The organism is Pedobacter sp. KACC 23697, assembly GCF_045348445.1.
Taxonomy (GTDB): domain Bacteria; phylum Bacteroidota; class Bacteroidia; order Sphingobacteriales; family Sphingobacteriaceae; genus Pedobacter.
Map to the genome: position 1 here is coordinate 3402619 of NZ_CP157485.1, position 57671 is coordinate 3460289.

Sequence of the window (57671 nt, forward strand, 5' to 3'; positions counted from 1 at the left end):
CCAATAATGGCGTTCCTGATACCCGTATTTTCAAAATAAAACTTACTACCTGTTTCAAAAATTCGTTTTCCAACAATATCATAACGGTCTACCTCATGAATAATATATGCATTTACCAAATACCTGGTATATGTTTGTATTTGATTTGGGGCTATGTTAGTTTGTTGAGATTTAAGAAAATCGCTGATTTTTTTTGCAGAAAACAAACTTCCAATATTGTCTGCCAGGAAAAGAACAAGTTTTTCCAGGAAATTACTATTTCTCAAATTATATCTCGAAACAACATCCCTAAACAAAATAGTGGTATAAATACTATTAAGATATTCGAAAGCCTGCTCATTCAGCGTTAAGTTGATCAAATAAGGCAGCCCCCCATACTTAAAATAGTGTTCCATACTTTTATCATTGTTCTTCAGTTTATGAAACAATAAAAATTCGGAATACGACAAACTGTAAATGGTAAATTCAACATATCTCCCACTTAAGTAGGTGGATAATTCTCCTGAAAGCATTTTAGCATTGCTACCTGTAATGTAGATATCGTTATTTTGATCAAGTAAAAGTGATCTTAATGCCTTTTCAAAATCAATTATATCCTGTATTTCATCTACAAAAATATAATTATGCACATCAGGCTTTATTCTTGATAGGATATAATCATTCAGATCATTTGCATTGTGAATAAAATCGAACCGTAAATCTTCTTTATTAATATAAATAATATTTGCATCCTGATCCTGTTCAATAATAGTGTTTATAATCTGAAAAACCAGATAACTCTTTCCAACCCTACGTTGCCCGGTTAATACCTTAATCAGGTTTTTACGGATGAATGGCTGTATTCGGGAAATATATTTATTGCGGTTTAAAATGCCAACAGGTATATTCATGTTATAATTATGACTATAATTATAACAAATATAATAAAAAGTTTTAATTATAATTATAACTTTTTCATAACTAAACGAAAATTACAACTACAATTAAAACTCCAAAAAACGACCAATATTCAATTGAACATGATCATTTTTTTGATGCTCTCCCCTGTTCAATTGTAAAGCCCGGATGTTTACACCATTTCTTTCTAAAAGCAATTCGTCATAAAAACCTTTGTAGTAGACATCTTTTACCTCGAAACGCCTGCTGCTCCAATTATTATTGATCTCAGCCCATTCCGGATAAAAGACCACATGATCTTTTTGTGTTTTTAAACCGATTTTCTCGGCATCACTACGCGTTAAAACCACCGCATTACCCAAAATTTGAGCTGTATAAATGTGTTTTGGCTGCTGGTAAATTTCACCTGGTTTTCCTGTTTGCAAAAGTTCGCCATTCCGAAGAATCAATAACTGATCGGCCAGAAACAGACCATCGGCAGGATCATGCGACACCAGTATCACCGTTACTCCGGTTTCGGCAGCTATACGCTTAATATCAGCCCTCAGCTGGTTTTTCAACAAGGCATCAACCTGACTGAAAGGTTCGTCCAAAAGTAAAACCTGCGTATCCGAAACCATGGCTTTGGCAATGGCCACACGCTGTTGCTCACCTCCGCTCAATTCGATGATTTTTTTATGCTGGAGCGGCAAAATCCGTAAATGTTCCATCATGGCCAAAGTTTTTTCGGCTTTGGTTTTCAGATCGGTATTGGATAATTGTGAGGCAATATTATCGTACACTTTCGCATAAATGTTCAGCGAAAAATCCTGCGTGACCATTTTCATCTGCTTATGGCCCGGGATGAGTTGTTCATCCGGACCTTTAACGCGTTTATCTTCGAAAAAGATTTCACCTGAATCGGTTTTTAACAGCCCGTAGATCGATTTTAATAGTGTTGATTTTCCGCTACCGCTCTCGCCTATAATGGCAACCACATCACCCCGGTTGATGTCGAAACTTATATTTTTAATGCCACCGGCCTGTTCTGCCTGATATTGCTTGGTTAAATTTTTAACGCTGATTAGGGTATTGCTCACGTGATAAAGATAGTGAATAAGCTTAAAGTGGAAAGACTAAAGCTTAAAGCAATTTTACACGTGTAATACATCATTCATTTGCACGTGTAAAAATATATATTTACTTTTATATCAATAAATAACAAAATATGAATACAAAGCTAACTTTAACGATAAACGATGCCGTTATTAAACGTGCCAAATCCTATGCACAAAAGCAAGGGAGAAGTTTATCGGCTTTGATAGAAAATTATCTGATGGCCATCACGCAAAAAGAAGAGATTGTAGCTAAAGATGATAAGTTATCGCCTTTAATAAAGTCTTTAATGCTTCGTCCAAAAGTAGACTTACCTAATGATTACGATTATAAAAAAGAATTAGAAAAGATTAAGGATGAAAAGTATCAAAAATACTTAAAGAACAATGAAGGATAACGTTCTACTCGATTCAGATATTTTGCTCGACTTTTTTTTTAAAAGGGAGCCATTTCTCGATCATGCATCAAAAATTTTGAATCTATGTGCCATCAAGGCTGTTAATGGTTTTGTTACCGGATTGATTATTGCAAATACATACTATTTGTTGAGAAAACACTTTCAACATAAAGATATTTTGGCTGATTTTAAGATTTTATTTACTTTTTTAGATGTATTAATAATTGATAAAAGTGTTATTATATCCTCAATTGATTCAGATTTTTTGGATTTTGAGGATGCCCTACAAAATTTTTCAGCTGAAAATAATAGCCTAATCAAAACTATAGTTACCCGGAATATCAAGGATTACAAAAAAAGTAAATTAAGCGTTTTAACTCCTGAAATGTTTCTAAAAACACGCTAAACAAAAAATCCTGTTCCGCCTAACCGAAACAGGATCTGTTCATGTGTGTGTTAACTTTATGTTTTTTAGATGACCTCATCTAAATAAATTGATCGGTCCCCTTTAGGAAATTTAGGGCTTAGTTTAACCCAAAAGTAACTCCGAAGCTCATATTCTTTAACCCAGCTTGTTGTGCAGTGGTAAACATATCATTGAAATAGTATTTGGTAAACAAGCCTAAGCCGCCATAACCAAACCTAACAGTACCACCGTAGCGAACCGATTGAAAGTGGTAGTTATCATATTGCTTCTCTTTACCGCGCTCTTCGCTAATCTGTTTAATTTTTCCGTTTAGCAAAAAGCTAACCTCCGGACCTAATACCAGGTAAAACCTTTTGCCATTTTTGTTTTCTGCAGTGCGGAATTCAAAATTCAATGGGATGTGTACATAACTGCTCGAAAAACGGTTTTTAGAAAAATGTATTGGCGATTGATCAGTGTAAACAAACTCATTTGAGTTTTTGGCAATGGTAATATCTTTCCTCAAACGGATCAAAGTCCAGTCAAATCCTCCCGCTACATAAACCTTAAAGTTTGAGTTAAAACGGTATCCAAACTGTAATACATCAAAAGAGAATGTACTGGTTTTGCCTCCTTTATAATCCAGGAAATCGTTATTTGGAGATAAATTGAAACTGCCGTTATCTATTAACCTGGAGAAACCCAAATCTACCCGGGTAAAGGTGATGCCACCAACAAAACGACCTTTTTTAGCAGTTTCAGTAGAATCGCCCATCTTCGAAACTAATGTTCCACCTCCGATTCTTACCATATATTTATTTTTCTTTTTAACTACAGTATCTTTAACTACAGTATCTTGTTGTGCAAATGCACCAGGAGCCATAACACCGGCAAGCCCGCTTACCAAAAGTGTTGTAAAAATTAGACGTTTCATATCTGTGTGTTATATTATTAAATGTTGTGAGGTTCTAATATTTAAATTTTTGATATTGTTAACTGAAAACTATTATTTCTTCTTTTTACCAAATTTAAAAGGCCCGATATTGATTGAAGATAGGGATGAATCGTCATCATCAGTACGGAACTGAATCAGTTTATCTTTTCTTTTGTCCATTTTGTTAACGATGAGGTTTACCACATCACCCACATTGCGGATGCCCCTATTACTTTGTTCATTATCATTAACAGGCTCGTCTGTTTTAACCGGCGTTGCAACAACCGCAGTTACCACCTCTTCTTTTGGCTGCAGGATCGCTTCTTCGATTTTCGTTCTGAGATCTTTTTTAGGTTCTTCAACTTTCGCTACTATCGTTTCCTGTTTCAGCATTTCAGGGGCCGTAGTATTGTTGCGCTTTTCCTTTAATGTAATTGGCTTCACTTCCTTTTTAACCTTTGTTCCGGCAATAACGCTAACCGCTTTAGGTCTAATGCGTAAAACCGGCTCAACATTTTCAACTACTGTAGCTGCTGTATCATCGGCAGTTGGCTCCTTCACTTCAGGTTTAATTTTTTGAATAGTATTATTTGCCAGTTTTTTATCCTCACCAGTATTATTCTGCTGTTGATAAAGCCAAATTCCAATTGTGGCGATAAGCAAAACCGCTGCAGCCGATAACCAATAAACTGGTATGATTCTTTTTTTCTTCGGTGTGATTTCACTTTCTATATTGCTCCATAAATCCCTTGATGGGGTTACTTCAGCATCAGCAAAAGCATCTTTAAATAACTGATCAAAATCTTTATCCCGTATAGGTTGCATAACCAAATCCCTCCATTTTTAAAATTTCTTCTTTTAATATTGCCCGGGCTCTCGATAATTGCGATTTGCTCGCGCCTTCCGAGATGCCCAATGTCTCGCCAATTTCCTTATGTGAGTACCCCTCAATTACGTACATGTTAAAAACCATGCGGTAACCGTCTGCTAATTTTTGTATCACTTTCATCAGGTCTTGCATGCCCAAACGGCTAAAATCAAATCCGGTTGATGGTTGCTCGTAAGCCTCATCTATCTCCACTACATTTAAGCTGCGCAGATTTTTCCGGTAACTCTCAATAGCTGTATTCACCATTACCCTTCTGATCCAGCCTTCAAAAGAACCCTCGCCACGGTATTCCTTAATTTTCTGAAAAACTTTAATGTAGCCCATCTGCAATACATCTTCAGCTTCCATTCTATCTTTGGCGTAGCGCATACAAACGGCCAACATCTTCGATGCAGTTTGCTTGTAAAGCAGCTCTTGCATCTTCCGGTCGCCAGCTTTGCAGCCTTCCATCAAATCGTTTATTGTATAGCTTCGCGTCAATTTCATTGTGTGTTTGTATATAGAAGATGGCAGATTACAAACAATGGTTGCATGTAGAGATAAAAAAAGTTAAATTAAGTTAAATTTAGAAAAATAGCTGTTGATTATCAGATAGATATAATTAAAACAATTTTCAAGAAAGATATAGATTTTTTGTTTGAAAATGAACATGCAGCGTTTCATCGGGAGCAGCAGTCCCGCTATTCGCTTCAAAGCCTCGGCTCGTTCCTCACCTTCGTGTTTTTCGCTGCTATCGGGTTTATTTGGCAGAGACTTCCGAAGTTTCAAAGGGAGTTAGGCGCAGGGGTAACTTCGGAAGTCTATAAACAACAAACCCCGCAGGTTTTAGATGCCTACAGGATTTATATGGATCAATTAAATTACCCTCAACCTTTCTACCCTCTACCTTCCATCATTTTTCACCTTAAACAATTTAAAGTCCTGCTTATAGGTTAAGAAAAACGAATGATTAAACTGCAGTTGTTTATCAGTATGATCAAGATCGATATGTGGTTCGAAACGTACATCAAGGTATAAATGCGGAATCAATTCTTTTTGATAAGCATAACGCAACGAAACAATATTCCGCGAACTCTGCCTTAACCCGGGACTATATAAATTATCAGAAACAGATTCATACAGCGGCATGCCTTTAATCGAAATAAAGTTATTGCCTTTCCAATAAGAAGCCACCAAGCTTCCCCATTTACTTTCTACCCCGGCATTTAACCATAAGCCAAAACCACCTTGGTAAGCCCTTCTTTTATCGGGAGAGAAATCTTTATAAACCGCAATATAGTTATCGGTATATACCTGTTTAATATGGGTATTAATGTCTTTATGCAGCTTTATACCTGTGGCGCCATTAAACATGGTGGTAATCGGGATTTCTTTTAACACATCAATCTGTCCGCCCTGATGGAAGGCCAAAAACTGTGCGGGAATGCTCAATTTCCAATCATCATTTTTGATTAAAAAACTTTCGGTCGATAATCCACCGATAATTTCCTCTTTGGTCGGATCACCCTTATAAATCATTTTTTGCCAGGCAATCCAGGCATCTAAAGTAAATTTCTTACGCTCTACCAATAATTGTGTTCCATATTCAATCGGCGTAGTCAAAATCCTTTCGAAATCGTATAAAGGCTCGATATACTTATGCTGGATATTTCCTTCAAGACTACCAAAAATTAAGGTGAGGTTACGTTTATGGTACTTTACACTAAACAAGGGTTTGGCATCAGAAATCCCGTTTCTGCCAAAATCTTTTCTGATAAATGCACCTGCGGTAATGGCCAGGTTTGGATGTGCATAATATACTAACTGCGGCTGTAACTGTGTTCCATATAAAGTGTAACCATCATGAAAATCGTTGGTATACTCATAATTACGAACGTAGTTTAAATTGTAGAAGTTGAAATGAACTTCGTTGGTTAAACTGCTATCGGGGCGGATTCTGTTTTCGAAGGCAGATTGATTAAACTGTGCCGAGGCAAAATAAGAACTGAAAAGAAAAGTTATTAAGAATAAGGCCTTTTTAAGACCTGTGTTTGTAAACATGAGCTTGGATTTTATCGCTCAAATTTAGAATAGTTTTTGGTTTATTTAACCGCAAAACACGCGAAGTTTACGCAAAGGAAACAAAGTTAATATGGGTTAATAACCAAGGCTCAATAAACACAAAGTTTTTTAACATCTTTATTTTACAAACATACTCTTAGTAGCTTTTAGATATAATGATTATTCGCCAGGCTTTCGCTTTAGTCTTGGACTTTCAGCTTTTAACTTATTTTCTTAAACGGTAGTTTTTATAAAGTTTAACAGCAATCATTATCGCCATCGCAACGCCCATAATGCCGATTAAACCATAAATCCAGTTAATGGCACTCTTAAGGATCACCACAAATACAATGGCAATCATAAAAATAGTGGCTAGCTCACGCCATAACCTCAACTGAAAGCTGCTTAGCTTAAACTGGTGGTTTTTAAGCTGTTTAACGATATTTTGGCAGATAAAATGATAAATGAGTAAACCTACAACAAAACCTAGTTTTACCCACATCCAATCAGCTTGTAGCAGCGAGCTGTTTAGGGTAAGCATGCCAGCACCAGCTAACACCGAAATAATCATGGCCGGGGTGGCAATAATTTTCCATAAAGTAGCCTCCATTTTAACAAACTGTTTTTGGAGGATACTTTTTTCAGGTTCGGGTTTATCGTTTGCTTCTGTGTGGTATATAAAAAGACTTAAAATATAAAATAAACCGGCCATCCAGCTAATGACAAACACAATATGAACAGCTTTAAAATACTGGTAAAATGGCAATAGGATTTCTATCATTGTTTTATTTTATTCAAAATGTAAGTATCAATCCAATTTGGGATATTAGTAAGTTGTAGATTTAATATTCCATCACAAATTTCACCAACATAATTGTGCTTTGTTTCAGAATTATCCCAAAGATAGGTTTGATCTACTTTTTTAAGCATCTCAATTAATAAACCCATTGTCAAAAAATATCGTTTCTCAATCTTTTCTGCATCAACTAAATGGCCTCCTTTCGAAACCCGATCCTTTACTCTTTCTAAATTCATCTTTGGTGTCTCAGTACCAATAAAATAAAGATAGACCTTATGATTATTACGATGAGCAAAATCGATAAGATCTAATTTAGAAGCATGCGAAAACACCGTTTCGAAGCTGAATGACTTTTTATTTTTGATTAAAGAGTATCGAATAAAATCAGCGACAATGGCAAAATGATAAGAATTATAAATTGTTAAGCTTGATAAGGCTTTAACAATAACATTTTCTCTTACAGCTAAGTTCCAGCTTTTTTTGTCAAATCCAGCTTTTATGAAAAGTCCATTTTGAAAGCAAAACGATTCAAAATCTTCATTAGTAGCATCGATTTCAAAATCAGATAAGTTTAGAAAATTCTTCTTCTTAAATTCTTCTTCCAATAAATCTGCATTAACAAAAATTCGGGTGGAGAAATAGCTTGATTTTATAGAGTCAAACAAAGTAGTTTTACCAGAACCATTTGGTCCTGCAAAAATCCTTAATTTAAGTTTTTTGGGCATTAAAAAAGCTTAATTCTCTTTACAGAAACTCTTCTTCTTTTAAAATTACCTTCTGCTACTTTAACTGTATCTCCGTTGTTGAATGTTCTGTAAACACCATCCGCTTTAACTTCGGTCCTACCTAAGTTTAAGGCATCAACAACCCTTAGAACATCCTCCATCTTCTTGTTAACGGCTCTAATTAATTGTTTAATCGGCAGCTTATCCTCATCATTCAAAGATTTAACAGTCATACTATTGAAGTTATAAAGCTAATATACAAAAAAATCAAATAATTCGGTTAATACCTAAACTCCTTCACCACCTCAATGGCATACTTCACGTTATCGAAAGGAATATCTGGCATAATACCGTGACCTAAATTGAAGATAAAACCTTCCGTACCGCGCATGCGTTCGAATAATTTATGGATCTGTGCTTTAATTACCGCTTTATCGGCGTATAAAATATGCGGGTCCAAATTTCCCTGAACGGCAATACCAGCTGGCAAAGCGTTTTTGATATTCAATAAATCAGCGTTCCAGTCAACCGAAATTACATCTGGTTTAGCTTCTGCCATAATCGGTGCAAAAACCGAACTTCCTTTACAGAAAGAAATCACCGGAATATCTTTTCTATTTAAGCTGGCAATAATTTCCTGAATATAACGGTGCGAAAACTCCTGGTAATCATTCCACGATAGGGCCAGTGCCCAACTATCGAAAATTTGAACTGCGTTTACGCCGGCAGCAATCTGAAGGTTCAGGTAATCTGCCGTTACTTTCGCAATTTTAGCCAAAAGTTTGTGCGCCAATTCTGGTTGGTTGTGTATAAAGAGTTTGGTTAATTTAAAATCTTTAGAAGATCCACCTTCAATTAAATAGCTCATTACGGTAAATGGTGCACCGGCAAAGCCGATTAGCGGAATATTTCCATTTAACCGTTGTTGGATCACTTTAATTGCATCGGCAACATATTGTAATTTGTCTAAACAATCAACATTAAGGTTTTCAACATCCTGGGCTGTGCGCACAGGGTTTGCAAACTTAGGACCAACACCTTGAGTGAAACTTAAATCGCCACCCATTGCCTCTCCGGTTACCAAAATATCAGAGAATAAAATAGCAGCATCAATATCCAATAAATCAACAGGTAACATCGTTACATCTGCTGCAATTTCAGGCGTTTTACACATCTCTAAAAAAGAGTATTTGTTTTTAATTTCCCAATATTGTGGCATAAAACGACCTGCCTGACGCATCATCCATACTGGCGGGCGTTCGGTTTGTTTTGAAAATGCGGCGTCTAAAAATAAATTATTCTTCATGATTTGTATTTGGTGTAGCACTACACGTCTTGCTGAATTTATTTCAGCATCTTTTTTTAGATCCTGAACTGAATTCAGGATGACGAATGGCCTAAATTTAATTGCGCAAAGGTATAAATAAAAAAAAAACGAAGTACCTTTTTATTCCTAAACCGGTGCTTCGTTGTTCAAAATGACAAAATTAGTATTATAACTTGCCGATTTCCTTTTCAATTTTAACAATAATATCTTTCGAGCGTTGGGTTTCGGCAAGTTCTTTGGCTTTTTTGGTATAGGCTTCTGCTCTTTCTCTATCTTTTTTCCGCAAAGCTAGATTAGCCAAGTGGATCAATACATAGGATTTTTCATTCTTACCTCCTACCGGAAAACGACTAGCCAGCTGAAAGTGATATTCTGCTTGATCATAATTTTCCTCTTTCAATGCAATGTTGCCCTGCATAAATTCGTAATAGCCCCTGCGGCTTTTGGCCAAACGTTCTGGTTGTGTTATCTCTGCCAGCAAAGCTTTAGCCTTCCCAAAATCGTTATTTTTGAAATGTTTCGAAGCCATCAAAACCGAACCATGTTTAAAATGGCTCCATATTACAAAGGCCATTAATAATGCCGACAGTGCTGCCAACTGGTATTGATTGTAAAAAACACAAACCAATGCGGCAAGCAGAAAAACCGCCATTAAAGCATACCTGCCCTTATTATTGTACATTAATGACTATCTGTAAATTTGTAGCCTACACCACGGATGGAATGGAAATAAACCGGATTTTTCTGATCTGGCTCGAAATATTTACGGAAAGTTAAAATAAAGTTATCTATTGTTCGTGTTGATGGATAAACGTCGTAATTCCAAACCGTTTCTAAAATCTGCTCTCTTGAAACCGCATCATTTTTACGTTCAATCAGCAATTTTAATAACATGGTTTCCTTTTTGGTTAACGGTGTAATGGTACCATCATCATGTTTCAGCTCGAAAGAGTTAAAATAAATGGTTTTATCACCGATTTTATAAGAGTTTAATTCTTTTAGATCATCAGATTTTAAACTGCGTTTAACCAGGATACCCACACGGAGAATTAATTCTTCCAGGTTGAATGGTTTAACCAAATAATCATCAGCGCCTTTTTTCAAACCTAAAACACGGTCTTCAGACGTGTTTTTAGCAGTTAAAAACATAATCGGAACTTCTGCATTTTCTAAACGAATGGTTTCACAAACCTGAAAACCATCCATTTCAGGCAACATTACATCTAAAACGATTAGATTAAAGCGTTCTTCTTTAAAAATTTTAAGAGCGGTTTTGCCATCTTTAACGGCATGAACTTTATAACCCTCCAGTTCGAGGTTTAATTTGATAGCATCTAACAAGTGATCCTCGTCCTCTACCAATAGAATTCTTAATTTTTGTGACATAATTGAGATTAACTAAATGTTACTTCAAAAATACTTCCTTGAGGCAAATTGTCTTTTACTGTAATATCTGCATCATGGTATTGTAAAACCTCTTTCACAATAAACAAGCCTAAACCTGTTCCTTTCGCTTTTCTGACATTCTCGTTACCAACCCGGTAAAATTTATCAAATATCAACATTTTTTCGGCATCTGAAATACCCGGCCCTTTATCAATTACGCTAAGCTGAATATGTCCGTCTACTTTGTTTAAATGCACATTTATCTCATCACACGGACTTGAATATTTAACTGCATTCTCGATTAGGTTGGTCACTACAGACGATAAGGCAAATTTGTCACCCATGATCTGCAAATTTGGCTGAATGTGGGCATTGATCAACTGTTCATTGCCACAGGAATGAACCTGAAGCCGGTCGGTTATCTTGTAAACCAGTTCTGAAAAATTAAACTCCTCCTTTGGAAAGGTATATGAACGGTTTTCGATTTTGGTGGCCAGCAACATATTTTCGACCAGATCATCCAAACGTTCAATATCTTTTAACGAATTATTTAACAGTGAAATTTGGCGGGCTTTATCTAAATCTCTTTTAACAATGGTTTGGATAGAAAGTTTAATGGCCGCTAAAGGAGATTTTAACTCATGTGTAATCGACATTAAAAAGTTCTGCTGCTGTTCCCTCAGTTTATCTTCTCTTTTTAAAGACTGATGGAGAAAGTAGCCACCAATACAAAGCAGGAATAAAAATACCGAACCCTCACCCATAATCATCGTCATGCGGCTGGGTTGTAAACGCACCACCAGGGTACCCCACGAAATGAGCTGAACCAGTGCATAAAGCAATAATGCGTAAAATATGATAATCGATTTCTTCATTTATGAATTTTTCCTTCGGGTTGATTACACAGATTTGATTCTTAAAATTATCGCGACCGGTGTGTGTGCCTAAGATTGTTTCTTTCCTCGCAATGACGATATTTTCCTATTGACCGTATCTACACGAACCATTACTGGGTATACTTCAACATTTAGTACCTTCTACTTTTTAAACACCAAGTCCAACGCTTCAAAAATAGCACGTTTAGCTTTCTCCAGTTCGATCTTGGTGTGTGCTGAAGATACGAAACCAACTTCATATCCCGATGGACCCAAATAAATTCCTCTATTTAATAATTCACGGTGCATCACTTTAAATTTCTCCATGCTGCCGGCATCAATATCATCAGCCGACTGGATTTTATCCTTATCGGTAAACGCAAACCAGAAGATAGAGCCAATGGTAAACACTTTAAACTTATAATTACGTGCAGTTGCAAAACGCTGAATACTGGCTACAAATTCCTGTGCTTTATTATTTAAATCTTTATAAAAGCCAGATTTACCCAGCTCGGTTAAAGTTGCAATTCCTGCCGCCATGGCTACGGGATTGCCCGATAAAGTTCCGGCCTGGTAAACGCCTCCATCTGGAGAAATGTGGGCCATAATTTCAGCACGGGCACCATACATACCCACAGGCAATCCACCACCAATAATTTTGCCATAAGTAACAATATCAGGTGTAATGCCATAGTGTGCGGCAGCACCTTCAAAGCCAACCCTGAATCCGGTAATTACTTCATCAAAAATTAAAAGCGAACCATTATCGCTACAGATTTTACGCAGAAAATGAATGTATTCTTCATCCTGCATAATTAAACCGTTATTTGCCGGAATTCCTTCGATAATTACTGCAGCAATCTGATCTTTAAATTGTGTAAACGCCTGATCAATTGCCGTCTTATCATTTAATGGAACTACAATAGTTTCTTCGGCAAAAGATTTGGGTACACCTGCAGAAGAAGTTTCGCCAAAAGTAACCAGACCCGAACCTGCTTTAACCAATAGCGAATCGCTGTGGCCATGGTAACAGCCTTCGAACTTTAAAATTTTATCACGACCGGTAAAACCTCTGGCCAAACGTATAGCTGACATTACGGCTTCTGTACCTGAACTGGTGAAACGGATTTTCTCCACAAAACGGTTGTTCTTGATAATCAGCTCTGCCAGTTCATTTTCCAAGGCGGTCGGTGCGCCAAAACTCATGCCGTTTTGCATCACTTCGGTTACTTTTTCGCGGATTTTAGGATTATTATGCCCCAAAATCAGCGGTCCCCAGCTACCGCAGAAATCGATAAACTGGTTACCATCGGCATCCCAGATATAACAGCCGTCACCTTTTTCGATAAAAAGCGGTGTACCATAAACCGATTTAAAAGCCCTTACAGGTGAATTTACCCCTCCAGGGAAATAAGTTTTTGATTTTTCATACAGTTCGGCAGATTTTACCCTCGAAATATCAGGTTTACTGCCTGTATTTACCGGAATATCGGCTTCGTTGCCTGAAAACATTTTCTTTAATGAATCTAACATTTTATTAAGGTTGAAGGCTGAAAGGTGGAAGGTAAAAGGCTTTGGGCGTATAACCCATAACCAATAAACCATCAATCTTTTGCCTCATTATATTTTGTAGGATTTAAAACGAATTGTTAAGGATTTAGATTGTGGGTATATACCCTCAACCATTAAGCCTTCTGCCTTCCGCCTCTAAAGCCAGTTGTTATTTAAAATATCTTTAATATGGTAAGTGGTAATAATGCTTGCTCCAGCGCGGGCAAAGGCGTGCATGGTTTCCATTACCACTTTTTGTTCGTCAATCCAACCACGCTCGGCTGCTGCTTTTACCATTGAATATTCACCAGACACATTGTAAACTGCGATCGGCAAATTGGTATCTTGTTTTAAACGCTGAATGATGTCGAGATAAGCCAGACCTGGTTTTACCATTAAAACATCGGCTCCCTCCTGCTCGTCTAAAGCCGCTTCGCGCAAAGCTTCCAATGGGTTCCTGAAATCCATCTGATAAGCTTTTCTATCGCCTTTGCTTGGTGCGCAATCTGCGGCCTCTCTAAAAGGGCCGTAATAGGCTGAAGCAAATTTTGTGGCATGGCTCATGATGGCTGCATTTACAAAACCGTTTTCATCCAAAAGGTTACGCATGGCTTCAATCCTGCCATCCATCATATCCGATGGCGCAAACATATCAGCACCAGCTTCTGCATGTGTTAAAGCCATTTTTGCAATCACTTCAACTGTCTTATCATTTTGTACGTAATCGTTTTCTAAAATACCGCAATGACCGTGGGTGGTATAAGAACAAACACAAACATCAGTTATTACATATAAATCGTCGGCAAATTGTTTTTTGAGCTCACGAACTGCCGTTGGTACTAAAGAATGATCATGGTAAGCCGATTTAGCATCTGCTGATTTTTCATCGCCAACGCCAAAAAGCATGATCTTATTGAGGCCCTTTTTCATTCCGGCTTCCACATCTTTTATCAAAGCATCAACCGAATAATGGTTTACACCCGGCATGGCATCAATAGCATGGGTAACATGATTACCTGGCACCACGAAATAAGGGTACACAAACATATCTTTCGATAACCGGGTTTCGGCTACCAGCTCTCTCACCAACGGATTTTTCCGTAATCTTCGGGGACGATTTAACATTTTTTTGTATCAAGTATTTAGTATCAGGATTTGAAGTATCGAAATTTTAGTATCGAATATCAAGACCTGAATATCTTTTTATTTTTTCCTTACGGGGCAATTACGTAGATGGTTTTCCACCGGGAGGTAATCAGCTTTGCACTTTTAGTCTTTCTGCATCTTACCTTACACCCTAAACCTTCTGCCTTCCTACCCTTTACCTTATTTCTATTCCAAAAACCGCTTCTGCCAACCCAATTTCATCTGGCGAATATGGCAAAGCATATTTCACGCCCATTTCATCAAATTTCTTACCGGTTGAGTTTCCTATTGCTATTACCTGCTGGCCTGGTTCCAGTAAATTATCAGCGAAATACGCATCTACATTTGATGGACTGGTAAAAATGAGCACATCAGCATAACTCTGGTCTATATCTTCTTCAATTACGGTTTCATAAATGGGCAGATCAATTATTTTAGCATCAGCCGGTAATGATTTTTGAATAGACTGCAAAGAATCCTGTGCTCTCGGAAACAATATCTGCTGACCAGGAACCAGTTTTGCAAAATCTTCTGCAACTTCTGTAATATCACCACTCTCACCAACAAAATCGGCGATATGTCCAAATTTACGCAAGGCATCTTCCGATCCTCTTCCCACGACACCGAATTTGGTTCTCTTAGGCAATACCGGTTTTAAGTTGAAAAAATATTCGACACTGTTGCGGCTACTGAAGAAAACCCAATCTACATGCTTCAGTATAAACTGATCTAAAACAGTTACAATCGGGAATGTACGGATTAGTGAACGTCCTTCTATTTCAATATTGTTATTTTCTAATGCCCTTCGGAAATAACTGTGTTCACCTATCTCACGCGAAATAAAAACCTTTGCCGGTTTCTTTCTGTCCTGATTAAACTTGCTAACAATTTTTTCAGCCAGGCCTTCAGTACTTTCTGCACGTAAAAATAAACGTTCAGGAAAATGATCAGCGGTTTCGGCCTTTGAAGTCCAGATTTCGAATTTTCCATTTTCCTTTTTGCAATAACAGCCTAAAGGCATGTGGCAACCACCTTCAAAAAGGTTTAAAACCTTGCGTTCTACAGTTACGGTTTCAGCTGTCGCAGGATCGTGCAATTTTTGTAGTGCATCAAAAAGCTCGGTATCATTTTCCCTGATCTGAATGGCTAAAGCACCTTGCGCAGGTGCAGGGATAAACTCCGTGGTTTCCAATTCTTCTACATGTAAATCAGTCACATCAAGGTTTAAACGTTTAACACCAGCTTTGGCAATCAAAATGGCATCATAATCTTCATCACGGAGCTTTTGGATCCGGGTAGGTACGTTTCCACGTAAATCCTCAATCTCCAAATCAGGGCGTAAGCCTAATAACTGGGCTTTGCGGCGGTTAGAGGAAGTACCCACCATGGCACCTTTTTTTAACGACAGTTTCTGCGTAACATCTACACAGTCTTTTAAAATCAAAAGATATTCACTTGCTTCCTCCCGTGGTGGTAAAGCAGCAATGGTCAATCCTGCCGGATGCGTAGTCGGTAAATCTTTAAGGCAATGTACAGCCAGATCGATTGTTCCTCCCAAAAGTTCTTCTTCCAGTTCTTTGGTAAAAAAGCCTTTGCCTTCCAGTTTATCTAATCTTAAGTTCAGGATTTTATCCCCCTGAGTTTTAATGATTTTGATTTCTGCATCAATTCCGATGGCTGCCAATTCATCTTTGATGTGATTTGCTTGCCATAATGCCAGGTCGCTACCGCGTGTTCCGATGGTTAATTTCTTCACTGTAAAGGTTAAATGAGCTACAAATTTAAGTTAATTAGTGGTTTATACCATGAATTGTTTAAAAATGAGACAGTGAGGTTACATAAAGAAGAATTTAAAGGATTTCTGTGACATTAGGGAATAAATTTTGTCATTCTGAGCGCAGCGAAGAATCTCTGGAGACACGATTTTCACCGCAAATAAATTCAAATATTATGTTTTAAGAGATGATTAAAAATCCATTTAAGTTGATTGCTGAAAGATGCTTAAATAAGTTCTGCACGACGACAAGGGAATCGATTTCAGGATTTATCTAAAAGACAAAAGATTCTTCACTGCGTTCAGAATAACAAAAGATATTTGGACTTAGCGATCTTTGCGGTTAAATTAAGGTTGGTTCACCAGAATTTCTTTTGCCATTACCATGGGTACGCTGATGTATTTTTTCTCCATGTAATTCATTACACGTTCTAAAACTTCACGCGAGGCCTCATCCATCTGACTGATTTCCTCAGCAAAAACACCATTTATGGCTGTATTTTTGATTTCTTTAATCTTTCTCGGCACTTCCTGCATCGCCAGTTCGATACGGCGTTGTTTTAAAACAGAGAAAAATTCGGTAATGTTATTGCTGATAATTTCTTCGGCGTGCACCAGTTCGTTATAACGTTCCTGGATGTTTTTTCGCGCCACCTCTTTCAGTGATTCTACCTCAATATAGTGTACAGGATTATTATGGATCACGGCGGGCATCACATCATTCGGAATGGCCAGATCTACAATCACTTTTTTGCCCTGATCACCATTCAACAGTTTAGCGTATAGCGCTTCGTTAATAATGGCCTCAGTAGAACCCGTACAGGTAATGATCACGTCAAATCCTTCATTAAAATCTTCAAGTGCCGTTAATGGATAAGCTTTACCAGCCAACTCTGCGGCCAAAGATTCGGCCTTAGAAAACGTACGGTTGAAAATAGAGAAATTGGAGTATTTGTGTTTGTTAAGATATTTTGCAATGTTCTGGTTGGTTTCGCCAGCACCAATAATCAAGATACGAGAGTTGCCACACATGTTTAACTCTTTTAGCTTACGGTAAGCCAATGAAACAACAGAAACCGGATTTTTAGAAATATTGGTGTGCGTATAAACTTCTTTAGCGGTTTTAACTACACGATCCATAATCATACGCATGTAATCGCCGGTAAATCCAGCATCGCGGCAGTTTTCGTAAGCCTTACGGATCTGGGCAAGGATTTCCTTTTCGCCAACCACCAAACTCTCTAAAGAACATGATGTTCTCAACAAATGGTTAAAGGCTTCTTCGTTTTCGTATACCGTAACATTATCCAGAAAACGCTCCATAAATTCAGGAGGCAACCCCATGTCTAAAACAGTAAGAAATCTGGTTACGAATTCTTTGTCGGTTTTCTCTTTGGTCAGGAAAACAAATTCTACTCGGTTACACGTACCAACATAGAAAATTTCGCTAACGGGAAGCTCTGCTTGAACATTCTTCAACCTGCTATCTAAACTCTGGTCACAAATAACTAATTTCCCTAAAGATTTCAGGTCGATGTGGTGATGCGTAAAAGCTATTACTTTTAAATATTCCAAGTGCTTCCGTTATTAACTATTATCGGGATACAAAAGTAACATGGTGAAGGCATGTGACTGTCATTAACCTGTAATTTACATCAATTTAGAACGGTTTTAAATAGCAAACCTAAAGTTTAAAACAATATACAGATCACAGATGAACAGACCGATTTATAATTTTTTTCTTTGGATTTATGCCCTTTTCTACGTTCTGGCGGGATGTAACCACTTTTTATCCACTTCAGTATATTACGTCATCATTCCAAAATGGTTGCCTGCACCTGGCTTTTTAATTTATTTTTCGGGAATATCAGAAATTATTTTGGGGCTTTTATTGTTATTCAATAAGACCAGAAGGCTTGCTTCGATCCTCATTATACTAATGCTGATTGCTTTTTTGCCTGCGCACATTTACATGATCCGGAAAGCACCCTTTATGTTGGGCCAAATAATGGTTACTCCACTAATTGCGTGGCTGAGATTGCCTTTTCAGCTGGTGTTTATTGGCTGGGCATGGTATTATTGTAAGAAAACAACCTGACGATGTCTTTTTTGAAAAACAGAAGCTGTATTTCATTTTAGTGATCGTAACACTATTCGTTACAATGTTTTTGTGAATGTCAGGCTGAGCCTGTCGAAGACCTGCATCAAAAAGGATTTTCACGCCTATCCGGGTTTAGAGAACATTATCCTCTTGTTCTATAAACGTTTTTTTTAAAGCAAAGTCATTTCGACCGCGGTAGAGAAATCTATATAATTTATAATTACTGTAAAACTAGATTTCTCCATTTCGTTGCATTACCGTCGAAAGGACGATCTCTCTTAAAAGCACACAACAAAATTAGATTTTGTAGGTTTATATTTTACATCAATTCTTTAAACTATGATTACACAAAGCAATTTTAGCCTTAGCGGTGCAGACGGAAAATTAATTATTGGCGACATCACTTTTGATGAAAAAAATCCTAATACCCCCATCGTACTTTTTGTACATGGTTTTAAAGGTTTTAAAGATTGGGGTGCCCATAACTTGGTAGCCAGGTATTTTGCCGGCAATGGTTACCGTTACGTTAAGTTTAATTTATCACATAGTGGTGTACCAGTTGATGACCCGAAAGATGTGACGGATATGGACGCTTTTGCCAGCAATACCGTATCGAAAGAGCTTTTTGATGTAAATGCAGTATTGGATTTTATCGATAAAGCTTACGGCGCAGATACCAAAGTAAATTTGATTGGCCATAGCCGTGGCGGTGGATTATCCATCATCGAAGCTGCAAACGATTTGAGGATTAACAAACTGATTACCTGGAGTGCCATTGCCGATTTTAATAGTCTTTGGAAAAAGGAACAAGAGGCAGAATGGAAAAAAACCGGAAGGATTTTTGTTACCAATGCCCGTACAAAAGAACAGATGCCATTGAATGTAACGCTATTGGAAGATCTGGAAGAACATGCGGCAACATTAAATATTATAGATGCAGCAAAGCGCATAAATATCCCCTGGTTGATTATTCACGGCGATGATGATGTAAATGTCCCTTTCGAAACCGCGCAAACCTTGGCAGAGGCCAATCCAAATAGCAGGTTGGTTAAAATTGAAGGTGCAAACCATGTTTATGGGGCAACACAGCCTTACACCAGCGAAACTTTACCACCACTATTATTTAAAGTTTGCGAAAAGGTTTTGGTATTTTTGGGTGAAGAATAAGTAAACGTTATAACTGTTTTAACCTCAGTACAAATTAAAGAAATTGCAGACACAATCGATAGCGGTTTCGTATATAGCATTGAAGATATTATTATGCTGGAGAAACCCCGGGGGTGATTAATCATCCCCTCTTCTTACAAAATTACGCATATCACTTCCGCTAGGACTTTGGAAAATCTCCAGATCGAAATAAGGTACCGCGGCCAGTAAGTGGTCAAAAATATCTGCAGCCACTTCTTCAAAACGTTTTAAAGCTTTTTCTTTCGAAAATACGTAAATCTCGATTGGCAACCCGTTTTCTGTAGCCTGTAACTGGCGCACCATAAAGGTGAGTTCTTTATTGATATATGGATTACTTTCGAGGTATTTTTCGGCATAAACCCTGAAAGTACCAATATTGGTCATGTGGCGGCCATTCACTAGGTTGTTAGGGTTTACTGTATTTTCAGCGTTATAACGTTCAATAAAAGCCTGGGTTTCTTTGAGATAATCTTTTAAATAATCTATGCTTTGTAACCTCCCGATCAGTTCTTCATCACAAAATTTAATACTCGAAATTTTAATGTTAATATGGCGTTTAATCCGCCTACCCTCACTTTCTTCCATGGCACGCCAATTTTTGAACGACTCACTTACAATGGCGTAACTAGGCACAATGGTTACCGTTTTATCCCAGTTACGTACTTTAATGGTGGTTAAATTAATCTCGGTTACTTCGCCATCCGCACCATATTTTTCTACCGTAATCCAATCGCCTACCCTCACCAGGTCGATGGCACTCATCTGTACCGATGCCACAAAACCTAAAATAGGGTCCCGGAAAACCAGGATAAAAACAGCAGTAACTGCACCGAAACCACCAAAGACATATAGGGGTGATTCACCTAAAATAATCGATAGAATCAAGACAAAACCAACAATGTAAAACACAATTTTGGCTACCTGTTTATAACTCCTGATGGGTTTATCTGCATATTTCTTTGATGATTCCATGATAGAAACCACCGCATTCAAAAATGCATTTACAGCAAACATCACGGCTAAAACCATATAGATTTTAGCAAAAATCAAAGCGTAGAAATGCCAGTTTTTAAAATAGATAAAAAGATATGGAACAACATTGTAAATAATGTAAGCACCAAATATTAAGGCAAATGCCCTGAAAACACGAAATTCGAATAATGCCTTTTGCCAATCGGATTTGGTTTTGGCACTTTTTACCATCACAATAAAAACCTGGCGTGTTACAAAAATGGTGACAAACAGGAATAATATAACCGCAACAAGCCCGATAAAAAAATAAGCATAAATGAGTTCGTTACCTGCAAGGCCTTTACCAGCCAGCCAGTTCCTAAGTTCGTTAAAAAGGTATTGAAACTCCGGAATTTTCATCTAGGTAATTTAGGATTTATTGTTTAGAAAATTAAATGGTTTTCTATTCTTTCTCATGCTGAATGCAATGAAGAATCTGCTGTGAGCATATTGGTGTTGTTAAGACTATGCCAGTATTGATAATGGCGCAGTAGTTTGTAATACGGTACTACCTGGATATAGATTTTTCACTGCGCTCAGAATGACAGTATAGTGGTCTGTGAGACGCAGACCACTACGTGTATTTTAAACTTTTTCTACCCAGTTTCCGTCGTCTTTAATTATATCGATCAGTTCATCCAAAGCATAAGCAGTAGTTACATTTTTCTTTACCACTTCTTTACCACGGTATAAAGTAATTTTATCAGGTCCGGTGCCAACATAACCGTAATCGGCATCGGCCATTTCGCCGGGACCGTTAACAATACAGCCCATGATGCCAATTTTGATACCTTTTAAATGATCAGTTCGTGAGCGGATCAGTTGTGTGGTTTCCTGCAAGTCGAAAAGGGTTCGGCCGCAGCTTGGGCACGAAATGTATTCTGTTTTACTGATCCTTGTACGTGTAGCCTGTAAAATCCCAAAACTGGTTGAATTGATCAATGAAAGGTTTTGTCCTTTCGCATCAATCCATACGCCGTCGCCAAAGCCATCGGTAAGCAAGGCACCCAGATCGGTAGCGGCATAAAGCATTAAATGATTGGCATCTGCATCCTCATAAGTTCTTTTTATCATAACCGGAATCTGAACATTTTTTTCCTGCATTGAAACAAAAAATGCCCTTTGCTCAGCCATACCGTGAGTTGAACTGGTTTCGAGAATTAAAACAACCGTATTATCCAACTGTGCAATTGTTGTATTGCTAAATTGTTTTGAATTAACCTGAACAAAGTTTAACATTTCATCCCGAATTTCACTTTCAATAAATTCTTCTAAAGAAAATAAAGGATGACAATTGTTCTTATCTTTTAATTTTAACCAGGTTTGGTAATTATAAACCTGTTTTAAATTCCCCGGAAAAGAGAAAGAAGGTAAATTATCACCTAAAAAAGCTAAATCGCAAGCCTGGTCGGCCAGATTATATTTATCTAAACCTGCACTATAGTGATAACCAACCGAACTCAAAAAGTAAGGATCTTTTAAATTTTCTTTCGAAACATCAATCATCACTACCGGATGGTGATGACCGCCAATATGTTGTACAGGCGTGGTAATGCGGCGGTTGTATTCGTAAGGATTATAGGTTTGGCGTGGAGCGTGGGGCGTGGGGCGTAAATTAATTGACTCCGGACTTCCGACTCCGGACTTCGGACTCCTTAAGGAATAGCGGTCTGCCAAAGCTTTAGCCACCGGTGCTTCAAATTCAGGATCTTCCGTTAAAGATACACGAATGGTATCACCCAGTCCATCTTCTAATAGAGTACCAATACCAACGGCCGATTTAATGCGACCATCTTCGCCGTCACCGGCTTCTGTAACGCCTAAATGCAAAGGATAATTCATGCCCTCTTTAGCCATGGTTTCTACCAGTAAACGATAAGCCTGAACCATCACCTGGGTATTGCTGGCTTTCATCGAGATCACCAGGTTATAATAATTCTGGTCTTCGCACATTCGGATAAACTCCATTGCAGATTCAACCATTCCGCGGGGTGTATCGCCATAATGGCTCATAATCCTGTCGGAAAGTGAACCATGATTGGTGCCGATGCGCATGGCCGTACCATATTCCTTACAAATTTTTACTAAGGGGATAAACTTTTTGTAAATCCGGCTTAATTCTGCGTTATAGGCATCCTGGGTGTATTCTATATTTTCGAATTTCTTTTTATCCGCATAGTTACCTGGGTTTACGCGTACTTTTTCTACAATCCTCGCGGCCATTTCGGCAGCATTAGGCGTAAAATGAATATCAGCAATTAATGGGACGTTATAACCACGAAAACGCAGTTCTTTTTTAATATTGGCCAGGTTTTCGGCTTCTTTAATACTGGGCGCAGTAATACGCACATATTCGCAGCCCGATTCTACCATGCGGATGGTCTGCTCTACTGTACCCAAAGTATCCATCGTATCGGTGGTCGTCATCGATTGGATCCGGATCGGATTGTGCCCCCCCAATGCAATATCACCGATGTTTACTTCCCGGGTTAGATACCTGGAATAAGCGGTTAAATTGTTGCAATATCCGCCAGCCAAATCATGTTTTGCCAATATATTTTCCATCTGTTTGCAAAGATAAGGATTGTTGGAATGTTTTTAAGTTGGAATGTTGTAATTAAATCGGCCTGATTATCTCAGAAAAATTAAAGCTTTTGTTTTTGAAAACGGGAGAGCAGCATTACCTGGCAGATGTAGCCCCGCTCCCGCTTCTGCCGATGGAAATATTGGCATCCCGCTTTGATCGGATTTATTTTCTAATGGTGGGTGGGTTTGACCTTAATGCACCGGCCCTAGTTTAATAAACGGGATGGAAGCGGCATACTCCGATTTTACATCGGAGATATAGCGAACAGCGCAGATAATGAAAATAGCAGTATTATCCCTGCTTTTCGAACTTAAATCAACCTGTCTTTAATTACCAAAGTATCTGCTACAATATCATGCCAGCACTGGTGTTTTTTATTCAGGAAACTATATAGATAACCAAAGAAAACTGGAATTACGGATAAGATTTTAGAAAAGTTCCTGACTAAGGAAACACCAAAAGAAACCTGGCTACCCTCTAAATCAGTTACTTTAATATTGAGGAGTTTTTTACCGATAGTAGCCTGACCGGCTAATGCCTCTGCAATACTGCCATAAATAAGTTTAATGATAAATATAGATGGAAAAGGGACTAAAAAGGCCATAATACGCTGGTCTTTCCCTTCGATAAAAATATAACTGGTTAAAATAATCAGGGTATAGAAACCGAAAATAATAAAATGATCAATTACCGAAGCCAATAGTCTTTGATCAAAAGCGGCGAAATATTGGGGAGCTGTTTTTTGATAACTAAAACCCAAAAGCTCACGCAGTTCGGAAACGGCGTGAGCTTCTCGATAATCGTCCATTCCGGGCTTACGTATAAAAGTATTCGCTGTGATGTTTAAATCTTTCAGTTCGTTTAAACTATACGGGCCTTGTGGCTTACCATTAATTACTACTGTGTATTGATCAGGGTTCATCAGGTTGGATCAGGATTTGAGATTTTAGGCTTGTCAGATCATTAGTGTATAAAAGTTAGATCGAATAAAGCCTTAGGCCCTCCACCTTAAACCTTTCACCTTCTTAATATCGGCTTACTTCAAAGTTACTCAATCCCCCATCTAAATTGATAAAGATTTTTTTAGCGGAAGTTTTGTAGTTCGAAGTTTCATAAACACCCTCGCTTAGTTTTTCGAATCCATCAAAATCCTTTGCCGATAAACCTGTTTTGGTTTTAATCCTGCAGCCCGAGTTGGCAGGTACTTTGATTTTAACATCCGCCACACCCGATTTTACGATCACATCAGTTATTGGTAATAAATCTCCAAATTTGATATCAAGAGCTGCTGCCCCACCATCAAAACGGAAAGTACGTACTTTGTAGTCAGCAAAATCGAAGTTGGCCTCGCCTGCACCCAGTTTCATTAATATATCCCAGTTGGCGCCTTTATTCAATTTAAAATCAACGTCGTTACCGCCATCGCCAAAATTCCATTTGTTTTTTTTATCGTCCATTTGGAAAGTAAGTACGGTTGCACTATCGGTCAGTAATTTCTTTAAAGAAAAGTTACCATGTTTTTTCTTTATATCCGCACTAATCAATTCGGAGGTTTCGCCATCAAGTTTAAATGATATACCACCACCTGAAATATTCAAAACTGTTTTCTTAGCATTATCTGCGTTTACAAAGGGCTCTGATAAACTGGAGTGATAGGATGTTGTATCCTGATCATCGTCGTTGTCATTATCATTATCGCCGTCATTGTGATCGATATTTACGTCAATATCTTTTTTGAAATGGCGTCCCCACCAATTCCCATGTTCTGGCACCTGTTGTCCTTTATAAAAAAGGAACGATAATGCCACCACCAGAACACCAATTGAAATCATGCTGCCGGTTTGCGAATTGTTTCTGTTAAAAAGGATATTTAAGCCTGCTATAATTAAGAATACCGGCCAAAAACTCCATACGTTGCGCCAATAAAATTCGATTACGCCAAAGTTTTCGAGTAGAAGTACACCGCCAATAAAAAGCAGGATAATACCCCAAATTAATCTATCTAGTTTCATTTTATTTATATTTGAGGGTTAGCGGGTGTTGACTGATCATCTTTATTTACAGGAGCAACAGGTTCATTTTCTACAACAGCTTCAGAAAAATCTGCCGTTTTCTGCTGTTCTGCCTCTTGCTGGTGCTGAAAAGCCGCCCAGTCATTTTTTCTTTTTGATTTAGCTATAATACTGATACCTAAAGCAATAAATATTAACGGCCACATGTACCTGAACAGGTTACGGATACTAAACCAATCGGGTATAAAATCCATTTCGCGCATCAGGAAAAAACAGCCTATTACCAGCAATAATAGCCCGCCAATAGTTCGGCCTGTATCGTTAGACTTATTAAATTTACTAAAGTCTGGCTGTGTTTCGAAAGGTGTTTTCGGTGTGCCATCTACGGGTTGTGTCCAATTCTGATTTCCCTGGTTAGCAGGTCCTGCAAAAGGATCTGCGGTTCCAAATGGTTGTGCATTTGGATTTTTATTACCAAAGTAATCGTTAAATTTAGAGAACCTTGCTGCCGGATCGTTGTTCACCGGAACAATAATCCACATTACAATATAGGCAATTAAGCCACCTCCAGCCATAAATATGGCCGATAATGCAAACAATAACCTGATTATGGTAACCTCCACCTGCATGTAATCTGCAAGTCCCGAAGCTACACCGGCAATCATCTTATCGTGTTCGTTTCTAAAAAGCTTCTTTTCCATAACGTTGTTCATTTTGTGTTTAAAAATCAATCGGCGTAATTAAAACCTCGTCTACGTTTACCCCTTCACTTAAGCTCAGAATGGTAAATAAAGTTTCTGCAATATCTTCAGGCTGTACAAATTTTTCATCAGGAATTGTTGTGCCTTCCCAGGATGAAGTTTTAGTGGCGCCTGGCAAAAATGCTGTCACTTTAACATGATGAGGTGCTAACTCTTGCCGCAATACATGATTAAGACTCAACATCGCTGCTTTTGTTACACTATAGCTACCTCCATTTTTTACAGGTGCTTTACCGGCCACCGAACAGATGTTGAATATGTGGCCCCGCCTGGCTGAACGCATTTTTTTACCAAAAAACTTACTCAAATAATAACTGGCATTTATATTTAGATGCTGTTGCTTTTCGAAGGTTTCGTCATCCTCATCAAGCATACTGCCAGGCAAAAAAATCCCTACATTATTGATTAAAACATCTACGTCATCAAAATTTATAGCGTTCGAATTTAAAAAAGCATACACTTCTTCTTTAACGGAAAAATCTGCTGGATGAGTAAAAATAACATTCCAATAAGCGGTTAATTCCTCCCGAAGCTTATTGAGGTCATCTAAACCCCTTGCTACTAAAACTACTTCGTATCCATTCTTGGCCAATTTAGTCGCAATCGCTTTCCCGATCCCCTTAGTTGCACCTGTTATTACAGCTTTCATTATTTATGGTTTAATTTTTGTTAACAAAAAACCATAATTATATTCAAAACCACGAATATTTTTGTAATTAGCAAAGCGCTCCAACTTTTTTATCGTTTCTTTGTAGTAGTATAGAATGATCATTTAAATTAAGCAAATACATACGGAATGAATTTTACCAATTTCGGCAGATACATCCTGCTACTCAAGTCTGTATTCAGAAAGCCGGAAAAACTGAAAATTTACCTGAAAGAAATCGCCAAACAAATGGATTATGTTGGCGTGGGTTCTTTAGGTCTAATTGCTATTATTTCTACTTTTATCGGTGCAGTAATGACTTTACAAATTGCTTTCCAGCTGGTTAGTGATTTTATTCCAAAAACCATTATCGGTTCTGTAAACCGGGATTCGAGTATATTGGAATTAAGCCCGACCATTAGTGCAATTGTACTGGCTGGAAAAATCGGCTCAGCCATTTCATCCGAAATCGGCTCTATGCGGGTTACCGAACAGATTGATGCGCTGGAAATTATGGGCATTAATGCACCAGGTTATTTAATTCTCCCTAAAATTATTTCGGGTATAACCATGGTACCCATGCTGGTGATTATTTCGATGTTCTTAAGCATCACCGGCGGTTATATTGGTGGTTCGGTTTCTGGAGCAGTAACACCGGCAGAATATATCCAAGGTATTACTACTGATTTTAACCCTTATACCATTACTGTTGCTTTGGTAAAAGCATTTGTATTCGGTTTTATCATTACCTCTGTTCCGGCGTACGAGGGATTTTACGTTCGCGGTGGTGCTTTAGAGGTTTCGCAAGCCAGTACAAGGGCGGTTGTAATTAGCTGTATTTCTATTTTAGCTTGCGATTATATCGTGACCCAATTGTTATTGTAATGATCGAAATTAAAGATATTTATAAGTCATTCTCTGGGAACGACGTCTTAAAAGGCATTTCCGGAAAGTTTGAAGAAGGTGTGACCAACTTAATTATTGGTGGCTCGGGATCAGGAAAAACAACCCTGCTGAAATGTATGGTAGGTTTGCACCAGCCAGATTCTGGCTCGGTATTGTACGATGGACGGGATTTTACACCAATGACCTATGAACAGCGTATTGAGGTACGTAAAGAAATTGGCATGTTGTTTCAAGGCTCTGCCCTGTTTGATAGTATGACGGTTGAAGAAAACATTATGTTTCCATTAAACATGTTTACTGATCAAAGCCGAAAAGAAAAGCTGGAAAGAGTTGATTTTTGTTTGGAAAGGGTAAACCTGGCCGGTAAAAACAAATTATTCCCGGCAGAATTATCTGGTGGTATGAAAAAACGTGTGGGTATTGCACGTGCCATTTCGATGAACCCAAAATACCTGTTCTGTGATGAGCCTAACTCGGGCTTGGATCCGAAAACTTCCATCGTCATTGATGAACTGATCAAGGAAATTACTGAAGAATATAAAACCACTACCATTGTGGTAACGCACGATATGAACTCCGTAATGGGGATTGGCGATTACATTCTGTTTCTGCATGAAGGAAAGAAATTCTGGGAAGGCAGCAATAAGGAAATCGCCCATACCGACATTCAGGAACTGAACGATTTCGTATTTGCCAGCCGCTTCATGAAAGCAGCAAAAGACAAGTTTTAAGAAAAATCGTATATTTGTATATGACTACGGCAACTAAAAATATCATTCACAAATTGGAAACCTTACCAGAAAGCATGGTAAACGAGGTAGAAGATTTTATTGATTTTTTAAAAGCCAAACATTCGAAGAGCTTCCCTAAATCGTCAAATGAACAGGCGAATGTTGTTGAAGAGCCAAAAAGCCTGTATGGTGCTGCAAAAGGTACAATTCTTTATATCTCTGATGATTTTAATGAACCATTAGATGAACTAAAGGATTATATGTAATGCGTTTTTTATTAGACACCCACATTTGTTTATTTTTTATCAATGGAGATTATTCTATCTCAAAAAAGGTAATTGATATCATCAACAATCATGATTCAGAAAAATATATAAGTGTAGTAAGCATCTGGGAAATTACGATCAAACTTAATATTGGGAAGTTGAAATTAAAAGATGATATAAATTCTATCTATCAGTTGCTTGAAAAGCATGGTGTAAAAATACTGCAACCATCTAAGAGCGATTTCATTACCTACTTTACATTACCTTTGAGACATAAAGACCCATTTGATAGATTAATTATTTCCCAAGCACTTACAAATGATTTAACCTTGATAACTGACAATCAATATATTGTCAATTATCCAAATTTAAAGTTATTTAATTAAATGATACAATTACTCGCCCCCACCCACTGGAAAGATTATGAACTGATAGATTGCGGGGATTTTGAAAAATTAGAACGTTTTGGTAACGTAATCCTGATCCGTCCTGAACCTCAGGCGGTATGGAAAAAAACATTATCAGAACAGGATTGGAAAAAAACAGCCAATATTACTTTCAGGGGCCGTTCAGCTACCTCTGGCGAATGGGTGAAAAAAAATCAGTCCATTCCAGACCGTTGGCATGTGGAATATAAAAATAATGAAGTAGCCATTAAACTTCGTTTAGGTTTAACTTCATTTAAACATGTGGGCGTATTTCCGGAGCAAGCCGTAAACTGGGATTTTATCTCCTCATCAATTAAAAAATTTAAAACGCCACAGCCTAAAGTTTTAAATCTTTTCGCCTATACCGGTGCGGCATCGCTCATTGCAAATGCTGCAGGAGCAGAAACTACCCACGTAGATTCGATTAAACAGGTGGTGACCTGGGCAAATGAAAACCAGGAACTTTCGGGACTGAAAGATACCCGCTGGATGGTGGAGGATGCACTAAAATATGTTAAGAAAGAATTAAAAAGGGGCAAAAAATACAATGGCATTATCCTAGACCCACCAGCTTATGGCCATGGCCCTAATGGAGAAAAATGGAAACTGGAAGACCATATCCAGGAAATGATGCAGGATGTAGTACAGTTATTAGATGAAAAAGAACATTTCCTTATCCTGAATACCTATTCACTTGGTTTTTCATCGGTAATTGTTGAAAATTTAATCCGTACTTCTTTTCCCGCGGTTAAAAATCTCGAAACAGGAGAACTTTATCTACAGGCTACCTCTGGCATTAAATTACCACTAGGTGTTTTTGGTAAATTCTGTAATGTGTAAATGTTGATTACTTTATTTTAAACTACCAGATTTCAGCCCTACTTTCATCGGTCCGGAAAAAAACTAAATTTTAATTATCTAATATATCTATGAAATTCCCTCAATTAGCAGGCACCGTAATACTTGGTTTTGCTGCAATCAGCTTATTTGCCAACTGCAATTCAGACAGTAAAGGCGGAAACAGCATTGGTAAAATCTTCTCCACTGATACCACCAAAAAGAAAACCGACTCAACCGCAAACGTCATGAAACCGGTTGATCCAAAGCTTTACGATTCGTTGGTAAAAAAACTGGCAAATGGAGATACAACAGGCAAATGGCCGGTTAAAAAACAACCATATCCTTTAGCAGGCGCTATTTTACCATTTAAACGTATAGTTGTTTATTATGGAAACCTACATTCGAAAAAAATGGGGGCACTCGGTGAATATGCGCCCAAAGAAATGTGGCAACGCCTGAATGCTGAAGTTAAACATTGGGAAAAAGCTGATCCTTCAACTCCTGTACAACCAGGATTACATTATATTGCCGCGGTAGCCAGTGGAACGCCCGGAAAAGATGGAAAATACATCAACAGGATGGGCAACAAACAGATTGATTCTGTTTTGAAAATCGCCAAAATGCAACCTAATACCATCGTCTTTTTAGATCTTCAGGTCGCCTTAAGTACCATAAAAGCCGAATTACCCCACATCGAAAAATATCTTGAACTGCCTTATGTCCATTTAGGTATCGACCCAGAGTTTTCGATGAAAGATGGCTCTTTGCCTGGTAAAAAAATCGGCACCTATGATGCTGCCGACGTCAATTATGTAACGCAATACCTGGCCGACATTGTTAAAAAGCATAATTTGCCTCCAAAAGTATTCATATTACACCGCTTTACAAAAAAGATGGTAACCAATTCAGCTAATATTAAACTCCGTCCTGAAGTACAGGTGGTGGTACATATGGATGGATGGGGTGAACCTGAATTAAAAAAAGGTACTTATCGCCACTTTATACAAAGCGAACCGGTGCAGTTTACAGGCTTTAAGCTATTCTACAAAAATGATCTGAAAAAGGAACCTAAGCGGTTAATGACGCCAGAGGAATTATTAAAGCTTACGCCAAAACCGATATATATCCAATATCAATAAATTTGAAGCCTGTAATTGCGATTACAGGCTTTTTTTGTATCCCTAACTGGCCGCTATCTTATGGTATTCATATAAAACAAGCACTACTCAAAACCTATGGGAATAATTAACCTTTAACCCTGATGTAATATCAAAAAAATGTCTTTTTTTTGAATTAATATAAAAATTGGAATAGATTTTATTCAAGGTAGGATTATGCAGATAGCAACATTTGGCGGAGGCTGTTTTTGGTGCACCGAAGCCGTTTTTCAGACTTTAAATGGCGTAAGTCAGGTTACATCGGGCTACATGGGCGGAGATTTAAAACATCCTACCTATATGGAAATATGTAATGGTGATACCGGACATGCAGAAGTGATTCAAGTGTTATTTGATGAAAACATGATTTCGTTTGCTGAACTTTTATTGGTATTCTTTAAAACCCATAACCCCACAACCTTAAACAGACAGGGTAATGACGTTGGTACACAATACCGCTCGGTAGTTTTTTATGAAAATGAAGAGCAGAAAGAGCAGACGGAGAAAATGATTGCGGACTTAACTAAACAGCATATTTTCGACAAGCCCATTGCTACAGAAGTTGCTCCGGTAGCTGAATTTTATGAAGCAGAAGATTATCATCAAAATTATTTTGGCCACAACCAGTCAAAACCATATTGCGCTTTTGTAATACAGCCTAAACTGAATAAGTTTGTTGCAGATTTTAAAGATAAAGTTAAAGCAGCGTATTTAGAATAATTAGCTTTCGAAAGTAAGTAAGGCATGTTGGCTGGCCGTATAAATATCCCTCCAAACCCTATTCATTTCAGATTCTTTTTTTGCAGCTTCTAAACCACAGTATGGAAATAAGGCGGCAGCCAGTTTCCAACAGGTATGGGCCAGTTTTCGGCTACTTGAGCTTACCTCTTTCAACTTGTCATCTTCAATTTCACCTTTACTCATTAACTGATGCCATGAATCATCAAAAGCGCGGTAAAATTGCGTACGAAGGGTTAACAATTCATCTTTGCTGCGGTTAAGCTCGTTGTTAAAAAACAAAATCTGCGCTTCGCTGTATCTTCCCAGCCCGGAGCGGGCATAAAAAGATTGTTCTACCAGTTTAATAAAATGATTGGTCATTCCTAAACTATTTACTGTTAGTGTGGTTTCTGCAAGCTGCAGAAAGGGATAATCAAAACCGCAATTGGCCACTTCAATTTGCTGGTTAATTTTAAAGGCCCTATTTTCGTTAACACTTAAATTACAAACTTCAAATGCATGGCTTCCTGTGGCTATTAAACCAAAGTAAGACCAGCCCGGTAAAATCTTTACTTCCGCTTTTTTAAGGATAAATGACATAATTTTTGGCGATCCATTTTCATCCAGAATATCATCACCGCTTTCGTTTTTAAGGGTACAGTTAGCGGTAAATATGGTGGCATGTAACGCACCGCTCGCATAATTCCATTTTCCATTGATCAGATAACCTTGTTTGGTTTTAACGGCTACTCCACCAACAGCACCACTCCCTGCAAAACAAACTTCACGGTCGGCAAAAATCTCTGCTGCCAATGCCGGATTCAAAAATCCGGCAAACCAACCTGCGCCCGCACAAAGTGTAATGGTCCAGCCTAAACTCCCATCTGCTTCCGCCAATTCTTCTTCCAACCTTAAAATTTCTGGAAGTTTTTTACCTGGCCCGCCGTAAACCTCGGGCACAAAAAGTTTAAACCAATTTTCCTGATAGGCCAGTTCCAAAATTTCGGGGTGGAGTTTACCCATTTCTTCAGAAAGTGCGGTATAAGCTTTTACTTTTTCCTGCCATGTATGGGTTAATGTCTCGCTCATGAATTTTTGTGCAATACGTAATTACGCTAAACTAAGTTTGCTTTTGTCAATGATCTTTTTCCATTCAAAAAAACCAAATATAGCTACGATGAACAAAAACGTTGTTAAACAAGCCATAAGCGGAAGTTTTTTATGAAAAAGCAATGGGATGGCCACAATATTGGATATGTTAAGGAATATCCAGTTTTCTATTTTGCGTTTAGCTAACAGCCACATACCTGCCCAGGCAAATGCAGAAACAAAGGCATCTGCGATTGGAACATCCGATTTGGTAAAGAAAATATCTATTTTGGCAATTACAAAATGTTCAGGTAAATTTATTAGTGCAGTATAGAAAATTCCGAATCCTATTACAGAAATTAAAACAGCTATCACGAGTTCATTTCTTGTTGACCATAACACTTCCTGATGGCGGTGATTTTCCTGATTTTTCCAAATTAGCCAACCATATACGCTCATTACCAAATAATAGAAATTCAGCACAATTTCAGCATATAAATTCGCTTTATATAGTAAGGTCATCACCAATAAAATAGAAATAATCCCGGTTGGATATAGCCAGATATTATTTTTCTTCGCTAATAAAACTTCAGATACGCCGAAACCAACAGCCAGCCATTCGATTAATGAGGTATGTAAAATCTGCTCCTGAAAAAGCTTAAACCAATCTTGAAAATTCATGTACAATAACTTGCCTTTCAGCCGGTAAAAGATAATTAAATACCGTTTTTGGGGCGAAACAGTTTTGTGAATTTTTAACCTCTTCCTACGGCGGCATTACCCGCATCAGGTTCATTTAAGGTTGAGGGCGGAGGGTTTTAAGGTCGAGGGGAAACCCTCTGCCTTCTACCTATCTACCTTTTTACCTTAAAATGGGTATAATCTCAGCAAATTGATGGCAACAGAAAATTGCATCATCAACAAGCACCCCTTTGAGCAAGGCAAATATAGGTTTAAAAATGAAAGTTTTCATTAAAATGCGAAGAGTTGTCAACTTTCTGACCTTTGGCCATTAAAGCTGACAACTTTCAAATCTATTTAAAATAGCCCTAACTGCCCTTTATCATCAATATCGATATCATCCGGATTGGTGATTTCGAAATCTACCTTTTTAACAGGCTTTTCGTCTGTATTGGGCTTATCCTCAGCTTTAACATCTTCTTTTTTAACTGCTTCAGCTTCTGATTTCGGTTTTTCTTTTGCTGGTTTTTCTTTTGCCTCTGTTTTATCAACCTTAACTGCAGGTACTTCTGCACGTTCGAACTTTGGTTTTGGCGGCATTACAACAGGCTCATTAATTACTGCTGGTTCGGTCACCGCATTATCGGTTTCCGGTTCTTCATTAACCGCTTCCGCTACAGGTATTGATTCTTCATCGCTGCTTTCTTCTTCTGTAGTCCTTTCTTCTGGTTCTTCAACAACTATTTCCGGCTCTTCTAATACTACTTTCTGAACATCATGCGGAGATAATCTATTGCCGTTCGCTTTCAATCCTTTAATATCAATCAGTTCTGCCAGGGTTAAATCCAATGTTTCCGGAATTTGTGTTTTACCTTTTAACACGTCAACAATAATTTTTGCTGAAGGATTTGAAGTCAGGTACAGCAATTTTGATTTCTGTTCCTCACTGATAAAAATGGTTTTCTTGCCATTAGCCTGCAGTTCGAACACAAAACGTTTGATAAAATAGTTTTGCGCTTTGCCTTCAAAATGAACTGCGGCAAAAATCTGTTCGGGATCAAACTTCTGGATCAGGATTAATCCGTCATCAAAATGATTACTCAGTTCGAAAGAACTCAACTCATAATATCCATCTTTGTGTACTTGTAATATACGATCATCCCCATCAAATTCGCCGAGGTATTTACCACGACCATCAACATTCAGACGCTTTAATAAATCATCGTACCAGATTTTTAGTCCTGATAAGGTAGAAACGCCTTTACTCTTCAGAATGATTTTTTTAACCGGATATTTGGATACGATATTACCCTGCGAACCGCGTCCTTTAATAGCCACCTCGGCAAAATCAAGATCGAACTGAAGCTTACGCAATTTAGAATGTGGCTTTAAGGCAACATTGATCACTTCGGCCTCTCCGTTCGGATTAGCGGTAAAGTATAAAACCTTCGATCCTTTCGATCCCTTGGTTAAATCATATTCCTTATCGCGTGTTACCCCTACTACAGCGAACCTTTTAATATACGAAGTACCGCTTGCCCCATCTTTATAAACCATGTTATATATGGTACGCTCGTCATTTTTCTTGAACACCTGCACATGGATAATACCCTTACCCACAAAAGTTTTATCGGCTACTTTGGTAATCATGCATTTTCCATCCTCGCGGAAAACGATGATTTCATCAATGTCCGAGCAATCGGCAACAAATTCATCCTTCCGTAAGCCTGAGCCCACAAAACCATCTTCCCGGTTTACATATAATTTTACGTTGGCCAATGCCACTTTAGATGCTTCTACCCGATCAAACAAACGGATTTCGGTTTTACGTTCCCTTCCTTTTCCGTATTTATCTTTCAATTTCTGGTACCAGGCAATGGCGTAATCCGTAAGGTGTTTTAAGTGATTTTTAACAACCTTAATCTCATCCTCCAGGTTTTTCATCTGCTCATCGGCCTTTTTCACATCAAAACGGGTGATGCTACTCATTGGCTTATCAATCAGCTTCTTAAAGTCCTCAGGTAATATTTCGCGGTAAAGCGATGGCTTAAACGGATCGAATAAAATGTGCAAAACCTCTACTACCGTTTCAAAATTGGATGAGTTTTCATATTCAGGATTTTTGTACATACCTTCCTGAATAAATATTTTAAGTAACGAACTAAAGAAAATTTTCTCCTGTAATTCATGCAGACGGATTTCGAGCTCTTTTTTGAGTAAACTCTTGGTATGTCTGGTATTTTCGATCAGGATATCGTTCACACTTAAAAAGTGTGGCTTATCTCCCTGGATAATACAGGTATTGGGCGAGATCGATACTTCACAGGCTGTGAAGGCATAAAGCGCATCAATGGTTACATCAGGCGAAATGCCCGGCGCCAGGTGCACTACAATTTCTACATTGGCGGCAGTATTATCTTCAATCTTCTTGATCTTGATTTTACCTTTATCATTTGCCGATAAAATACTATCGATTACAGAGCCTGTTGTGGTACTGAACGGTACTTCAGTGATGACCAAAGTTTTTTTATCCTTCTCGGTTATTTTGGCGCGCACACGGATTTTACCGCCACGCTGACCTTCGTTATAGTTCGAAAAATCGGCCATACCGCCCGTAAAGAAATCGGGCAGGATATTCGGGCGTATACCTCTCAGCGCTTCTATCGAGGCATCCAGCAATTCGATAAAATTGTGTGGCATTACCTTCGTTGCCAAACCTACAGCAATACCTTCTGCGCCTTGCGCCAATAACAAAGGGAATTTAACCGGTAAAGTAATCGGTTCATTGTTACGGCCGTCGTAACTTAACTGCCACTCGGTAGTATCAGGGTTGAATACCACTTCGTTGGCAAATTTTGACAAACGGGCCTCGATATAACGCGGTGCTGCAGCGCTATCGCCGGTAACCGGATCGCCCCAGTTCCCCTGCATATCGATCAATAAATCCTTTTGCCCGATCTGCACCATCGCATCGCCAATGGAGGCATCACCATGCGGGTGGTATTTCATGGTGTTACCGATTACGTTAGCTGCTTTATTGAAACGCCCGTCATCCATCTCTTTCAGAGAGTGCATAATGCGCCGTTGAACGGGCTTTAAACCATCATTAATGTGCGGAACTGCCCTATCGAGAATTACATAAGACGCATAATCGAGAAACCAGTTTTCGTATAAACCGTTGATTGGGGTTATGGTATGTTTGTGCTCTTCGTTTACGTTTTGATCTAATTCTTCACTCATTTATTTACAGAAATTGGCAGCCGTAAATATAATAAAAATGATGGCACGGCGTGAAGAGAGGTTATTCACATTTTGTAAAGTACATCCATCTTATCGGCTGGTGTCGCACCTGCCGAAATTTTAATTTGCTTGTGAAGATATAGAAAGCAGAGTTAAGCTTATTTTACCTTAAATGTCTTACATGGTAAAAGAGGAAAAAAAAGATCTTTCACTGCGTTCAGGATAACATATTTAATAGAAAAGTCGTCATCTCGACTGAAGCGCAGTCCCGAAGTTTCGGGAGAGATATGTTTTCATCGATCGGCTGGTGTTTCATTGCCAAAATTTACATTTCCTTGTGTTGATTTGGAAAGCAGGTTCCTGTATAACTATTAGGTGTTACTTCCGGCTTTCCGATTCGATCTTTTTTGCCCGCAAGCCACACTCAGCCTCAAAAAAGGATCTCCTCTGCAATCCGGTTTAGATGGATAGTTTTGCACTGCTATTTAGGGTGGCAAAGAGCAGAAAACAAAATCACATCTTGGAGATTGGCAATAAAGAACAATTGCAAACAAAACGTTGAGTTTATATTACCTTAAATGTCTTACATGGTAAAGAGGATAAAAAAGATCTTTCACTGCGTTCAGGATAACAGATTTAATAGAAAAATCGTCATCTCGGCTGAAGCGCAGTCCCGAATATTTGGAAGAGACATCTATCTAGATAGCCCTGCAAGATAGATTTCTCGACTGCGTTGCACTTCGCTCGAAAGGACGATCGCGTAGGGATACTAATCTCCTCAAAAATACTGCTCTATTCCTCCCCCAACAGCACACCCGAAACATTCCAGGCACTGGAGCTGCCGCCCTCAGGCTTTCCCATCGGGATGGTTACTTTTATAGTATGTGTACCGGCCTTTAAGTTGCCCAGATTGATCCAATTGGGGTTGGTAACCGTACCCGGACACCAATTAGAACGGCTTAAATCTGACGAAGAAAGTCCATTTTCAAAATTGCCTGAAGCCGGGTTTGATAAGCGATATGATCCGCAATCCTGCCGCCATGGGATGAAAGCAAAAACTTCTTTTTCATCTAACCAAAGCGTATTTTTCCGAGGTACAAACTCATCGCCATTACCCCAGCCGCCATGTCCGGTAGTGATGTAGCGCAGTTTTGCATCTTTTAAATCTCTTGTTAAAGTAAAAGAAACCTCCAATCCCTTATCGCTGCTGAACATCGTTGCATATTCCTGTCCGGCCATTTCCATTACATTGGTCGAGTTAAATAAAGGTAAAATCACCTCCTTTGTTTCTTTTGGTCTTCCGCCATTGTGCATAGTAATATTTAACGAGACCTGATGTCCGCCTTTATCATAATTACCAATAAAAACAGCTACCCATGCTTCTTTTCCATTTACGAATGGAAACAACTCCGAAACATCCTGACGATAATAAACTTTTTCTGCCCAGATTTTATCCTTTAATTTTAAGTTATTGTATTTACCCACGCCAAAAGGGGTAAAAAAGCGCATCAGTTCGATTACCGGCTGATAATCTGCAGTAGCCACTACCCCCTGGTACTGTTTCCCGTTTCCATTATCATAAACAGGTAGCGCCTTAACCGAATTTTTAAGCGCATCCATCAAACTGATCGTTTTATCAGTCGGGATAATAAATACTGAACCTGTTCTGTCATAGGCATCCCCGTTTGATTGTTCGGTTAAATCGACAAATACATTTGGGTTAGTTAACGCAGGGAATTTAACTTTTCTGGCGATTACTGTTCCGCCAGCAAAGCGAAAAACCGAATCGTTCGATTGTGGCTTATCAATAAAATTAATCGTTTCGTTATTAAAAACGTCTAGCGTGGTAAATCTGCTTTTCCAAAGTAAATCTTTATAGGTTAAACCATCTGTTAGTTTAGCACCTATTTTTTGTAAGTCTATAGGCTGCGCTTTCTTAACCTCTTCAATTTTTGTAGCCGTTATATAACTGTTTCCATTACGCACCTGCTCTAAAACAAGTCCTAAACTTTGGCCTAAATTCGTAGGTGCCGCTTTTATAGCTGCATCGGTGGTATACCATAAATCGATACGGTTAGAATTTACCACCGTTGTGGCCTTTTTGCAAGTGTAGCCCAAAATTACTTTTGTCTCCGTGCCAAACTCAAAAAGCTGCTTGGCAATTGCAGCACTATCGGCAGTGGCTATCTGATGATCAGCACCCAAATCGGCCACCTGAAATAAAATCTGATCCGGTTTCGTTACCATGCTCTGTTCGTATGGATATTTTGCCTTATGATCGAGAATAGCCCCATTACTGATTAAGTTCTGTTTTGCAGAAACAATAACCACTATAGGGTTTCGATCTTCTTTGGGTTTCCCATCAGCAGACCGAAAATAAGTGATTTTATAAACTGCGTTACTTTTTAGTACGCGTTGCGCCTGCAGGTTAAAAGAAATAATAACAGAAAAAACGAGGACGGAAAGGTGCTTCATTGTGGTAAAAAAACAAATATAGAAAATAGTTTACATTCGTATCTGCTGGTGATACACTAACCGATAGACTAAGGTAGAAATCCTCATCCCGACCGGAGCAGCGCGGAGTGGAGAGATCTAATAAGACAGATTTCTCGACTGCGTTGCCCCCGATTGCTATCGGGTCCGCTCGAAATGACGACAATTGAGAGAAAAGATACTATCTCGACTACCGCTCCAACCTATCCTCAACAAAAGCAAAAGGTATCAAACTCTTTACACTGGGCACTTTTAAAACTTCGCCGTTCAAACAGTAAAAAATGACCTCAATCGGTGCATGTTGTTTACGCTCAAATTCTACCATTACCTGCAAGCAGCCTCCGCAAGAAGTTACGGGTTTTAAAATCTCAAAATTATCGGTCTGCGCAGTAATCGCCATACTTTCTATTACTGCATCCGGATAAATAGAACCAATACTAAAAAGTGCAACACGCTCTGCACAAAGACCTGATGGATAGGCTAAATTTTCCTGGTTGCTCCCCAAAATGATTTCGCCAGAGGCCAGGCGAATAGCTGTACCCACCCTGAATTTTGAATATGGAGAATACGAAGTAAGTAGTGCCTGTTCTGAACGCTCACAAAGGGCTCTATCGGCCAATGTCAATTCCGAAATGCCGGCATACTGTTCAAAAGTTATATTAAGATTTATTGAATTCATTTTAAAGTGATTATACAACCGCCAATGTTAAATTTTTATGGCGGGCGAACAATTTAGTTTATTTTTTGTATTATTTAGTAAACCTGCCTTAAAATTAATTTTACTGGCATGCTTTAAGCATTTATCAAAACACCAAACACGCTTAGCTTTGAATAAATACGTACGCAAAAGTCTTAAAATTTTATTGTGGGTAATTGCCTCCATCATCATCCTGGTTATTAGTATAGCCCTGTCCCTAAATATTCCAGCTGTTCAAAATTTTGTTAAAGGGAAAGCCATCAACTATCTTAAAAACAAAACCAAAACGGAGGTCAGTTTGGAAAGTATCAAAATTGCTTTGCCAAAAGATGTGGTTTTAAACAAATTTTACATCGAAGACCGTAAAGGCGACACCTTATTGTATGCTGAAAAACTTGCTGTAGACATCAGTTTATTTAAGCTGCTAAAAAATACGGTTGAAATCAATAACGTTGAACTTAAAAATGTTCGTGCCAATGTGAAGCGTATCGCTCCGGATACCACTTTTAACTTTTCTTTCCTGGTGGATGCTTTTGCAAGCGATCAGCAAAAACCAGAAGAGCAAGTAAAGAAAGACACCACTTCTACGCTAAAATTCTCTGTTGATAAAGTTTCATTCGAAGATATTGGCATTAATTACCGCGATGATGTTGCGGGTAATGATGTGAAATTATATCTAGGTGCATTTAAAACCAAAATTAAAGATTTCGACCTCGCCAACCAGCATTATATCATTAAAGAATTAAGCCTGGTCAACACTTCATTCCGTTATCTGCAGCAAAAACCACTGGTCCAATTGGTGCAACATATTACCAACAGCGTAGATAGCACTGAAAAAAAACAGGGTAAACTGCCGTTAATTGAGATACAGAATTTTGTTTTCAACAAGGTGAAGGTTAATTACGATGACCTGATTTCGACGACTAAAGCTGTCGCCGATGTGAATGACCTGGGCCTCGTAAATCTGAAAGTAGATTTAACCAATAGCAAATATTCGGTAGATGATGCGCATTTAAACAAATCAAACATCCTTTTTGCATTTAAGCCCGCTCCAAGTAATGATTTAAAGAAAGTTAAAGATACGGTAGTTCCCGAAAAATCGCCATTGGGTTTAATGATTAGGAACATTAGTTTAGCTGATAACGATGTACAGTTTGATAACCTGGGCGCAAAACCTGCTGCTAAAGGAATAGATTTTAACCACCTTAAAATTAACCAGCTTAATTTGGGGGCAAGTGAGGTAAGTTATAGCGCCGCAGGTATAAAAGCTAATGTTAAAAATGGCTCTTTGAAAGAAAAAAGCGGCTTTGTATTAGACGAATTGCGTGGTGATGCAGTATATAATGACAAACAGATTAAACTGAGCAATTTTATCCTGAAAACCCCAAATACTTCAATTGAAAATAAAACTGAGTTAAATTTCACCTCAATGGAGGATTTAACCAAACACCCTGAACGCGTAAAACTGAGTATTGCCCTTAAAAACACTACCATTGGTTTAAAAGATGCCGGGTACTTTAGCACTGCCGTACCGGCCAATTACCGCAACGAAAAAATTAAAATCAATGCTGATGTGAATGGCTATCTGAACGATTTGACTATTCCAAAATTACAGATCAGTGGTTTAAAAAATACACAGATCGATATCAGTGGAAAAGTAAAGGGGCTGCCTGATATTAAAAAAACTTTTCTTGATTTAAACATTAAAAAACTTCATGTTACCAAAGGTGATATTTTGGTAGCTGTACCTAAAAAATCTCTTCCTCCCTCAATCGAACTGCCTAATGTAATCGATGCTAAAGGTAATTTTAGAGGTTCAATGACCGATTTTAACACCAACCTGAACATCAATACCGATATGGGTGGCGCTGTGGTAGTTGCGAGCATGAATGGCCCTAAGGGTAAAGAAAGTTACAAGGCAGATGTCAGTTTGAATAACTTCAACGTAGGCAGGCTGTTAAAAATGCAACCTAAACTCGGCCGCGTTTCAGTTAAGGCCAATGTGGCGGGTACGGGCCTTGATCCTAAAAAAATAGATACGAAGTTTAATGCCAAAGTGTTAAACGCTTATTACAATAAATACACCTACCGCAATTTAATTCTTGCCGGGGATTACAGCAACCAGCGAATCAACATCAAGAGCAGCATGCCCGATAGCAATGCCAACTTTAATTTAAATGCAAAAGTAAATCTCGCAGGTAAATATCCGGCAATAAAAGCTGACCTGAACCTAAAACAGGTAAACCTACAGGCTTTAAACTTTAGTCCGACGGTTTTAAGTGCAGCAGGTGTGGTAAAAGTAGACCTGACTACTGCGGATGCCGATTATTTAAACGGATCGGTTGATGTAACCGGCTTGCAACTGGTAAAAGATAAACAAAGAATTAATGTAGATACGATTTCGGTCAGGGCAAAATCTACGGCAACCGAAAACGAGCTGACACTTAAATCGGAAGTACTTTCTGCAAAAATCGACGGAAAATACCAACTGACCAAAGTGGGAAGTGCAATCATTAACGAAATCAATAAATATTATGCTTTTGGCACCGTTACAAAGGTTCCCGATCAGCGTTTAAGATTTTTTGTACAGGTTTATGATTCTAAATTATTAAAGAATTTTGTGCCCGAATTAACGGTATTTAAACCATCTCAGTTTTACGGATTGATTGATACGCAAAAAGACAGCCTGCAGATTAAAGGTAATTTCCCGCAGGTAGTTTATGGCGATTTCAAAGTAGATACGACGGTTTTAAATATCAACAACGATAACAATAAATTAGACTACAGCTTAACTGTTAAAGCCCTTCAAAGTCCATCTGTTGCGCTTTTCAATACCGAAGTAAGCGGCGATGCGGCCAATAACAATTTAGAGGTTAACATTTTCTTGCGAGACAGGCAGAAAAAAGACAAATATGTTATTGGCGGTAGTTTCCAATCGATTAATAAAGACTTTAAATTCTCTTTGGATCCGCAGAAGTTATTGCTCGATTATCAAAAATGGGTAGTCTCGCAAGATAACTACATCCAGTTCGGGGCGTCGGGCATCTTGGTTAACCAGTTTCAGATCAGCAACAATGGGCAGTCATTATCCATCAACAGTAATCCTACACAACCCAATGCACCGCTAGCTATAGCATTTAAAGATTTCCAACTGGAAACCTTAACCAAATTTGCCGAAACCGATACGACTTTGGTTGGCGGCCGTTTAAACGGAACCGCGAATGTTAAAGATCTGGCCAGTACACCAAAATTTGAAGCAAACCTCACCATCGACCAGTTGCGTTACCAGAAAGATCAGCTGGGCACCTTACGTTTAGCCGTAAACAATAATACCGAAAATGCCTTCGAGGTAAACGTGGCCTTAACTGGCGTGCACGAATTAAGGGTGAATGGATTTTATTATACCGCACCTAAAAGCGCTTTAGATCTTACCGTGAATATCGATAAGATTGAAATGAAAAATATTGAGAGTTTATCTGCAGGTCAGCTTAAAAACGGAACGGGTACCCTAACAGGTGCACTCAGTGTAAAAGGTGAATTAACTGCTCCAAAAATATTAGGCGATTTAACTTTCAATAATGCAGGAATCAGGGTGGCATACGTAAACTCCTATTTCCGCATGCCTAATGAGAAGATTTCTTTTACAAATGAAGGGATCAGTTTTAATAACTTTACGCTGATCGATTCCTTAAATCAGAAAGCGACCATCAACGGAAAGGTTTATACCGGTGATTTCAAAAATTATCGTTTTGGTTTAGACATCCGAATGAACAACTTCAGGGCAATCAATTCGACCGCAGCTGATAATGATCTCATTTATGGAACGGTATTTTTAACCAGTGATATTAAAGTACGCGGCGATTTGAACCAGCCTGATGTGAACATGAATGTTAGGGTGAACAAGGGTACAAAATTCTTCTTTGCCTTGCCAACAAGCGATCCTTCAATCATAGATCAGGAAGGAATTGTGCAGTTTATTGATGCTGATGCCCCACCATTTAATGGTCAGAAAGCTTTAAAAGTAGACAGCGTAAGTAAAGCCGCCATGAAAGGAATTAACCTGGTTGCAGCGATTACCATCGATCCTGAAGCAGAGCTGAATGTAGTGGTAGATCCGTCCAATGGTGATGCCCTGAATATCAAAGGCGAGGCAGATCTTAATGCAACGATGGATCAGAGCGGTAAAATCAGTTTAACCGGCCGTTACGAAATTATAGATGGTTCGTACAATTTATCCGTTGGTCCGCTAGGCAAAAAAGCCTTTAAACTCGTTAAAGGAAGCACCATTGTCTGGACGGGTGAGCCTACTTCGGCGAACGTAAATTTAACGGCATTGTACGAAGTGAATGCGGCACCTATCGACCTGATCAATGATCCTGATAATATCCAGGCTAAAACCAAACTGCCTTTCCAGGTTTATTTAATGATGAAGGGTGAACTATTAAAACCGATCATTTCTTTCAAACTTGATTTGCCGGAAAACGAACGTGGCGCACTAAATGGCACGGTTTACACCAAATTAATCAACGTGAACCGCGATGAAAGTGAATTGAATAAACAGGTTTTTGCCCTGTTGGCATTGAACAGGTTTATCGCCAATAATCCTTTCCAAAGTTTGGCGGGCGGCGGCGGTGGCGTTTCTACCCTGGCCAGATCGAGTGTGAGTAAATTATTGACAGAACAGTTAAATAACCTCGCTTCCGATCTCATTCAAGGTGTAGAGTTGAACTTTGGTGTAAATTCATCAGAAGATTATTCTACCGGATCGCTTCAGCAGAAAACAGACCTGGAAGTTGGTTTATCTAAAAAATTATTAAATGATAGACTTACGGTAACGGTAGGTAGCTCTTTTGCATTGGAAGGGCCGCAGGCACCAGGCGAAAAATCGACAGATATAGGCGGAAATGTCAATGTTGAATATGCTTTATCAGCTGACGGAAGATATAGATTAAGGGCTTACCGACGCAACCAAAACGACGTAATTGTACAGGGACAAATTATCGAAACCGGTTTGGGTTTTACCCTGGTAGTAGATTACAATAGATTCAGAGAGATTTTCCAGAAAAAACGCAACAGAAGAAACATTGAACAAAAACCTAAAAATGAGACAACTAATTAGACCTACTTTATTCATACTGGCCTGCTTAGTTTGGGCTGCTTGTAGCTCTACCAAATCGTTAAAGCCAGGGCAACATTTATATACAGGTGCCGAAGTAAAAATCAATCCGGATTCTTCAGGTAAAATTGATGATGAAAAACAGGTAAAGCGCGACTTAGAAAGCAAAACAAGACCCCGCCCCAATAGTTCTATTTTAGGCATAAAGTTTAAACTTGGTATTTACAACCTGGCCGGAGAGCCAAAAAAACCGAAAGGTTTTAGAAACTGGTTACGCAGGCAGGGAGAAGCCCCGGTGCTGCTTAACGAAGTTAAGCTGAAATATAATAATGATGTGCTTACCAGCTATCTCATCAGCGAGGGGTATTTACAGGCATCTGTTATTGGAGATACGGTAGTGAAAGATAAAAAAGGTAAAGCGGTTTACACTGCAGAAACCGGTAACCGATATAAAATCAATAAAGTTACCTTCCCTCCTGATACTGGCGTTTTAACCAAAATCATCAATCAGAATAAAAATAAAACATTAATCAAAGCAGGCGATTATTACGACCTCGACACGTATAAAAATGAGCGTATCAGGATCGATAACGACCTTAAAGAGCAGGGCTATTTTTATTTTAGCCCTGATTACCTGATTATGCAGGTCGACAGTACCATTGGTAAAAACCTGGTAAATGTAAACATTAAAGTTAAAGACATTGCACCAGATGCCGGATTGAAACCTTACACCATCAGGGATATCAATATTTACCCAAGCTATAGCCTGCGAAGAGATACGATATTAAGAAAGTTAAAACCACTTGAATATCACGATTTCAACATTTATGATGATCGCAATACCTTTAAGCCAAGATTATTTGATCGTTTGGTCTTCTTTCAAAAAGGCGAACGTTACAACCGTAAAGATCATAATCAATCATTAAACAGAATGGTCAATATTGGTGCTTTCAGGGATGTCAGGGCAGAATTTTTACCGGTTGATAGTTTCAAAAATAATCAGTTGGACCTGAATATTTATCTTACCCCGTTAAAGAAAAATTCGTTGAGCTTTTCGGTTACAGGTACCAGTAAATCGAACAACTTTGTGGGTTCTGAAGTAAAAGTGACGCAAACCACCCGAAACTTATTCAGGGGCGCCGAGCAATTGGATGTAAGTGTTAGTGGTGGTTTCGAGACTCAGGTAAGGGGTACTTCGCTGGGCCGCAACTCCTTATCATTTACAGCTGAAGGAAAACTAACCTTCCCAAGGTTTATTGTACCATTTTACAAACCTAACAGCACGAATGCTTTTATTCCGAAAACCATCGCTTCGCTCTCCTATCAAATGCTTAACCGTGGTTCTGAATACACCTTACATGCCATAAAAGGTGAATATGGTTACAATTTCAAGGAAAACCAGTATAAAGAGCATAATTTCAATCCGATCTCCATTAGCTACATCTCTACAGGTTTTCCTGATTCTAATAGAAGAGACAGCTTATTTAAAGCTAACCCTTTGTTAAGGAGCACCCTCGAAAACCAATTTATTATTGGTAGCAGCTATAACTTTACCTATACTAACCAGATGGAAACCAACCGCCGAAACAATGTATATTTCTATGGCGGTTTGGAAACAGGTGGCAATGTTTGGGGGCTTTTTACACCAACAAATGATCAGGGTCAAAAAACGCTGTTCAATACACCCTTAACTCAATTTATCCGGGCAGAAGCCGATTTAAGGGATTATTATAAAATTAACCGCAACCTGGTTTGGGCCAATCGTTTAAATCTGGGTTATGGCTATGCCTATGGTAACAGTACTTCACTACCCTTTGTAAGGCAGTTTTTTGCTGGAGGCAGCAACGATATCAGGGCTTTTCCGGCGCGTACCTTAGGCCCTGGTACTTATAAAGTGCCGGATGATGCACTTTTTGCAGATCAGGGGGGGGATATTAAATTAATGCTCAATTCAGAACTTCGTTTTAAAATTGTAAGTGTACTTTATGGCGCACTGTTTGTAGATGCGGGAAATATCTGGCTGAGGAAAGAAGATTTGGGCGAACCTGGCAAACCGGAAACGGCCAGACTGGGATCAGGTTTTAAGTTAAAAAATACCTTTAACGAATTAGCTGTAGGTACAGGAGCCGGTTTACGTGTAGATGCAACCATTTTTGTAGTTCGCCTGGATGTGGCCTTCCCTGTGCGCAAACCATACCTGCCTGCAGGACAAAGATGGGTATTTGATGATATTGCCTTCGGCAATAAAGATTGGCGCAGACAGAATTTAATTTTTAACATAGGTATAGGATATCCGTTTTAATTTTCAGATGAAAGTAATCAACAAGATCAAAAATTTCTTTATTGCGCTTTATCATCTCTTTATTGCTGCCGGAAAAGGTTTTGTGGAAGATCGGGTGACCAAATTAAGTGCTTCCCTTGCTTACTACACTATTTTTTCACTTACACCGCTCATTATTATTCTGCTCTCGGCAGCCACCTTATTTTTTGGCAACGAAAGAAACCAAAAAACAAGGGGTCAGTTTTATGGTCAGGTTACCGAAATGGTGGGCAAAGATGCAGCCGCACAAATCCAGGGGTTTGTAGAACATGCCAATAAATCAGGCCAATCTACCATTGGTTTAATTATCGGTATAGGTACGCTGATTATCGGATCTACGGCTATTTTTATAGAAATACAAGATAGCATCAACATGATCTGGAAAGTAAAGGCCGTACCTAAGAAAGGCTGGCTAAAGATGCTTACCAACAGATTATTGTCTTTTTCATTAATTGTATCAATGGGCTTTTTATTGCTGGTATCGCTGGTAATAAATAGTATTGTGGTGGGTTTGGGCTCAAAATTGGCCAACCTGCTTTCGCAAAGCCAAATCGAGGAAGTGATCCCAGTCGCCAACGACACCATGACCTTGCTGATTTATATTTTGAACAACGTCATTACCCTGGCCGCTGTAACCGCTGTTTTTACGGTTATTTTTAAGGTATTGCCAGACGTGGTTATCCGCTGGAAATCGGCAATAATAGGTGCGTTATTTACTGCTGTTCTTTTCAGTTTAGGTAAATATTTGATTGGGATTTATATCGAAAAAGGTAATCCGGGTTCTGCTTTTGGTGCAGCCAGTTCTATCATTGTGATTTTATTGTGGATTTATTATACCTCCATTATACTCTACTTCGGTGCAGAATTTACTCAGGCCTATGCCGAAAAATATGATAACGGCATTGCTCCCAGTAAATATGCCGTATTTACAAAAATCACCATCGTAGAAAAAAAGGTAGATGTATTACCTCCTCAGCATCCCGAAAATACAGTAAATGCACCTCAAGAATAATTACTATTTGAGATCACAACTATCATCCTGAACTTTTAAGTTTTTTTTCAAAAACGAGGTTATTTTGCTACTGCTTTCAAAAAGCTCAATAGCTGATTAATAAAAGCCTAAAAGATCTCTTCACTCCGCGTTGCTTCGGTCGAGATAACGATTCTTCTACTGGAGTCTGTCAAATGTAGTATCTGGTTCTAAGAATCTTTTCTACGAAAGCCCATTAACCAAAGAAGTCAAGTTTTAAAAACTTGACTTCTTTTATATGCGGGATTCAGGCAAAATGCCAAAACATGCTATCGTGAGGGATAATTTATTGGATAAAAATCAATATAAATGGACAGATATTAATGAAGTTGAATGGTGTCGAAGTATCGTCATTTCGACTGCAGCGGAGAAATCTTTTAAACTGGGTTTTAATAATTCGGTTGAAAAGATCTCTCCATTTCGCTACGCTACAGTCGAGATGACGATTTTTTCTGGGAGTCTGTCAATGTCGCAGAGTCGAAGGATCTTTTAATGCAAACCATCAGATTGGTCCGTGAAGACAGGATCCATAGATAAGCTAAGCTACTTCTTCCGTAATCACTTTAGGCTCTTCGGTTACCTCATCCTTCTCTATCCTTAAATTACGGATGATATGCTGCTGCCGGTCTGGGGTATTTTTGCCCATGTAATATTCTAACAGGCTTTTAATGGTTTGGTCTTTCAGAATAACAGGATCAAGCCTGATATCTTTTCCGATGAATAAACCAAACTCATCTGGTGAAATCTCACCCAGCCCTTTAAACCGGGTTATTTCCGGTTTGTTGCCCAGTTTTTCAATCGCGTTTTTACGTTCTTCGTCGCTATAGCAATAAATCGTTTCTTTTTTATTCCGAACCCTGAAAAGCGGTGTCTGCAAAATATAAACATGGCCAGCCTTTACCAGATCAGGAAAAAACTGCAGAAAAAATGTCATCATCAGCAAACGGATGTGCATGCCATCCACGTCAGCATCAGTAGCGATTACAATGTTGTTATAATGTAAGCCGTCCAGACCATCTTCAATATTTAAAGCGTGCTGTAGCAGGTTAAACTCTTCATTTTCGTAAACCACTTTTTTAGTCAGCTCGTAACAGTTAAGCGGTTTCCCCTTCAAACTAAATACCGCCTGGGTATCTACATCGCGCGATTTGGTAATTGAGCCAGAGGCTGAATCCCCTTCCGTAATAAAAAGGGTAGTTTCATAACGCTTTTCGTGGGTGGTATTAAAGTGAACTTTACAATCGCGTAATTTTTTATTATGTAGGGAAGCCTTTTTAGCCCTGTCGTTAGCCAGTTTTTTAATGCCCGCAATATCTTTACGCTCCCGCTCCGATTGCATAATCCTTTTTAACAGGGCATCGGCAACATCCGGGTTCTTGTGCAGATAATCATCCAGTTCTTTTTTAACAAAATCGTTGATGAAAGTAGCTACAGATGGCCCTTCCGGTCCCATATTCTGCGAACCCAGTTTGGTTTTGGTCTGCGATTCGAAAACGGGTTCCTGTACACGCACAGAAATGGCTGCAATAATAGATGAACGTACATCAGCTGCATCAAACTCTTTTTTGAAAAACTCGCGAACCGTTTTCACCACCGCTGCCCTAAAGGCCGCCTGGTGGGTACCACCCTGTGTAGTATGTTGTCCATTTACGAAGGAGTGGTAATCCTCGCCATATTGCTGCCCATGGGTCATGGCAATTTCGATATCGGGTCCAATCATGTGGATAATCGGGTACCTGATTTCCTCGGGTTTATTAAATTTAGAAAGCAGGTCATAAAGGCCTCTTTCCGAAAAATATTTCTGGTTATTAAAATTTATCGTTAAACCTGTATTTAAGAATACATAGTTCCAAACCATGCTTTCCACAAAATCGGGGATGTAATGATAATTTCTGAAAATACTTTCGTCCGGATAAAAAGTAATGGCGGTACCGTTGCGTTGCGTCGTATCAATTACCGGATTTTCGTTTACAATCTCCCCTTTAGAAAACTCTACTTTTTTGGTTTTTCCATCACGGTACGATTGAACGGTAAAACTGGTAGAAAGCGCATTAACGGCCTTTGTACCTACCCCGTTTAAACCTACCGATTTTTGGAAGGCATTGCTATCATACTTACCGCCGGTATTGATTTTGCTTACACAATCGATTACTTTGCCCAATGGAATACCCCGGCCATAATCGCGAACATTTACTTTTTGCTCGGACAGTGTAATTTCGATGGTTTTTCCGGTCCCCATTACAAACTCATCGATGGAGTTATCTACAATTTCCTTTAACAAAACATAAATACCATCATCCTGTGCAGAGCCATCACCAAGTTTGCCGATATACATCCCCGGGCGTAACCTGATATGCTCTTTCCAATCCAATGAGCGGATACTGTCGTCGTTATAAATTACTTCTGCCATAATGTGTTCATCTGTTCTTCAATGAAAAACCCTGCATTTTTTTTGATTTGCAAAGTGATGAAGAATTTGTAGAAATAACCCTGATGATTGAAATAAAAACATTTCAAAATAAGTTCCTCAGAATTATTATACAATAATAGATTTATTCTGTGAGGCAAACAAAAGAAAGTTTCAACATATAAACATGGAATATGTAAAATGGATAAGGGTACATAGCTTGATCGTAAATAGTGTGGAAGTTGATAAGCTCATGTTTTTATATGATGATTTGTCAATATCCCATAGGCTATTAGCCTGAGCGATCAAACTATGAACCAAAAGGCCATTAGCTATAAGTTATCTTCCCTCTTCCATCATCCATCTTCCATCTTCTATCTTTACATAATTTCCCTATCTTCATCACTTTATTTAATATCCTTATTGATGCAACAGAAAAAACAGCTTTCGCTCTTTGATTTATCCATGATTGTGGTAAGTTTAGTTATTGGGATGGGTGTTTTCCGTACCCCTGTAAACGTAGCTGCGAAAGCTCAAATTCCCGAATTGTTTTACCTGGCCTGGTTTACCGGTGGTTTTGTGGCTTTTTGCGGGGCATTAACTTATGCCGAAATCGGATCTCGCTTTCCGGTAACCGGCGGCTATTACAAAATCTTTTCGGTGGCGTACCATCCTTCCATTGCCTTTGCCATTAATTGTATTGTGATTATTTCAAGCGCCGCATCGGTAGCGGCCATATCTATTATTGGAGCAGAGTACCTGAGCAAGATTATATTACCACCGGCTATACAAACCGAAACATCCAGGGTAGCTATAGCCATAACCACCATTTTAGCATTTTATTTAATTAATCTGTTAGGCTTAAAAGCAAGTTCCAAAACGCAAAATATATTAACGGTCATTAAAATCGGGATGATTTTAATGCTCATCTGCGCGGTATTTTTTGGGAAACAAACAGAAAGTATTACGCCCGTTTTTAAAACCGCAACCGGTGCTTTACCTACCTGGTCTGATTATGGAAAAGCTTTGGGCTTATGTTTAATTGCCGTTTCTTTTTCTTACGCAGGTTATGCGCAAACCATCAACTTTGGCGGCGAAGTTAAAGAAGCTAAAAAAGTGATCCCACGTTCCATTATAACCGGCTTAACCATTATTGTGGTTCTTTACCTGGCCATCAACTATGTTTATGTAAAGGTAATCGGTTTCGAGGAATTAAAATCGGCAGAAAGTATTGCTGCAATATTAGCTTCAAAAATATTTGGCCCGGCAGGATTTAATGCACTTTCGATCATTATTTTCTTCTCGGTAATGGGTTATGTCAATGTAAACCTGTTGAGCAACCCAAGGGCCATGTTTGCCATGGGTGAAGAAGGTGCCCTGCCAAAAATATTTAGCAGGATGAATAAAAAAACAGAAGTAATTACCGTTAGTTTAACCTTTTTCACCTTGATTGCAGTGGTGATTATTTTCTATGCCAAAACCTTCGATAAAATTTTAAACTATACCATTTTTTTAGAGAGCATCAGTATGGCCAGTTCAGCAGCTACCATTTTTATTCTTCGAAAAAGAACAGCACATCTTGATAAAAAAACCATCTATACTGTTCCATTATATCCTATATTGCCTATCATATTTATTGCTGCTTATACTTTTGTTGCCTTCAGCATTTACGCTGATGATCAAAATGCAGCACTTAATGGTTTATATATTTTTGTTGGCTTTCTGTTCATCTATTTTGTGAGCAGGTGGTTTAATAAAAAATAGTTTATTCAGGATCCAAATCCCGCAGATTTTTAAAAACTGTGAGGTTTTGAAAAAAATTTAAAAAAAATTGATGAACAAAACACTCTCCTTAAAACAAGAAATTGCTTACGCCGCCGGTATGATTGGTTGGAGCACGATGACCAACATCATCATCGTCATGCTTCCCTATTTCTATCTGCCCCCAAGTAATGCTGGCTTACCACCTTTGGTGCCACAGCTTGTTTTGTTGGGTGCGTTTAACATCCTTTCTATTATTGCTGCCTCGGGCAGGTTGGTAGATGCCATTTACGATCCTTTCATTGCCTCCAGAAGCGATGCGAGTACCAATAAAAATGGTAGACGGATGCCTTTTATGAAATGGGCCATTATTCCGGCCATGCTTTTCTGCGGATTGGTTTTTTATCCCATCCAAAAAACGGAGAGCCTGCACAATGCCTGGTGGCTCACCATTACACTTTGTTTGTTTTTTATATCGGTTACCACGTATATCATTCCCTATAATGCTTTACTGGCTGAAGTAACCAACACACCCAGACAAAAAGTTAAGTTATCCAGCTACCAGCAGGTAGGTTTCGTTATCGGCATCATTTTATCGGCCTGCACCAACAACTTTGCCGATCTGGTTGAGGCTAATTTTCATGTAACCAACCGCAGCGAAGCTATTCAGGCAGCAATATGGGGTTTGTGCATCCTATCCGGATTGGTGATGTTGTTACCCGTATTTTTCATTAATGAAAAGGAATTTTCGGTAGCCAAACCTACGCACGTTCCGTTATGGCCAGCTATAAAAAGCACTTTTAAAAACAGTAATTTTAAATACTACCTGATATCTGATTTTGCCTTTTATACCGCACTAAGCATTATATCAAGTGGTTTATTATTCTTCTGTACGGTTTTATTGGGACTGCCAGAATCAGAAGGCGGCAAATTTATGGGTGCCATGGTACTGGCTTCTTTGTTATTTTATCCGCTGGTCAATTTTGGTTCGGCTAAAATTGGTAAAAAACCTTTTGTATTGCTTGCCTTTGGCGTGTTGTGCTTAATCTTCGTTACTATTTTCTTTTTAGGTAAATTACCGTTCGGACCATATACGCAGATTTACATTCTGGTATTATCGGCCTCTTTTCCGTTAGCAGCACTCGGCATTTTACCTACTGCAATTCTGGCCGATATTGCCCAGAGAGACACCCTTGAAACAGGTGAAAACCACGAAGGTATGTTCTTCGCTGTAAAATATCTTTTTGTAAAACTTGGTCAAACCCTGGGAATTGCCATTTTCGCTATGCTTACCATTTATGGTAAAGATCCTGGCAATGATTATGGATTAAGGTTAAATGGCGTGGTAGGTTTCGGGCTCTGCTTAATTGCGCTGCTGTTTTTCAGCAGATTTAAAGAAGAGAAATAGTTTTTGGATAGGAAAAGACACCAACTTATGAATAGCAAACAGTTGTAATATCTGGTTTCTTTTATGGAAAGCAATTTCTGTGCTGCTTCGGTTACTCCAGCCCCGCCCTCTGCTTAATCCCGATTAAAAGAAACTTGTAAATTAACCCATTCTTAATCGGGATAACGCTGTCGGTCGGGTTTATTTCACTACCGATAGTAGTATTATTTCCAGCCACCTGCCGCGCACCATAGCGAGATGCAATAATTTTTTTTTCCAAAAACAATAAGATTACTCAAGCGCCTTCATCCCTGCTGCAGCGCAACGAAATGCAGGGATTTTTTTATTTTTTTGTCCACATGAGATTTCCTCATGGCCTCCAGGCTTTGTATTTTTATGGCGCAAAATACATGGCGGAGCAATGTTTTGATCATCGCTCCGCTAATGTATTCCGTTATAAATTTGCCTAATATCCAGTGTTTTGTTTTAATGTACCCTTACTTCTGTCGATCTGATCTTGAGGTAAAGGAAAATAATCATCCCTGCTTTCGATGGTTATGCCCTTCAGGTAATCGAAATATCCACCTTCAAAGGAGAAATAACTTTCGAGCGTTTGTTTTACTATGCCCCAACGTACCAGATCGAAAAACCGGTGACCTTCCATAGCCAGCTCAAGCCTGCGCTCAAACCGCACTGCATTTCTGGCATAGGTATTATTTGGGAATGAAGTATACGGACTCACTTTATAGGCAGCAGCAGGTGCACCGTTTACTTGTTGTGGGCTAATTTTTGCAGCCCGGGCCCTCACAGCATTCACAAGCACTAAAGCTCTGGGCAAGTCGCCTTTTTCTACTGCACATTCTGCTGCCATGAGGTAAACATCACCCAGGCGGATCAGGTTTACATTTAATCCGGTTACATTGGTAGTACCTGGTGCGGTGCCACTGGCAATCTGCGAAGCTTCTATTGTATTTTTAACGGCAACAAAAGGTCCTCCGTTCGAGGCATCACGGATCCAGGTATCGCCAGCCATAATTCCCCAATCGCGGTATGGAACACCACGTCTGCCAATGGTCGATTCGATACGTGGGTCGAAAGGTAAGGTGTTATCCACTACATAATTGTCTTTTGCCGACCCCGTTAAACCAAAATCTGATTTATATGGGTTATTACGATAACTACCATCCAATAAAGGTAAACCGGTGATATCAACTTTGAAAGAATTGGCTAAATCAATTGATGGCTGAAAGAAACCGCAGCAGTTAATCGGGGTATTACCATAGGGGAAATTCAGGATATCGCCCACATTACCGTTATCTCCACCGGTACCATCGGTACCCACTGAGTGCTGAACAGACATAATGGTTTCCGGACCGTCTTCTTTGGTGATATCGAAATTATCTGAATAAGGCATGGTGGTTAAATCTGCCTTGGCCAAAATTACCGCATTTAAAAGATCGTAAGCTTCCGTATATTTTTTCTGATACAGGTAAACTTTCCCAAGATAAGCCTGTGCAGCATACTTATCAACCCTTCCTTTTTGATTTTTGGGTTTGGTTGTACTTAAATTATCTACAGCGTATTGAAGATCGGCTACAATATTAGGATAAATGTCTTTATCGTTAGGCACAAATGTACCACTGCTGGCCTCGGTTACATAGGGCACCATTTTAAATACCCTAACCAAAAAGAAATAGTAATGTGCACGCAATAAACGGGCTTCACCCTGAATTTCCCTGGCACGGGCATCGCCAAATTTGGCAGAGCCATTGCCTGCCTGTAAATTTGCCAGTATTTTAAGGGTATTATTACAGCGCTGAATACCTTCAAAACACCTGTCCCAAAGGTTTGATAAATTATCGTTTGTACTGGTTGGTGAATGTTGCTCAATGGCATTCATAGGGGGCTGATCGCCAACACTACTGCCTTTATGGGCATTATCTGAAGCTACCTCTCCAAACAACCATTGGCTCGGCGCAGCACCATAATTACCATAGGTTCCGTTTACATTACCATTGAGCAGGCTATACGCACCCACCAATAAACCCTCCACCCCATCTTGTGTCGTTAGCTGTGCTTCTGTAAGTTCGCCTTGCGGTTGCAGGTTCAAAAATTCTTTCTTACACGAGAAAGCTGAAAAGATCAGGAAGGAGAGCAGAATATATTTTATATGTTTCATCTTTATTCTTTTAATTAAAATCCAACATTAATACCGATTAAAAACTGACGTGGGGAAGGATAAACACCCTGATCTACGCCGGGCGCTGAAAAAGTATCCGTAATCTGGCTCACCTCCGGATCCATACCAGTATACTTCGTTATTGTAAATAAATTCGTTGCACTTACATAAACCCTCAATTTGCTGATGGGCGAATTTGCACCAAATGCTTTGGTGGTAGGGATTGAATAACCAAGTTGTATATTTTTTAACCTTAAAAAACTTCCATCCTGAATGTAATAGCTCGATGAAGCAAATTCCAGATCGGATGCACCTGCATAAGCAGATGGTATTAAACTGCCTGGATTTGAAGGACTCCATGCATTTAACAGCCTGGTACTTTTAGCACCATCGAAAGAAGGGAAATCTGTAAAATAGCGTGTGGCCTGAAAAATATCATTACCCTGAACACCATAAATAAATGCAGCAATATCAAAGTTTTTATAAGAAGCATTTAAGTTTACGCCAACGGTAAAATCAGGATTGGGATCTCCGATAATGGTCCGGTCTTTTGGATCAATTACCCCATCCCCATTAATATCCTGGTAGCGCAAACCACCAACCCTGGCACCTGCATAAGATGGATTGGCCTGGATATCGGCAGTGCTCTGGTAAATTCCTGCTGTTTTGTAACCGAAAAATGAACCAAATGGTGCACCTTCCTGCAGTACGCTGGTTTGTAAACTTCTGTAATTACCATAAATCTGGTTGAAAATACCAGGGGCTAACCTAACAATCTCATTTTTATTTTTAGAGAAATTTACACCAACATCAAACTTTAGCGGGCTGTTATCTTTGATTCCATAATGATAAGCCACATTAAACTCGATTCCCTTGTTGCTCATATCACCGATATTCACAAATGGTGAGCTACCTAAACCAACCACACTGGATGGTAAAGGAAGGTTATAAAGCATATCGGATGTTTTTTTGTTGTACCAATCTACCGATCCGTCTATTGCGCCTCCCCATAAACTAAAATCAAGTCCAATGTTCAGCGCTTTTAACGATTCCCACTTTACATCGGCATTTTGATAGGCATTCTGCCATACACCGGTAGTTAATCCGTTCGCACCACCAACAGCATATGCGGAGTTAATGATGGAACTTTGGAAACGGTTAATATACTGATAAGGCGGAATACGCTGATTTCCCGTCTGGCCATAACCTACACGGAGTTTTAAATCACTCAGCCATTTTACACTCTTCATAAATTCTTCTTCCGATAATCTCCAGGCCACACTTCCTGCCGGATAATTACCATATTTATTGTTCGGACCAAAGTTTGAAGAACCATCACGTCTGAAAGTAAGACTGGCCAGGTAACGGTCTTTATAAGAATAATCTACTTTTCCGAATACAGAAAATAGTGAGCCAATAGAGCCAAAACTGGTGTTGCTAATATTGGAAGAACCCGTACTCAGGTAATAATAATCCTGGTTGCCCAGAATAAAGAAATCATTTCTGCCTGCATTTAGCTGACGCGATCTGGATCTGATAGCTTCTGTACCAACCAAAACATTTAAACGATGTAGCTCGTTAAAAACCTTACTGTAATTCAAGGTATTGGTCCAGGTCCATTCGGTATTATATCCCTGGTACTCGTTCAGGTTATTAGAGTTATTGCCTTCGGAGAA

General features: G+C 38.8%; 48 protein-coding genes (2 of these 48 only partly in view). 16 read left to right on the forward strand and 32 right to left on the reverse strand.

Features of this window, described 5'->3' with window-relative positions:
• Together ABEG20_RS13515 and ABEG20_RS13520 are read right to left on the reverse strand one after the other, a co-directional pair.
• A protein-coding gene (locus ABEG20_RS13515) for an ATP-binding protein (protein WP_406823855.1) crosses the window boundary here: on the reverse strand, positions 1-890 show its 5' portion. 316 nt of this gene lie to the left of the window's left edge; only the first 890 of its 1206 coding nucleotides appear in the window; its start codon is at positions 888-890; the stop codon falls past the left edge of the window.
• A 93-nt stretch (positions 891-983) separates the two neighbouring features.
• Complete coding sequence (locus tag ABEG20_RS13520; protein ID WP_406823856.1) at positions 984-1976, reverse strand: ABC transporter ATP-binding protein; 993 nt, start codon at positions 1974-1976, stop codon at positions 984-986.
• 128 nt (positions 1977-2104) lie between these two features.
• Between ABEG20_RS13520 and ABEG20_RS13525 the strand changes: the two genes are divergently transcribed.
• Together ABEG20_RS13525 and ABEG20_RS13530 are read left to right on the forward strand one after the other, a co-directional pair.
• On the forward strand, positions 2105-2389 hold the full coding sequence (locus ABEG20_RS13525) for a DUF6364 family protein (protein ID WP_406823857.1): 285 nt from the start codon (positions 2105-2107) through the stop codon (positions 2387-2389).
• Positions 2379-2795: a PIN domain-containing protein gene (locus ABEG20_RS13530; protein WP_205056244.1), complete on the forward strand. Its 417-nt coding sequence runs from the start codon at positions 2379-2381 to the stop codon at positions 2793-2795. The genes ABEG20_RS13525 and ABEG20_RS13530 overlap by 11 nt, the downstream gene beginning before the upstream one ends.
• 118 nt (positions 2796-2913) lie before the next feature.
• Here the strand turns inward: ABEG20_RS13530 and ABEG20_RS13535 are convergent, their stop codons facing one another.
• The 15 genes from ABEG20_RS13535 to hemA form a co-directional block, all read right to left on the reverse strand.
• On the reverse strand, positions 2914-3729 hold the full coding sequence (locus ABEG20_RS13535) for an outer membrane beta-barrel protein (RefSeq protein ID WP_406823858.1): 816 nt from the start codon (positions 3727-3729) through the stop codon (positions 2914-2916).
• A gap of 72 nt (positions 3730-3801) precedes the next feature.
• Positions 3802-4554 (reverse strand): hypothetical protein, encoded by a 753-nt coding sequence (locus tag ABEG20_RS13540; RefSeq protein ID WP_406823859.1) that lies wholly within the window; start codon positions 4552-4554, stop codon positions 3802-3804.
• Positions 4535-5104 (reverse strand): RNA polymerase sigma factor, encoded by a 570-nt coding sequence (locus tag ABEG20_RS13545; protein ID WP_205056241.1) that lies wholly within the window; start codon positions 5102-5104, stop codon positions 4535-4537. The genes ABEG20_RS13540 and ABEG20_RS13545 overlap by 20 nt, the downstream gene beginning before the upstream one ends.
• Before the next feature lie 396 nt (positions 5105-5500).
• The gene (locus ABEG20_RS13550; protein ID WP_406823860.1) at positions 5501-6658 is read right to left on the reverse strand and encodes a hypothetical protein; all 1158 of its coding nucleotides are present in this window, start codon (positions 6656-6658) and stop codon (positions 5501-5503) included.
• A 226-nt stretch (positions 6659-6884) separates the two neighbouring features.
• A complete protein-coding gene (locus tag ABEG20_RS13555; RefSeq protein ID WP_406823861.1) occupies positions 6885-7439 on the reverse strand; it encodes a CopD family protein in 555 nt (184 codons plus the stop codon).
• Complete coding sequence (locus ABEG20_RS13560; protein WP_406823862.1) at positions 7436-8182, reverse strand: hypothetical protein; 747 nt, start codon at positions 8180-8182, stop codon at positions 7436-7438. Before ABEG20_RS13560 ends, ABEG20_RS13555 begins: the two co-directional genes overlap by 4 nt.
• Entirely contained in the window at positions 8182-8415 is a 234-nt protein-coding gene (locus ABEG20_RS13565; protein WP_193420515.1) for a hypothetical protein, read from the reverse strand. Before ABEG20_RS13565 ends, ABEG20_RS13560 begins: the two co-directional genes overlap by 1 nt.
• Positions 8416-8462: 47 nt before the next feature.
• A complete protein-coding gene (gene hemE / locus ABEG20_RS13570; protein WP_406823863.1) occupies positions 8463-9488 on the reverse strand; it encodes a uroporphyrinogen decarboxylase in 1026 nt (341 codons plus the stop codon).
• A 187-nt stretch (positions 9489-9675) separates the two neighbouring features.
• The gene (locus tag ABEG20_RS13575; protein WP_406823864.1) at positions 9676-10191 is read right to left on the reverse strand and encodes a hypothetical protein; all 516 of its coding nucleotides are present in this window, start codon (positions 10189-10191) and stop codon (positions 9676-9678) included.
• Entirely contained in the window at positions 10191-10895 is a 705-nt protein-coding gene (locus ABEG20_RS13580; protein ID WP_010602455.1) for a response regulator transcription factor, read from the reverse strand. Before ABEG20_RS13580 ends, ABEG20_RS13575 begins: the two co-directional genes overlap by 1 nt.
• Positions 10896-10903: 8 nt before the next feature.
• Positions 10904-11770, reverse strand: coding sequence for a sensor histidine kinase (locus ABEG20_RS13585; protein ID WP_406823865.1), 867 nt, complete (start codon positions 11768-11770; stop codon positions 10904-10906).
• Between the two features lie 162 nt (positions 11771-11932).
• Positions 11933-13303 carry a glutamate-1-semialdehyde 2,1-aminomutase gene (hemL, locus tag ABEG20_RS13590; protein WP_406823866.1) on the reverse strand — a complete coding sequence of 457 codons (1371 nt, stop codon included), beginning with the start codon at positions 13301-13303 and terminating at the stop codon, positions 11933-11935.
• Between the two features lie 174 nt (positions 13304-13477).
• Positions 13478-14446 (reverse strand): porphobilinogen synthase, encoded by a 969-nt coding sequence (gene hemB / locus ABEG20_RS13595; protein ID WP_406823867.1) that lies wholly within the window; start codon positions 14444-14446, stop codon positions 13478-13480.
• A 196-nt stretch (positions 14447-14642) separates the two neighbouring features.
• Positions 14643-16223: a hydroxymethylbilane synthase gene (hemC, locus tag ABEG20_RS13600; RefSeq protein ID WP_406823868.1), complete on the reverse strand. Its 1581-nt coding sequence runs from the start codon at positions 16221-16223 to the stop codon at positions 14643-14645.
• A gap of 366 nt (positions 16224-16589) precedes the next feature.
• A complete protein-coding gene (hemA, locus tag ABEG20_RS13605) occupies positions 16590-17816 on the reverse strand; it encodes a glutamyl-tRNA reductase (protein ID WP_406823869.1) in 1227 nt (408 codons plus the stop codon).
• Positions 17817-17955: 139 nt separating this feature from the next.
• Here hemA and ABEG20_RS13610 point away from each other — a divergent pair, with 139 nt between their 5' ends.
• On the forward strand, positions 17956-18339 hold the full coding sequence (locus ABEG20_RS13610) for a MauE/DoxX family redox-associated membrane protein (protein ID WP_406823870.1): 384 nt from the start codon (positions 17956-17958) through the stop codon (positions 18337-18339).
• Positions 18340-18681: 342 nt separating this feature from the next.
• Entirely contained in the window at positions 18682-19509 is an 828-nt protein-coding gene (locus tag ABEG20_RS13615) for an alpha/beta hydrolase family protein (protein WP_406823871.1), read from the forward strand.
• Between the two features lie 117 nt (positions 19510-19626).
• Here ABEG20_RS13615 and ABEG20_RS13620 read toward each other — a convergent pair whose 3' ends face one another.
• From ABEG20_RS13620 to ABEG20_RS13645, 6 genes are all read right to left on the reverse strand, one after another.
• Positions 19627-20901 carry a mechanosensitive ion channel family protein gene (locus tag ABEG20_RS13620; protein WP_406823872.1) on the reverse strand — a complete coding sequence of 425 codons (1275 nt, stop codon included), beginning with the start codon at positions 20899-20901 and terminating at the stop codon, positions 19627-19629.
• Between the two features lie 225 nt (positions 20902-21126).
• On the reverse strand, positions 21127-23106 hold the full coding sequence (ispG, locus tag ABEG20_RS13625) for a (E)-4-hydroxy-3-methylbut-2-enyl-diphosphate synthase (protein WP_406823873.1): 1980 nt from the start codon (positions 23104-23106) through the stop codon (positions 21127-21129).
• Between the two features lie 332 nt (positions 23107-23438).
• Complete coding sequence (locus tag ABEG20_RS13630) at positions 23439-24050, reverse strand: RDD family protein (protein WP_406823874.1); 612 nt, start codon at positions 24048-24050, stop codon at positions 23439-23441.
• 103 nt (positions 24051-24153) lie between these two features.
• Entirely contained in the window at positions 24154-25140 is a 987-nt protein-coding gene (locus tag ABEG20_RS13635) for a LiaF transmembrane domain-containing protein (RefSeq protein ID WP_406823875.1), read from the reverse strand.
• A 5-nt stretch (positions 25141-25145) separates the two neighbouring features.
• Complete coding sequence (locus ABEG20_RS13640) at positions 25146-25841, reverse strand: PspC domain-containing protein (protein ID WP_406823876.1); 696 nt, start codon at positions 25839-25841, stop codon at positions 25146-25148.
• Positions 25842-25860: 19 nt separating this feature from the next.
• Positions 25861-26550, reverse strand: a complete 690-nt coding sequence (locus ABEG20_RS13645) for an SDR family oxidoreductase (protein ID WP_406823877.1) — start codon at positions 26548-26550, stop codon at positions 25861-25863.
• 147 nt (positions 26551-26697) lie between these two features.
• Between ABEG20_RS13645 and ABEG20_RS13650 the strand changes: the two genes are divergently transcribed.
• The 7 genes from ABEG20_RS13650 to msrA all read left to right on the forward strand — a co-directional run bounded on the left by ABEG20_RS13650 (position 26698) and on the right by msrA (position 31595).
• Positions 26698-27432, forward strand: coding sequence for an ABC transporter permease (locus ABEG20_RS13650; protein WP_039478005.1), 735 nt, complete (start codon positions 26698-26700; stop codon positions 27430-27432).
• A complete protein-coding gene (locus tag ABEG20_RS13655; RefSeq protein WP_406823878.1) occupies positions 27432-28184 on the forward strand; it encodes an ABC transporter ATP-binding protein in 753 nt (250 codons plus the stop codon). Before ABEG20_RS13650 ends, ABEG20_RS13655 begins: the two co-directional genes overlap by 1 nt.
• A gap of 20 nt (positions 28185-28204) precedes the next feature.
• Positions 28205-28450, forward strand: coding sequence for a DUF2281 domain-containing protein (locus ABEG20_RS13660; protein WP_205056220.1), 246 nt, complete (start codon positions 28205-28207; stop codon positions 28448-28450).
• Positions 28450-28836 carry a type II toxin-antitoxin system VapC family toxin gene (locus ABEG20_RS13665; protein WP_406823879.1) on the forward strand — a complete coding sequence of 129 codons (387 nt, stop codon included), beginning with the start codon at positions 28450-28452 and terminating at the stop codon, positions 28834-28836. Before ABEG20_RS13660 ends, ABEG20_RS13665 begins: the two co-directional genes overlap by 1 nt.
• Positions 28837-29718, forward strand: coding sequence for a class I SAM-dependent methyltransferase (locus tag ABEG20_RS13670; RefSeq protein ID WP_406823880.1), 882 nt, complete (start codon positions 28837-28839; stop codon positions 29716-29718). It abuts the gene before it with no gap.
• An 89-nt stretch (positions 29719-29807) separates the two neighbouring features.
• On the forward strand, positions 29808-30857 hold the full coding sequence (locus tag ABEG20_RS13675; protein WP_406823881.1) for a hypothetical protein: 1050 nt from the start codon (positions 29808-29810) through the stop codon (positions 30855-30857).
• Between the two features lie 195 nt (positions 30858-31052).
• A complete protein-coding gene (gene msrA / locus ABEG20_RS13680) occupies positions 31053-31595 on the forward strand; it encodes a peptide-methionine (S)-S-oxide reductase MsrA (protein ID WP_406823882.1) in 543 nt (180 codons plus the stop codon).
• Here the strand turns inward: msrA and ABEG20_RS13685 are convergent, their stop codons facing one another.
• The 5 genes from ABEG20_RS13685 to ABEG20_RS13705 form a co-directional block, all read right to left on the reverse strand.
• Positions 31596-32684 (reverse strand): acyl-CoA dehydrogenase family protein, encoded by a 1089-nt coding sequence (locus tag ABEG20_RS13685; protein ID WP_406823883.1) that lies wholly within the window; start codon positions 32682-32684, stop codon positions 31596-31598.
• Between the two features lie 21 nt (positions 32685-32705).
• Positions 32706-33365 (reverse strand): nicotinamide riboside transporter PnuC, encoded by a 660-nt coding sequence (gene pnuC, locus ABEG20_RS13690; protein ID WP_406823884.1) that lies wholly within the window; start codon positions 33363-33365, stop codon positions 32706-32708.
• A gap of 357 nt (positions 33366-33722) precedes the next feature.
• Positions 33723-36605, reverse strand: a complete 2883-nt coding sequence (locus tag ABEG20_RS13695; RefSeq protein ID WP_406823885.1) for a DNA gyrase/topoisomerase IV subunit A — start codon at positions 36603-36605, stop codon at positions 33723-33725.
• A 792-nt stretch (positions 36606-37397) separates the two neighbouring features.
• Entirely contained in the window at positions 37398-39080 is a 1683-nt protein-coding gene (locus ABEG20_RS13700) for a PNGase F N-terminal domain-containing protein (RefSeq protein ID WP_406823886.1), read from the reverse strand.
• A gap of 208 nt (positions 39081-39288) precedes the next feature.
• Positions 39289-39777 carry a cytidine deaminase gene (locus tag ABEG20_RS13705; protein WP_406823887.1) on the reverse strand — a complete coding sequence of 163 codons (489 nt, stop codon included), beginning with the start codon at positions 39775-39777 and terminating at the stop codon, positions 39289-39291.
• A 148-nt stretch (positions 39778-39925) separates the two neighbouring features.
• On the opposite strand from ABEG20_RS13705, the gene ABEG20_RS13710 reads away from it, so the two are divergent.
• From ABEG20_RS13710 to ABEG20_RS13720, 3 genes are read left to right on the forward strand one after another with little or no spacing between them, the layout of a single operon-like run.
• Entirely contained in the window at positions 39926-44914 is a 4989-nt protein-coding gene (locus ABEG20_RS13710; protein WP_406823888.1) for a translocation/assembly module TamB domain-containing protein, read from the forward strand.
• Positions 44898-47213 (forward strand): BamA/TamA family outer membrane protein, encoded by a 2316-nt coding sequence (locus ABEG20_RS13715; RefSeq protein ID WP_406823889.1) that lies wholly within the window; start codon positions 44898-44900, stop codon positions 47211-47213. Before ABEG20_RS13710 ends, ABEG20_RS13715 begins: the two co-directional genes overlap by 17 nt.
• 7 nt (positions 47214-47220) lie before the next feature.
• Positions 47221-48243 carry a YihY/virulence factor BrkB family protein gene (locus tag ABEG20_RS13720; protein WP_406823890.1) on the forward strand — a complete coding sequence of 341 codons (1023 nt, stop codon included), beginning with the start codon at positions 47221-47223 and terminating at the stop codon, positions 48241-48243.
• Positions 48244-48799: 556 nt separating this feature from the next.
• Here the strand turns inward: ABEG20_RS13720 and ABEG20_RS13725 are convergent.
• A complete protein-coding gene (locus ABEG20_RS13725; protein ID WP_406823891.1) occupies positions 48800-50671 on the reverse strand; it encodes a DNA topoisomerase IV subunit B in 1872 nt (623 codons plus the stop codon).
• A gap of 423 nt (positions 50672-51094) precedes the next feature.
• Between ABEG20_RS13725 and ABEG20_RS13730 the strand changes: the two genes are divergently transcribed.
• Positions 51095-52432 carry an APC family permease gene (locus ABEG20_RS13730; protein WP_406823892.1) on the forward strand — a complete coding sequence of 446 codons (1338 nt, stop codon included), beginning with the start codon at positions 51095-51097 and terminating at the stop codon, positions 52430-52432.
• A 70-nt stretch (positions 52433-52502) separates the two neighbouring features.
• Positions 52503-53837 carry an MFS transporter gene (locus ABEG20_RS13735; RefSeq protein ID WP_406823893.1) on the forward strand — a complete coding sequence of 445 codons (1335 nt, stop codon included), beginning with the start codon at positions 52503-52505 and terminating at the stop codon, positions 53835-53837.
• 91 nt (positions 53838-53928) lie between these two features.
• On the opposite strand, the gene ABEG20_RS13740 is transcribed toward ABEG20_RS13735, so the two are convergent.
• The 3 genes from ABEG20_RS13740 to ABEG20_RS13750 form a co-directional block, all read right to left on the reverse strand.
• Positions 53929-54096, reverse strand: a complete 168-nt coding sequence (locus tag ABEG20_RS13740) for a hypothetical protein (protein WP_406823894.1) — start codon at positions 54094-54096, stop codon at positions 53929-53931.
• A gap of 186 nt (positions 54097-54282) precedes the next feature.
• Complete coding sequence (locus ABEG20_RS13745; RefSeq protein WP_406823895.1) at positions 54283-55995, reverse strand: RagB/SusD family nutrient uptake outer membrane protein; 1713 nt, start codon at positions 55993-55995, stop codon at positions 54283-54285.
• Positions 55996-56009: 14 nt separating this feature from the next.
• Positions 56010-57671: the 3' portion of a SusC/RagA family TonB-linked outer membrane protein gene (locus tag ABEG20_RS13750; protein WP_406823896.1), read on the reverse strand. 1569 nt of this gene lie beyond the right edge of the window; the window shows 1662 of its 3231 coding nt (coding positions 1570-3231); the start codon falls outside the window, past its right edge; the stop codon is at positions 56010-56012.

Coding starts and splice junctions, on each gene's coding strand:
- ABEG20_RS13525 (WP_406823857.1), top strand. CDS start 2,105: ATGAATACAAAGCTAACTTTAACGATAAACGATGCCGTTATTAAACGT.
- ABEG20_RS13530 (WP_205056244.1), top strand. CDS start 2,379: ATGAAGGATAACGTTCTACTCGATTCAGATATTTTGCTCGACTTTTTT.
- ABEG20_RS13535 (WP_406823858.1), bottom strand. CDS start 3,729: ATGAAACGTCTAATTTTTACAACACTTTTGGTAAGCGGGCTTGCCGGT.
- ABEG20_RS13540 (WP_406823859.1), bottom strand. CDS start 4,554: ATGCAACCTATACGGGATAAAGATTTTGATCAGTTATTTAAAGATGCT.
- ABEG20_RS13545 (WP_205056241.1), bottom strand. CDS start 5,104: ATGAAATTGACGCGAAGCTATACAATAAACGATTTGATGGAAGGCTGC.
- ABEG20_RS13550 (WP_406823860.1), bottom strand. CDS start 6,658: ATGTTTACAAACACAGGTCTTAAAAAGGCCTTATTCTTAATAACTTTT.
- ABEG20_RS13555 (WP_406823861.1), bottom strand. CDS start 7,439: ATGATAGAAATCCTATTGCCATTTTACCAGTATTTTAAAGCTGTTCAT.
- ABEG20_RS13560 (WP_406823862.1), bottom strand. CDS start 8,182: ATGCCCAAAAAACTTAAATTAAGGATTTTTGCAGGACCAAATGGTTCT.
- ABEG20_RS13565 (WP_193420515.1), bottom strand. CDS start 8,415: ATGACTGTTAAATCTTTGAATGATGAGGATAAGCTGCCGATTAAACAA.
- hemE (WP_406823863.1), bottom strand. CDS start 9,488: ATGAAGAATAATTTATTTTTAGACGCCGCATTTTCAAAACAAACCGAA.
- ABEG20_RS13575 (WP_406823864.1), bottom strand. CDS start 10,191: ATGTACAATAATAAGGGCAGGTATGCTTTAATGGCGGTTTTTCTGCTT.
- ABEG20_RS13580 (WP_010602455.1), bottom strand. CDS start 10,895: ATGTCACAAAAATTAAGAATTCTATTGGTAGAGGACGAGGATCACTTG.
- ABEG20_RS13585 (WP_406823865.1), bottom strand. CDS start 11,770: ATGAAGAAATCGATTATCATATTTTACGCATTATTGCTTTATGCACTG.
- hemL (WP_406823866.1), bottom strand. CDS start 13,303: ATGTTAGATTCATTAAAGAAAATGTTTTCAGGCAACGAAGCCGATATT.
- hemB (WP_406823867.1), bottom strand. CDS start 14,446: ATGTTAAATCGTCCCCGAAGATTACGGAAAAATCCGTTGGTGAGAGAG.
- ABEG20_RS13610 (WP_406823870.1), top strand. CDS start 17,956: ATGAACAGACCGATTTATAATTTTTTTCTTTGGATTTATGCCCTTTTC.
- ABEG20_RS13615 (WP_406823871.1), top strand. CDS start 18,682: ATGATTACACAAAGCAATTTTAGCCTTAGCGGTGCAGACGGAAAATTA.
- ABEG20_RS13620 (WP_406823872.1), bottom strand. CDS start 20,901: ATGAAAATTCCGGAGTTTCAATACCTTTTTAACGAACTTAGGAACTGG.
- ispG (WP_406823873.1), bottom strand. CDS start 23,106: ATGGAAAATATATTGGCAAAACATGATTTGGCTGGCGGATATTGCAAC.
- ABEG20_RS13630 (WP_406823874.1), bottom strand. CDS start 24,050: ATGAACCCTGATCAATACACAGTAGTAATTAATGGTAAGCCACAAGGC.
- ABEG20_RS13635 (WP_406823875.1), bottom strand. CDS start 25,140: ATGAAACTAGATAGATTAATTTGGGGTATTATCCTGCTTTTTATTGGC.
- ABEG20_RS13640 (WP_406823876.1), bottom strand. CDS start 25,841: ATGGAAAAGAAGCTTTTTAGAAACGAACACGATAAGATGATTGCCGGT.
- ABEG20_RS13645 (WP_406823877.1), bottom strand. CDS start 26,550: ATGAAAGCTGTAATAACAGGTGCAACTAAGGGGATCGGGAAAGCGATT.
- ABEG20_RS13650 (WP_039478005.1), top strand. CDS start 26,698: ATGAATTTTACCAATTTCGGCAGATACATCCTGCTACTCAAGTCTGTA.
- ABEG20_RS13655 (WP_406823878.1), top strand. CDS start 27,432: ATGATCGAAATTAAAGATATTTATAAGTCATTCTCTGGGAACGACGTC.
- ABEG20_RS13660 (WP_205056220.1), top strand. CDS start 28,205: ATGACTACGGCAACTAAAAATATCATTCACAAATTGGAAACCTTACCA.
- ABEG20_RS13665 (WP_406823879.1), top strand. CDS start 28,450: ATGCGTTTTTTATTAGACACCCACATTTGTTTATTTTTTATCAATGGA.
- ABEG20_RS13670 (WP_406823880.1), top strand. CDS start 28,837: ATGATACAATTACTCGCCCCCACCCACTGGAAAGATTATGAACTGATA.
- ABEG20_RS13675 (WP_406823881.1), top strand. CDS start 29,808: ATGAAATTCCCTCAATTAGCAGGCACCGTAATACTTGGTTTTGCTGCA.
- msrA (WP_406823882.1), top strand. CDS start 31,053: ATGCAGATAGCAACATTTGGCGGAGGCTGTTTTTGGTGCACCGAAGCC.
- ABEG20_RS13685 (WP_406823883.1), bottom strand. CDS start 32,684: ATGAGCGAGACATTAACCCATACATGGCAGGAAAAAGTAAAAGCTTAT.
- pnuC (WP_406823884.1), bottom strand. CDS start 33,365: ATGAATTTTCAAGATTGGTTTAAGCTTTTTCAGGAGCAGATTTTACAT.
- ABEG20_RS13695 (WP_406823885.1), bottom strand. CDS start 36,605: ATGAGTGAAGAATTAGATCAAAACGTAAACGAAGAGCACAAACATACC.
- ABEG20_RS13700 (WP_406823886.1), bottom strand. CDS start 39,080: ATGAAGCACCTTTCCGTCCTCGTTTTTTCTGTTATTATTTCTTTTAAC.
- ABEG20_RS13705 (WP_406823887.1), bottom strand. CDS start 39,777: ATGAATTCAATAAATCTTAATATAACTTTTGAACAGTATGCCGGCATT.
- ABEG20_RS13715 (WP_406823889.1), top strand. CDS start 44,898: ATGAGACAACTAATTAGACCTACTTTATTCATACTGGCCTGCTTAGTT.
- ABEG20_RS13720 (WP_406823890.1), top strand. CDS start 47,221: ATGAAAGTAATCAACAAGATCAAAAATTTCTTTATTGCGCTTTATCAT.
- ABEG20_RS13725 (WP_406823891.1), bottom strand. CDS start 50,671: ATGGCAGAAGTAATTTATAACGACGACAGTATCCGCTCATTGGATTGG.
- ABEG20_RS13730 (WP_406823892.1), top strand. CDS start 51,095: ATGCAACAGAAAAAACAGCTTTCGCTCTTTGATTTATCCATGATTGTG.
- ABEG20_RS13735 (WP_406823893.1), top strand. CDS start 52,503: ATGAACAAAACACTCTCCTTAAAACAAGAAATTGCTTACGCCGCCGGT.
- ABEG20_RS13745 (WP_406823895.1), bottom strand. CDS start 55,995: ATGAAACATATAAAATATATTCTGCTCTCCTTCCTGATCTTTTCAGCT.